The sequence below is a fragment of the Sphingobacterium arenae genome (assembly GCF_014692505.1).
In the GTDB taxonomy this organism is placed as follows: Bacteria; Bacteroidota; Bacteroidia; order Sphingobacteriales; family Sphingobacteriaceae; genus Sphingobacterium; species Sphingobacterium arenae.
In genome coordinates, this window is record NZ_JACNYK010000004.1 from 1 (window position 1) to 57,671 (window position 57,671).

At 40.4% G+C, this 57,671-nt stretch carries 49 protein-coding genes, 3 tRNA genes and 1 riboswitch (1 of these 53 running past the window's edge); of the genes, 22 read left to right on the forward strand and 30 right to left on the reverse strand.

Features of this window, described 5'->3' with window-relative positions; translation table 11 throughout:
- Nucleotides 1-82: 82 nt before the first annotated feature.
- The 4 genes from H8B17_RS14190 to H8B17_RS14205 all read right to left on the reverse strand — a co-directional run bounded on the left by H8B17_RS14190 (nucleotide 83) and on the right by H8B17_RS14205 (nucleotide 4,755).
- Nucleotides 83-1,198 (reverse strand): FecR family protein, encoded by a 1,116-nt coding sequence (locus H8B17_RS14190; protein ID WP_190309897.1) that lies wholly within the window; start codon nucleotides 1,196-1,198, stop codon nucleotides 83-85.
- Nucleotides 1,199-1,268: 70 nt separating this feature from the next.
- Complete coding sequence (locus tag H8B17_RS14195) at nucleotides 1,269-1,886, reverse strand: RNA polymerase sigma factor (RefSeq protein WP_190309898.1); 618 nt, start codon at nucleotides 1,884-1,886, stop codon at nucleotides 1,269-1,271.
- A gap of 37 nt (nucleotides 1,887-1,923) precedes the next feature.
- Nucleotides 1,924-3,609: a protein-disulfide reductase DsbD family protein gene (locus H8B17_RS14200; RefSeq protein ID WP_380934652.1), complete on the reverse strand. Its 1,686-nt coding sequence runs from the start codon at nucleotides 3,607-3,609 to the stop codon at nucleotides 1,924-1,926.
- Between the two features lie 63 nt (nucleotides 3,610-3,672).
- A complete protein-coding gene (locus tag H8B17_RS14205) occupies nucleotides 3,673-4,755 on the reverse strand; it encodes a PLP-dependent cysteine synthase family protein (protein ID WP_190309900.1) in 1,083 nt (360 codons plus the stop codon).
- Between the two features lie 154 nt (nucleotides 4,756-4,909).
- On the opposite strand from H8B17_RS14205, the gene H8B17_RS14210 reads away from it, so the two are divergent.
- Entirely contained in the window at nucleotides 4,910-5,368 is a 459-nt protein-coding gene (locus H8B17_RS14210; protein ID WP_223816581.1) for an Lrp/AsnC family transcriptional regulator, read from the forward strand.
- 63 nt (nucleotides 5,369-5,431) lie between these two features.
- Here the strand turns inward: H8B17_RS14210 and H8B17_RS14215 are convergent, their stop codons facing one another.
- From H8B17_RS14215 to H8B17_RS14235, 5 genes are all read right to left on the reverse strand, one after another.
- Nucleotides 5,432-8,380: a M16 family metallopeptidase gene (locus tag H8B17_RS14215; RefSeq protein WP_190309901.1), complete on the reverse strand. Its 2,949-nt coding sequence runs from the start codon at nucleotides 8,378-8,380 to the stop codon at nucleotides 5,432-5,434.
- Nucleotides 8,381-8,408: 28 nt separating this feature from the next.
- The gene (locus tag H8B17_RS14220; protein WP_190309902.1) at nucleotides 8,409-8,855 is read right to left on the reverse strand and encodes a protein-disulfide reductase DsbD domain-containing protein; all 447 of its coding nucleotides are present in this window, start codon (nucleotides 8,853-8,855) and stop codon (nucleotides 8,409-8,411) included.
- Between the two features lie 292 nt (nucleotides 8,856-9,147).
- Nucleotides 9,148-11,391, reverse strand: a complete 2,244-nt coding sequence (locus H8B17_RS14225; protein WP_190309903.1) for an inorganic phosphate transporter — start codon at nucleotides 11,389-11,391, stop codon at nucleotides 9,148-9,150.
- A 191-nt stretch (nucleotides 11,392-11,582) separates the two neighbouring features.
- Nucleotides 11,583-12,377, reverse strand: a complete 795-nt coding sequence (locus tag H8B17_RS14230) for a Rossmann-fold NAD(P)-binding domain-containing protein (RefSeq protein ID WP_190309904.1) — start codon at nucleotides 12,375-12,377, stop codon at nucleotides 11,583-11,585.
- A 66-nt stretch (nucleotides 12,378-12,443) separates the two neighbouring features.
- Complete coding sequence (locus tag H8B17_RS14235; protein ID WP_190309905.1) at nucleotides 12,444-13,088, reverse strand: hypothetical protein; 645 nt, start codon at nucleotides 13,086-13,088, stop codon at nucleotides 12,444-12,446.
- A gap of 131 nt (nucleotides 13,089-13,219) precedes the next feature.
- On the opposite strand from H8B17_RS14235, the gene H8B17_RS14240 reads away from it, so the two are divergent.
- Nucleotides 13,220-15,232 carry a M13 family metallopeptidase gene (locus H8B17_RS14240; protein WP_223816582.1) on the forward strand — a complete coding sequence of 671 codons (2,013 nt, stop codon included), beginning with the start codon at nucleotides 13,220-13,222 and terminating at the stop codon, nucleotides 15,230-15,232.
- A 69-nt stretch (nucleotides 15,233-15,301) separates the two neighbouring features.
- On the opposite strand, the gene H8B17_RS14245 is transcribed toward H8B17_RS14240, so the two are convergent.
- Complete coding sequence (locus H8B17_RS14245; protein ID WP_190309906.1) at nucleotides 15,302-16,426, reverse strand: sensor histidine kinase; 1,125 nt, start codon at nucleotides 16,424-16,426, stop codon at nucleotides 15,302-15,304.
- A gap of 462 nt (nucleotides 16,427-16,888) precedes the next feature.
- Between H8B17_RS14245 and H8B17_RS14250 the strand changes: the two genes are divergently transcribed.
- On the forward strand, nucleotides 16,889-17,410 hold the full coding sequence (locus tag H8B17_RS14250) for an RNA polymerase sigma factor (protein ID WP_190309907.1): 522 nt from the start codon (nucleotides 16,889-16,891) through the stop codon (nucleotides 17,408-17,410).
- A gap of 39 nt (nucleotides 17,411-17,449) precedes the next feature.
- Here H8B17_RS14250 and H8B17_RS14255 read toward each other — a convergent pair whose 3' ends face one another.
- From H8B17_RS14255 to H8B17_RS14280, 6 genes are all read right to left on the reverse strand, one after another.
- Nucleotides 17,450-17,896: a DoxX family protein gene (locus H8B17_RS14255; protein ID WP_190309908.1), complete on the reverse strand. Its 447-nt coding sequence runs from the start codon at nucleotides 17,894-17,896 to the stop codon at nucleotides 17,450-17,452.
- Between the two features lie 164 nt (nucleotides 17,897-18,060).
- A complete protein-coding gene (locus H8B17_RS14260; RefSeq protein WP_190309909.1) occupies nucleotides 18,061-21,252 on the reverse strand; it encodes an efflux RND transporter permease subunit in 3,192 nt (1,063 codons plus the stop codon).
- Nucleotides 21,253-21,264: 12 nt separating this feature from the next.
- Nucleotides 21,265-22,323 (reverse strand): efflux RND transporter periplasmic adaptor subunit, encoded by a 1,059-nt coding sequence (locus H8B17_RS14265; RefSeq protein ID WP_190309910.1) that lies wholly within the window; start codon nucleotides 22,321-22,323, stop codon nucleotides 21,265-21,267.
- 25 nt (nucleotides 22,324-22,348) lie between these two features.
- Nucleotides 22,349-23,668: a TolC family protein gene (locus H8B17_RS14270; RefSeq protein ID WP_190309911.1), complete on the reverse strand. Its 1,320-nt coding sequence runs from the start codon at nucleotides 23,666-23,668 to the stop codon at nucleotides 22,349-22,351.
- A 23-nt stretch (nucleotides 23,669-23,691) separates the two neighbouring features.
- Nucleotides 23,692-24,297: a TetR/AcrR family transcriptional regulator gene (locus H8B17_RS14275; protein ID WP_190309912.1), complete on the reverse strand. Its 606-nt coding sequence runs from the start codon at nucleotides 24,295-24,297 to the stop codon at nucleotides 23,692-23,694.
- A gap of 130 nt (nucleotides 24,298-24,427) precedes the next feature.
- The gene (locus H8B17_RS14280; protein ID WP_190309913.1) at nucleotides 24,428-25,090 is read right to left on the reverse strand and encodes an NUDIX hydrolase; all 663 of its coding nucleotides are present in this window, start codon (nucleotides 25,088-25,090) and stop codon (nucleotides 24,428-24,430) included.
- 110 nt (nucleotides 25,091-25,200) lie between these two features.
- Between H8B17_RS14280 and pfkA the strand changes: the two genes are divergently transcribed.
- From pfkA to gap, 3 genes are all read left to right on the forward strand, one after another.
- Nucleotides 25,201-26,196 carry a 6-phosphofructokinase gene (pfkA, locus tag H8B17_RS14285; protein WP_223816583.1) on the forward strand — a complete coding sequence of 332 codons (996 nt, stop codon included), beginning with the start codon at nucleotides 25,201-25,203 and terminating at the stop codon, nucleotides 26,194-26,196.
- A 66-nt stretch (nucleotides 26,197-26,262) separates the two neighbouring features.
- A complete protein-coding gene (locus H8B17_RS14290; RefSeq protein ID WP_190309915.1) occupies nucleotides 26,263-27,111 on the forward strand; it encodes a hypothetical protein in 849 nt (282 codons plus the stop codon).
- Nucleotides 27,112-27,119: 8 nt separating this feature from the next.
- Nucleotides 27,120-28,115, forward strand: coding sequence for a type I glyceraldehyde-3-phosphate dehydrogenase (gene gap / locus H8B17_RS14295; RefSeq protein ID WP_190309916.1), 996 nt, complete (start codon nucleotides 27,120-27,122; stop codon nucleotides 28,113-28,115).
- 40 nt (nucleotides 28,116-28,155) lie between these two features.
- Here the strand turns inward: gap and mnmA are convergent, their stop codons facing one another.
- Complete coding sequence (mnmA, locus tag H8B17_RS14300) at nucleotides 28,156-29,247, reverse strand: tRNA 2-thiouridine(34) synthase MnmA (RefSeq protein ID WP_190309917.1); 1,092 nt, start codon at nucleotides 29,245-29,247, stop codon at nucleotides 28,156-28,158.
- A gap of 310 nt (nucleotides 29,248-29,557) precedes the next feature.
- On the opposite strand from mnmA, the gene H8B17_RS14305 reads away from it, so the two are divergent.
- The 7 genes from H8B17_RS14305 to H8B17_RS14335 all read left to right on the forward strand — a co-directional run bounded on the left by H8B17_RS14305 (nucleotide 29,558) and on the right by H8B17_RS14335 (nucleotide 35,666).
- Nucleotides 29,558-29,630: transfer RNA gene (locus H8B17_RS14305), tRNA-Phe, on the forward strand.
- A 39-nt stretch (nucleotides 29,631-29,669) separates the two neighbouring features.
- Nucleotides 29,670-29,742: transfer RNA gene (locus tag H8B17_RS14310), tRNA-Phe, on the forward strand.
- A gap of 129 nt (nucleotides 29,743-29,871) precedes the next feature.
- Nucleotides 29,872-29,984: riboswitch (SAM riboswitch) on the forward strand.
- Between the two features lie 203 nt (nucleotides 29,985-30,187).
- Nucleotides 30,188-31,495 carry an O-acetylhomoserine aminocarboxypropyltransferase/cysteine synthase family protein gene (locus tag H8B17_RS14315; protein ID WP_190309918.1) on the forward strand — a complete coding sequence of 436 codons (1,308 nt, stop codon included), beginning with the start codon at nucleotides 30,188-30,190 and terminating at the stop codon, nucleotides 31,493-31,495.
- A gap of 160 nt (nucleotides 31,496-31,655) precedes the next feature.
- A complete protein-coding gene (locus H8B17_RS14320) occupies nucleotides 31,656-32,837 on the forward strand; it encodes a homoserine dehydrogenase (protein WP_190309919.1) in 1,182 nt (393 codons plus the stop codon).
- 63 nt (nucleotides 32,838-32,900) lie between these two features.
- A tRNA-Pro gene (locus H8B17_RS14325) sits at nucleotides 32,901-32,974 on the forward strand.
- A 118-nt stretch (nucleotides 32,975-33,092) separates the two neighbouring features.
- Complete coding sequence (locus H8B17_RS14330; protein WP_190309920.1) at nucleotides 33,093-33,737, forward strand: 3'-5' exonuclease; 645 nt, start codon at nucleotides 33,093-33,095, stop codon at nucleotides 33,735-33,737.
- 21 nt (nucleotides 33,738-33,758) lie between these two features.
- On the forward strand, nucleotides 33,759-35,666 hold the full coding sequence (locus tag H8B17_RS14335; protein WP_190309921.1) for a DUF294 nucleotidyltransferase-like domain-containing protein: 1,908 nt from the start codon (nucleotides 33,759-33,761) through the stop codon (nucleotides 35,664-35,666).
- Nucleotides 35,667-35,878: 212 nt separating this feature from the next.
- Here H8B17_RS14335 and H8B17_RS14340 read toward each other — a convergent pair whose 3' ends face one another.
- Both H8B17_RS14340 and rocD read right to left on the reverse strand, forming a co-directional pair.
- The gene (locus H8B17_RS14340; protein WP_190309922.1) at nucleotides 35,879-36,565 is read right to left on the reverse strand and encodes a YceI family protein; all 687 of its coding nucleotides are present in this window, start codon (nucleotides 36,563-36,565) and stop codon (nucleotides 35,879-35,881) included.
- 122 nt (nucleotides 36,566-36,687) lie between these two features.
- Nucleotides 36,688-37,926, reverse strand: a complete 1,239-nt coding sequence (rocD, locus tag H8B17_RS14345; RefSeq protein ID WP_190309923.1) for an ornithine--oxo-acid transaminase — start codon at nucleotides 37,924-37,926, stop codon at nucleotides 36,688-36,690.
- 104 nt (nucleotides 37,927-38,030) lie between these two features.
- Between rocD and H8B17_RS14350 the strand changes: the two genes are divergently transcribed.
- Complete coding sequence (locus H8B17_RS14350; RefSeq protein ID WP_223816584.1) at nucleotides 38,031-38,480, forward strand: nuclear transport factor 2 family protein; 450 nt, start codon at nucleotides 38,031-38,033, stop codon at nucleotides 38,478-38,480.
- Here the strand turns inward: H8B17_RS14350 and H8B17_RS14355 are convergent.
- Nucleotides 38,477-39,457 (reverse strand): Gfo/Idh/MocA family protein, encoded by a 981-nt coding sequence (locus H8B17_RS14355; protein ID WP_190309924.1) that lies wholly within the window; start codon nucleotides 39,455-39,457, stop codon nucleotides 38,477-38,479. The two genes, H8B17_RS14350 and H8B17_RS14355, sit on opposite strands and share 4 nt — an antisense overlap.
- Before the next feature lie 75 nt (nucleotides 39,458-39,532).
- Nucleotides 39,533-39,949: a hypothetical protein gene (locus tag H8B17_RS14360; protein WP_190309925.1), complete on the reverse strand. Its 417-nt coding sequence runs from the start codon at nucleotides 39,947-39,949 to the stop codon at nucleotides 39,533-39,535.
- Nucleotides 39,950-40,217: 268 nt separating this feature from the next.
- Here H8B17_RS14360 and H8B17_RS14365 point away from each other — a divergent pair, with 268 nt between their 5' ends.
- Nucleotides 40,218-41,456, forward strand: a complete 1,239-nt coding sequence (locus tag H8B17_RS14365) for a site-specific integrase (RefSeq protein WP_190309926.1) — start codon at nucleotides 40,218-40,220, stop codon at nucleotides 41,454-41,456.
- A 14-nt stretch (nucleotides 41,457-41,470) separates the two neighbouring features.
- Here the strand turns inward: H8B17_RS14365 and H8B17_RS14370 are convergent, their stop codons facing one another.
- The 7 genes from H8B17_RS14370 to fbaA all read right to left on the reverse strand — a co-directional run bounded on the left by H8B17_RS14370 (nucleotide 41,471) and on the right by fbaA (nucleotide 48,950).
- Nucleotides 41,471-42,436 (reverse strand): NAD(P)H-quinone oxidoreductase, encoded by a 966-nt coding sequence (locus H8B17_RS14370; protein WP_190309927.1) that lies wholly within the window; start codon nucleotides 42,434-42,436, stop codon nucleotides 41,471-41,473.
- A gap of 1 nt (nucleotide 42,437) precedes the next feature.
- Nucleotides 42,438-45,167: a TonB-dependent receptor gene (locus tag H8B17_RS14375; RefSeq protein WP_223816585.1), complete on the reverse strand. Its 2,730-nt coding sequence runs from the start codon at nucleotides 45,165-45,167 to the stop codon at nucleotides 42,438-42,440.
- Nucleotides 45,168-45,304: 137 nt separating this feature from the next.
- Nucleotides 45,305-45,832, reverse strand: coding sequence for a ferritin (locus H8B17_RS14380; RefSeq protein ID WP_190309928.1), 528 nt, complete (start codon nucleotides 45,830-45,832; stop codon nucleotides 45,305-45,307).
- 171 nt (nucleotides 45,833-46,003) lie between these two features.
- The gene (locus H8B17_RS14385) at nucleotides 46,004-46,366 is read right to left on the reverse strand and encodes a hypothetical protein (protein ID WP_223816586.1); all 363 of its coding nucleotides are present in this window, start codon (nucleotides 46,364-46,366) and stop codon (nucleotides 46,004-46,006) included.
- Between the two features lie 119 nt (nucleotides 46,367-46,485).
- Nucleotides 46,486-46,830: a ribosome hibernation-promoting factor, HPF/YfiA family gene (hpf, locus tag H8B17_RS14390; protein WP_190309930.1), complete on the reverse strand. Its 345-nt coding sequence runs from the start codon at nucleotides 46,828-46,830 to the stop codon at nucleotides 46,486-46,488.
- A gap of 15 nt (nucleotides 46,831-46,845) precedes the next feature.
- Nucleotides 46,846-47,727, reverse strand: coding sequence for a tyrosine-type recombinase/integrase (locus H8B17_RS14395; protein ID WP_190309931.1), 882 nt, complete (start codon nucleotides 47,725-47,727; stop codon nucleotides 46,846-46,848).
- 143 nt (nucleotides 47,728-47,870) lie between these two features.
- A complete protein-coding gene (gene fbaA / locus H8B17_RS14400) occupies nucleotides 47,871-48,950 on the reverse strand; it encodes a class II fructose-bisphosphate aldolase (RefSeq protein ID WP_190309932.1) in 1,080 nt (359 codons plus the stop codon).
- Nucleotides 48,951-49,338: 388 nt separating this feature from the next.
- On the opposite strand from fbaA, the gene H8B17_RS14405 reads away from it, so the two are divergent.
- From H8B17_RS14405 to H8B17_RS14425, 5 genes are read left to right on the forward strand one after another with little or no spacing between them, the layout of a single operon-like run.
- Nucleotides 49,339-49,689 (forward strand): ArsC family reductase, encoded by a 351-nt coding sequence (locus H8B17_RS14405; RefSeq protein ID WP_190309933.1) that lies wholly within the window; start codon nucleotides 49,339-49,341, stop codon nucleotides 49,687-49,689.
- Nucleotides 49,690-49,694: 5 nt separating this feature from the next.
- Complete coding sequence (locus H8B17_RS14410) at nucleotides 49,695-51,644, forward strand: M1 family metallopeptidase (protein WP_190309934.1); 1,950 nt, start codon at nucleotides 49,695-49,697, stop codon at nucleotides 51,642-51,644.
- A 12-nt stretch (nucleotides 51,645-51,656) separates the two neighbouring features.
- Nucleotides 51,657-52,355: a carboxypeptidase-like regulatory domain-containing protein gene (locus H8B17_RS14415; protein ID WP_190309935.1), complete on the forward strand. Its 699-nt coding sequence runs from the start codon at nucleotides 51,657-51,659 to the stop codon at nucleotides 52,353-52,355.
- 28 nt (nucleotides 52,356-52,383) lie between these two features.
- Nucleotides 52,384-53,856 carry an amino acid permease gene (locus tag H8B17_RS14420; protein WP_190309936.1) on the forward strand — a complete coding sequence of 491 codons (1,473 nt, stop codon included), beginning with the start codon at nucleotides 52,384-52,386 and terminating at the stop codon, nucleotides 53,854-53,856.
- A gap of 12 nt (nucleotides 53,857-53,868) precedes the next feature.
- A complete protein-coding gene (locus H8B17_RS14425) occupies nucleotides 53,869-54,768 on the forward strand; it encodes a serine hydrolase (protein WP_190309937.1) in 900 nt (299 codons plus the stop codon).
- A 47-nt stretch (nucleotides 54,769-54,815) separates the two neighbouring features.
- Here the strand turns inward: H8B17_RS14425 and H8B17_RS14430 are convergent, their stop codons facing one another.
- Both H8B17_RS14430 and guaB read right to left on the reverse strand, forming a co-directional pair.
- The gene (locus H8B17_RS14430) at nucleotides 54,816-54,932 is read right to left on the reverse strand and encodes a 30S ribosomal protein THX (protein WP_190309938.1); all 117 of its coding nucleotides are present in this window, start codon (nucleotides 54,930-54,932) and stop codon (nucleotides 54,816-54,818) included.
- Nucleotides 54,933-55,030: 98 nt separating this feature from the next.
- A complete protein-coding gene (gene guaB, locus H8B17_RS14435; protein ID WP_190309939.1) occupies nucleotides 55,031-56,503 on the reverse strand; it encodes an IMP dehydrogenase in 1,473 nt (490 codons plus the stop codon).
- 248 nt (nucleotides 56,504-56,751) lie between these two features.
- Between guaB and H8B17_RS14440 the strand changes: the two genes are divergently transcribed.
- Both H8B17_RS14440 and H8B17_RS14445 read left to right on the forward strand, forming a co-directional pair.
- Nucleotides 56,752-57,252: a hypothetical protein gene (locus H8B17_RS14440; RefSeq protein WP_190309940.1), complete on the forward strand. Its 501-nt coding sequence runs from the start codon at nucleotides 56,752-56,754 to the stop codon at nucleotides 57,250-57,252.
- Nucleotides 57,253-57,349: 97 nt separating this feature from the next.
- Nucleotides 57,350-57,671, forward strand: partial view of a methionine ABC transporter ATP-binding protein gene (locus H8B17_RS14445; protein WP_190309941.1) — the 5' end (the start) only. Its footprint extends 425 nt past the window's final position; the window shows 322 of its 747 coding nt (coding positions 1-322); the start codon lies at nucleotides 57,350-57,352; the stop codon falls past the right edge of the window.

Sequence of the window (57,671 nt, forward strand, 5' to 3'; positions counted from 1 at the left end):
GAATGTCTTTTACAAATGATTCCGTGCTCTTCTTCTTTGATGTTCCCATAATTAAATCTAACGTTTTTGATGAAAACACTCCTTAAGTTTTTAAATTATCGTGTCCACTTTTTGCTGACGATTTACAGTAAGCGAGTATCTCTACAATATCATACAAATTGACGTTTCTGGAAATTTCTCCGGTGATCTGCTTAGTGGGTATAGATCTATTTTCAAAAATAAATTTGACATCGTACCAACGTTCAAGTTCAGTCGTAATTTCCTGCAGATTACTCCTCTTAAAACTGAAGATCCCATTCTTCCAAGAAATAATCTGCTCGACATCTGCAATTTTATGTTGTAAACCGTCTTGAGCAGAAATAACCTGCTCCCCTGGTTTCAGTGTTACCGAATGTCCGCTACTGGCATTTTTTTGGTCAACCCTGACCTTACCATGCGCCAATGTTGTTTCGGCCGGATTATTTGGATATGCACTGACATTGAAGCCGGTTCCTAATACTTCAATCTGCTGGTCTTTTGTATGGACGAGGAATGGTTTTCTGGGGTTCGGACTTACTTCGAAATACGCTTCTCCTATTAGCTCGACTTCTCGGTTATCCTCCTCAAATTGTGTAGGATAACGAAGTTGAGATCCGGCATTAAGCCATACAGTTGAACCATCTTCTAATACGACTTTAAACTGTCCTCCTATTGGTGTACGAAGGGTATTCCATGTTGTCGATACCAATCCCTGATTACGCAAATTTATTCGGCGGTCTCCGAGAAGAATACCGCCATTGTGGACGGATAAGCTCTCGCTGCCATCCAGTATGAATTGTTCTCCATTTGCTAACTCGAGAATGGCTTTATCCGTTCCTGCCGTAATATTTTCAAATAGTACACGCTGTTCAGCTGGGGTATCTGCAAAAGTATTTGTACGATAGAGATACAGCGATGCAGACAAGACAAATAGCACAACAGCGGCCGCTATACCGTATCGCGCCTTTAGAAGCCTAATTGATCTCGGTCTGGAAGTTTTTTCTCGAATTACAGATTCAACTTCAACCAGATGCTTTTGGAGATCGGAATCAATTAATTCGTGGATGGATTCTTTTCCCCGATGCAAATAAAAACTGTCTAACCAGAGTTGCTCTTCTTTGCTTAATGTCTCCCCTGCGCGGTATCGCGCGAATAGATTTAAAATTTCTTTTTTGTCCATCTTTAATTAGGTCTAATCCGCCATTTCAGCGGCTATATAAAGTAGACGGCTAAAGAAGGAAAAGGGAGTACTAAAAAAATAAAATTAAAAAAGAAAAAAGTAGGGTGGTTAATTTTGCACGTAAATATCGGAGTGCATTATGTACTTGCTTCTTGGCTGTTTTTTCGGAAATATCTAGTAGCTGGCCGATTTCTTTGTAACTAAGCTGCTGCTCGCGGTTCAATTCAAAAATCTCTTTGGTTCGCGGTGGTAATTCCGATTTTTCACTATCAATCAAGGCTATCAATTCGCGTTCCAATACTGATTCCTCCGTATAACATCTTCCATTTTTCTCGAAATCATAGATTTCTTCTAAATAATGTTCGACCACTTTTTGATGGCTTATATGATCTAAAACGCGATTCTTTACAGCCTGTGTCAGGTAAGCGACAACAGATGTTTTTATAATAAAAGATCTGCGTTTCGTCCAGACAGCAATAAATATATCCTGTATGATATCATTACAAATTTCAGTATCCGGAATCATACGGTATGCATGACCGTACAGCCGTTCTTTGTATCGATGAAATAATTCTTCGAAAGCGCAATGATTTCCCGAGCTTATCTGCCTCGCCAGTTCTCCATCTTCAACATATTTATACGGATTGTTCATTTCTATCTGAAATGTAAATTTACCTGATTCTCCCATAAAATGCAAAAGGGTTGATGAAGTACATTTACAATGATCACAAATCATCTTTAAAAATAGCAATACCCTTCTGCAAATAAGCGGCATAACTGTTCACGTCATAATCTGCCCCGCTGGGCGGTATCAGCACATTACCGTCGGTATCTACAATTACATATAGTGGTTGCGAGTTGTTATTGAACGAAGAAGCCTGAAAATCGCTATTCTTGTTGCCGATCGTACGGATATGCTTGCCTGAATACGATGAGACGTATTGCTCGTCTGACGATAGCTCTGTTCTGTCGTCCACGAACAGTTCCACCATAACGAATTCTTCACGAAGCAGCATTGCCACTTTTGGATCGGTCCATACGTTAGCTTCCATCTTCCGGCAGTTCACACAGTTCCAGCCTGTGAAGTCGATCAATACGGGTTTGTTCAGTTCTTTTGCCGCGGCCAGTCCTTCTTGGTAATCGTAGTACGGGTCAAAGCCCTTGGGGGTACCCCGCTCATGAAAGATTTCATAGTATTTCTTTTGCTTACCGGTAGTAGTGGAACTTGTAGTGCTCGGGGTTCCGTAGCCCACTGTAGACAAATCAAAATCTTGTGTTGCCGATGGTGGCAGGAATGCAGATATCGACTTCAATGGTGCCCCCCATAAGCCGGGTACCATATAGATTACAAAAGCAAATACGATGACCGACAGGATCGTACGTGGTACAGAAAGGTGAGCTAGTGGACTATCATGCGCAAAGCCTATCTTGCCGATCAAGTAGAGCCCCATGAGCCCAAAGATCGCTATCCACAGTGCAAGGAAAACTTCTCTATCCAACCAGTTCCAATGGTAAGCTAAATCCACGTTGGAAAGAAATTTAAGTGCCAATGCGAGCTCTAGGAAACCCAATACTACTTTAACACTATTCAGCCATCCCCCCGACTTGGGCAGGGATTTCAGCATGGAGGGGAAGACAGCGAAGAGCACGAACGGAATCGCTAGGGCGATGGAGAAACCTAGCATACCAATGGCTGGTCCTAGTCGCGCTCCCTTGGAGGCTGCCTCTACGAGCAACGTACCGATAATCGGCCCAGTACAGGAAAAGGATACCAAGGCAAGGCTGAAGGCCATGAAGAACAACCCTAGTAATCCTCCCTTATCGGACTGTGCATCGATCTTATTCACAAAGGAGCTTGGCAGGGTGAGCTCGAACGCCCCGAAGAAAGAAGCCGCGAAGATAACCAGTATCAAGAAGAACAGGAAGTTGAATATACCATTCGTAGAAAGGGCGTTGAGCGCATCGGAGCCAAAGGCTATGGTGATGAGCATACCGAGGGCCACGTAGATGACGATGATAAACAGACCATATAGGAGTGCCTGTGATACGCCTTTGGCACGGGAGCCCCCTTTCTTGGTGAAGAAACTGACCGTAAGTGGCACCATAGGGAAAATGCAGGGCATAATAAAGGCTGCGAACCCACCGAGCAACCCGGCAATGAAGATACCCCATAGGGACTGTCCAGCCTCTGTACCGACATCTACGGACTGCATCGGAGCACCAGCTGGCAAGCTGACCGCGGTATCATTGCTCGATGTTCCTTCCTCGAAGATCAGGTCTTCCGGAACTTCCAACAGGCTGTCGCTTCCCATATAAGCCGGCTCATTATCAGCCGTGCTCTCCGTAAATTCAATCCCTTCGGATGAGATCAGCGTGTCCGTTTCTTGACCCAATATGATCAGCGGAATCATCAGGACTAAACTTATAAGAAGCTTACTTATGCTATACATACGCTTTAGGTTTTTTTGAAAAAGTTATGAAAGTGAAGCAGATGTCGGAAGTGAAATTGTAGACTGTGTAAGCCGGCTGATGGGATGGAATCCATCAAAATCTACGTCTGCCGTGATAAAGCTATCCCGAACAGGCTCTTCTTTAACCAAATCTGTACTTAGATATTTTTTATTGTCATCACATAGGAGCGTTACAACTGTTGCATCCGGCCCCAGCTGTTCTTTCAATTTAATTGCGCCGATCACATTTGCTCCAGATGATATACCCACTGCAAGTCCCAGCTGTTTTGCCAGTTTTTGCGCCATGAGAATTGAATCACCGTCCGAAGCTTGAATGACTTGGTCCAATTGATCAAGCTTGACAATAGCGGGAATAAATTCATCCGAAATCCCCTGTATACGATGGGATCCTACTTTATATCCTGTCGTCAAGGTTGGACTTTCGGCTGGCTCTAGAGGATGTACCTTCACAGCGGGGTTTATTTGGCGAAGATAATTTCCAACGCCCATTACCGTACCACCTGTTCCCACGCCCGCCACAAAAGCATCTGCTATTTTACCGACCGATTCCAATTGCGATGCAATTTCTCGGCCGGTAGTTAACTCGTGTGCTTCAGCGTTGTACTGATTTTCAAACTGGCGCGGAAGAAATACCCCCCCTTTTGCTGCCAATTCCTCACTCAACCGGATACTACCGAGAAAACCTCCCTCCTCTTTACTGACCAGCTGTATGTCTGCGCCCATACTCTTGATGATATCAATACGCTCCTTACTCAGCCAATTGGGCATAATGATCTTAACAGGGTGACCTAGGGCCTTACCAATAGCAGAAAAAGCTATCCCGGTGTTTCCACTTGTGGCTTCGACAATCATATCCTCTGGACGTATTGCACAATTCATATAGGCTTTATACAAAATATACAAAGCCATTCTATCCTTGATACTGCCTGTTAAATTATAATTTTCGCACTTCACATAAATGGTTCCTGGCCGACCTTGGTAAATATATTGTAACGCTAGCATCGGCGTATTACCTACCAGACACCATAGGTGTTTAAATTTACTATCCAGTTTCGGAGACAGACATTCACTGATTAACTCTTCCATCGTATTCAAATAATTATCTTACAAAATTTGCATTAAACAAAATAATATTCAACACTCAACGTATATTTTAAGAAAAAAAACTGAAAATAATAATTAAACAATAATTATTTCATTTTTTCATATATTTGAAACATTAAATCAAGAAAAACATATAATGGAACTTGACAATGTGGACATTAAGCTGTTACGTCTATTGCAAAAAGATGCTTCGCTCAGCAACAAAGAACTATCCTATCACCTTAATAAATCGATTGCAGCAGTACATGAAAGAGTGAAAAAATTAAAGGCAAATGGATATATAAAACGTACGGTAGCTATAGTGGATCGCACAAAGGTAGGAATCGACCTCATTTCTTTCTCTCAAGTATTTTTGAAAGCACATACCGCCGAAGTACTAAACGAATTTGAAAAGGAAGTTGCGAAATTTCCGGAAGTGATGGAGTGCTATCAGATGGCAGGCTCATATGATTTCATGTTGCGCATCGCGACGAGGGATATGGAAGCATATCATCAATTCTTACGGTATAAGCTGGCAGTATTACCGCAGGTCAATACGGTACAGACTTATTTTGTGCTGTCTGAAACGAAAAGTGAAACGGCTTATCCGATATAACTTAAAAAGAGAGTGCCTTTTTATTAATGACACTCTCTTTTGTTTAAAATCGGTGGACAAGCTTTAGTATCCGAATATTTCTTCGAGGCTTAACTTTCTAAGCTTTCCGATATGATCAAGCTGCTCATCTGTAATATTTTTCTCGGAAGCGACAATACAATATGTATACGGTTTATTAGCCAACTCCGTTTGGTGAACTTTTTCGATATCGGTAAACGACATCGTTTTCACTTGGCTATACCAATCTTTACGCCGATCATAGTCGATCCCTTTTTTAAGATTCTGCAGGTAACTAAAGATGATTACATCCTTTTTGATCCGTTGCGTTTCGATATCGCTGAGGAAGCTCTTCTTGGCGGTATCAAATGCTTTTTCTGAACGGGGCAATGTATTCAATAGTGCATTCATCCCCGCTACGGCCTCACTTATTTTGTCTGATTGCGTGCCGATGAACGCAGATACTGCGAAAGGATCTTCCTTCTTCGCTGGAGATGAATATCTTGCATAGGTTGTATAGGCTAACCCTTTCGCTTCACGTAGATTCTGGAAAACAATGGAGCCCATTCCGCCCCCGAAGTAACTATTGAAAAGTGCTACGCTAGCCTCTTTGTCGGCCTGATAATCGCTTCCTTTTCTATACCAACTGATATCTGCCTGTACCATATCATAATCAGCGAAGAGTACTATATTCTCTGTTTGATCTAAGCGCGTATACTGTCGTTTTGCAGGTATGCTGTTATAAGATTCTGGGGATCGGTGATACCGGCTAAGTTCCGCCGTATACTGTGTTAAATTCAGGGGGCTGTAAGCGACAACTTTGTGCTCGTAATTCAATAGATTATGTAGCAGCGCGACCAGATCGCCCCCTGTTATAGCGGTTAATTCCGCCGTAGAGAGTTGGTCGTTGAATGGATTTTCAGCGCCATACGCTGCGTAACTCATCAAACCTTGCATAATATTGCGTTTATTGGTTTTATTATTTTGCCGCTGCTGCAATATGTCTTTTTTGAGATTATCCAAGGCTACTGGGTCAACTTTACAGTTCTGTAGCAAATCGGTAAACAACAACATCGCTTCGCTATAATTTTCCTGCAGGCCGGTCAGCGTAATACGTGTTTCTTCGGTGCCGATATTTATACTATAGTTACTGGCCAATTTGTAGAAAGCCTCTTGTACCTGCGCTGCTGTCATTTTATCAGTACCGAGATAGGAAAGATAATTTCCTGCTAAGGGTAGCAATTTGTCGTTCCAGCTTCCCATTTCAAAAAGAAATGTTTGTCGGAAAAGCTGATTATCCTTATTCTGAACGTAGTATACTTCTGCTTTGCCCGCTTTTTCCCGTTGGATATCGTGTTTGTAATCTAACCATTCTGGTTGGACGGGTAATGATGGCATTGCGGCTATCTCGTTTAAATACGCGGACTGCTTGTCTGCATTGGTATTAACGGAGGTTATCGACGGCTTTTCTACTTTAACGATATCACCGGCCTCTCCTTGCTTTTTATTGATGACAACATAGTTATCGTTAAAAAAGACCTTAGCGAAATCAACAATGTCTTCTTTGGTGATTTTTGCTAGTGCATCAAGATAACCTACCTCTTTGTCCCAACCTGCACTTTTTGTACGTATAAAATCAGTGATCAGATGCTGCGTACGTGCCGTGTTGTTATCCAAGCCCTGTAAAAAGGAGAGCGTACTATTCGCCCGTATGGCATCTATCAATGATGCATCGAACTCTCCGCTCTTCAAAAGCGCTATCTGTTCTAGCAATAGCGAGCGCACTTCTTCCAATGATTGGCCTTGTTTCGGATAACCATAAAGTGTAAAGAATCCATAGTCTTTCTGTTGATTCACATTCGCCCCCGCACCCAATACAAGCTGCTTTTGGGATAAATTTAGATCGATCAAACCGGCCTTCCCGTTGGATAGCAATGAAGAAGCTACATCGGCCAACAAAGCCTCCCGGCTGCTACTTTTACCTACACGGTAACCCATCATCATGTACTGCGCACTTGGTCCGAAAACATCGAGAACGGCGGATTCCTGAATTGGCTCCTCTAAAACATCACTATCGGATACGGGCGTACCGGATGGAAACGAGCCAAAATAGTGATCCACCTTCTTAATCATATCATCTGAATTGAAATCTCCTGCTAGCACAATCGCCATATTGTTGGCGACATAATAGGTATCGTAAAATGAACGAATTACTTTTAAAGAAGGATTTTTAAGATGTTCTACTGTTCCCAATGTGGTCTGCTGTCCATAGTTTGTTTTTGGAAAAAGTTTAGCCAATAGTACTTCAAAGGCACGTCTTCCATCATTGTCTATGCTCATATTCTTTTCCTCATAGACGGTCTCGAGTTCGGTATGGAACAGTCTAAAAACAGGGTATCGGAAACGTTCTGCCTGTATCATCAAAAATTTATCGATGGAACTCGAGGGGATATCTTCTTTGTAGACGGTTTCATTAAACCAAGTATGCGCGTTCGTGCCCTGTGAGCCGATCGTCGACATCAGCTTATCATACTCGTTTGCAATCGAGTAACGAGAGGCCTCTACAGATAGGCGGTCAATCTCTTTGTAAATTGATCGACGTTTAGCTACATCGGTTTCTCGGGTATATGTTTCATACAGCTCTTCGATCTGATCTAATAATACTTTTTCTGACACCCAATCGGATGTTCCGATTTTATCGGTGCCTTTGAACAAAAGGTGCTCCAGATAATGGGCTAATCCGGTATGTGTTGCCGGATCGTTATTACTACCCGCACGTACAGCAATCTGAGCGGTTACACGAGGCTCAATTGTATTTTCTGTAAGGATAACGGTAAATCCATTTTTCAATGTGTAGAAACGGGTATTCATCGGGTCATTACTGACGTAACGATATGTATACCCCGCGGCTTCTGCCTCTTTCCAGCTGTGATTTTTCTGTGCAGCAGAAGGTAAGACAACACTAAGCCCGATGAAAAGGACGAAAATGCGAAAAAAACTAAGTTTGATATTCATTGGATTTTTTTAATTTCTGATATGGAAATTATTTTACAGTAATGGCAAAAGTCTTTTCATCAGGGGGAAGGCATTGCTGATCGTTGCAGACCATAAATTCGATTGCACCTTTGACGACCGTTTGGCCCTTTTTCAATTTTATTTTTTGCTGGAAAACAACCTCCTTGCTGAAATACAAGACCTGCATGCTAAAAGTTTTTTCAAACTTTTTGTTCGGTGTTGGTTCCAGTACTTTTCCAACAAGTTGAAAATCGCCCGACGGTGTGAAGCTGAACGAAGTTGGAACAGGGCCACCTTCATCGATATGTTGCGAATAGATACTCCATCCATTATCGATCGTGGCCTTGAGAAAGAGTACTGCCTCGTCTTTTCCGGTCTTCTTGGCAGCAAATGCCCATTTAACTGGATCGTAAATCTGCGCCTGAATTGTATTTATTGCAAACAGGGCTAGGGTTATAATTGTTAACCTTTTCATACAACGTTTGTGTTTGATAGTTATTTATGAACTCTCCAAATATCACGGAAAGAGTATATTAATTTCATCAAAACTCTTCATTTTCTAAATTATTACCAATAGCAACGTATATTTTTAGTAAAATTTTCGGTTTATTGCAAAATACTATGTTATTTTTCTTGTTCGGAAATACTTTTCTGCTTGAATCCACAAAATCTCTAGTCAATGCTGAATCCCAATAGTTAATTTCGCTAGATAACTCTATCGTCACTTTTTAATAGACAAAAACGAAGCAATATGTCGCCACGCCAGCTTAATTATTTTCAAACCGACCATAAAGTTTACTGATCCGGAACAATACGGCTTGGATATCGCGACTTTGCAAGAACATCCCAGTTTGCAATAGTGCCTGCTTGCTTCCTGTGTTATCTCGCCGGATGATATTCAACTGCCTCTCAAAATTCACATTAATATAGTCGCGGATCTGATTACGTTTGGTGCGCAGGCTATCTATATCCAGTCCCTGGTCTTTTCTCAATTCTTCTACTGTATGTGCAAAAAAATTGTGCATCATGACGTTCAATGTATCTACAATCGTGGTAAACTTCGGATGCAGCGGCTGATGTAGATTCTCAAAATATTGAAGGCTTTCTGTACTCAAAGAATTCGCCGACTGTATCAAATCCTGCAACAGATCCGTGCTATGAACCACAACCTCCGAAGTTTTTTGATCGGTGGTATTGAGCTCGCGAATCGCCCGGAGGCTCTTTCGCTTCAGTTTAGTTGTATACTGGTTCAATGCCTGAAGCTCCTTGCTAGTTTTCTTCAACATATGTGCATCATTATCACTGATACCCCGGAGAATCTGGTTGTATTGCTGAGCCAGATCGATCAAGAAGGTCAACGTCATTTTCTTGCTGCGTACATACACGTCCAAATCGTCACCATCAAGCAAACTAAGCTTACTCTTCTCTGTCTGTGCTTTTTTTTCTTTCTTCGCAAAACTAATGTGGGATACGATAACGTAGACAACGACCAGCCCCATAAGTACCAACGCCCCGATTATCCCCCCCTTGTAGATAATCAAGGCAAAAATTGCGGAAACGCTGAAGGCAATGAGTGCCGTGATAAACCATCCACCGATCACGCTAAGCACCCCCGTCACTCTATATACGGCTGATTCACGTCCCCAGGCTCTGTCGGCTAACGAGGCTCCCATCGCTACCATAAAAGTTACATAGGTAGTAGAAAGCGGTAGCTTTTTAGAGGTTGCCCAAGCAATAAGTAAACTGGCCAGAACTAGATTAGTGGAAGCGCGGACGAGGTCAAATGCTGGTGCGTTGTTGGTAACTTGTGTCGCCTGGCGGAGTTTTTCTTTCTCAAAACTGATGTTGTAGCGACGTTTAAGATTGATAGGTACAAATGCAGAAAATATATTTCCCAATAAAAATGATGTACGGACCACACTCCGTGAGACCGCATTGGGTGTGAATTTATCATCATCGTCATCGTTTTGACTACCGAGACTGACTTCGGTTTCCGTGACTTTTCGCGCCTTGGAACTCAGCCAGATGGTCCCCGCCATCAGTAAACCGGCGATAAATAACATATAGGGAGGAACAACGACATCGCTACTGGCTAAAAACGTCTGGTATAATTGATCTGCCGCTACACCACTTTCGAGCCAGTTTTGATAGGCTACCAGTCCGGAGATCGGGACGCCAATAAAATTGACCAGATCGTTGCCTGCAAATGCCATTGCTAAAGAAAACGTTCCTGCCAAAACAACTATCTTCAACGGATTAACCTTATAGAGACGTTGCAATGCAAGGCATAAAAGCGTAAAAAACACAAAAATGCATACCAGTACAACAAGTGTATGATGGTGGACCCAATCGATGAAACCGGCGTTGAAAAGGGTTGTTCCTGACATTCCTTTAATCAGTAAGAAATATACGATTGACGTAATCCCTAATCCCGAAAATAGCGCACCGAAACGAGCCAAGCGAGTTTCATATTGAAAAGAAAACACCATCCGACATAGGTATTGAACGAGAATACCCGAGGTGAAAGCAATAAAAATGGACAGAAAAATACCCGAAATAATCGAAAACGTACTCTCTATATTAATGTATTGTAGACTCTCGGAGACGGGGTCATTTTTTTCTATGGTAAACAACAAACCGACCATCCAAGCCGCACCGAGCAATTCGAATACGATAGATACGGTGGTCGACGTGGGCAACCCAAGGGTGTTGAAAACATCAAGCAGTACAATGTCCGTTAGCATGACCGCCAAAAAAATCCATAACACCTTATCGAAGGTAAAATATTCGGGATGAAAAATTCCTTTTCGCGCAATCTCCATCATTCCACTGGAGAAAAATGCTCCAATCATGATACCAATAGCAGCTAATGTAATAATTGTCCGGAAGGAGGCTACCCGGCTACCAATTGCCGAATTTAGAAAATTCACGGCATCGTTACTGACCCCGACGATCAAATCACCAACTGCCAAAATGAGTAAGACAACCACCAAAAATAAAAACCAATCCATATTATCAGATTAAGTTACAAACATGTAAATTTTAGATTAATTTAACACCTACTTTACATTAAGTAATTGTTAACTAAATATTATTAACATATTAAACATGGTAAGGTTTGGACAACAGTATTTTTTAGAATTTGAAACGCCTTTAAACTAGATTATTTGTCCGCCGATAAAAAAACATGGCCTTTTAAACTTCATTGTAAATGAAAATAACGGGGGTCGGGATATATAAATTGGTAGTTCAATTCTTCCATTAACTTGTTGGAAGAAATCACCCTACCAATTGCTGATCGACCTTCCGTAGGAGGTTGATTCTTCTGCATCGCGATAACCTCTTGTTTAGTCGGGTGTTTAGGTGCAACAACATTGTATACTTTAGCATACGATCTGTTTTCGATCATGCGCTCGATGATAGTAGCAATATCATAAAAATGAATATGATTAACGGGTGCCTGCAGGTTGGATACCGGATATTTACTTAGTTGGCGATCGTCTCCCATCAGTCCGCCCAGCCTTAATATATTAACCTGGGGATATGCTGCTCTCAACAACTGCTCCGCTAGCACTTTATCGACAGGAACATCTTCTTCCGTGAATTCTTTTTGTAAATGTGGATAAATGCTCGTAGAATTCATAAAAAATAATTGGCCGTCATAGTTTCCTATAAAAGAAGATAGATTTCGAATCCGATTTTTAATATGATCTATATCGTGATCTTTGCGGGAAGAAATGGGTGCCGTGATAATTAAGACATCCAACGAAGACACGGCTTCCCAGAGGGAGATGTCAACGGTGGGGTTGTCTGAATTGAAATCGACTAGGATCGGATTTAAACCCTGTAAACGCAATAGGTCTACTTTTTCTTTTGATGTGGTGCTGGTATAGATATGATTCTTTTTCTGCCATTTTTCAGCTATTCTTATACCTAGCCATCCGCAACCGATAATACCTACTTTTAAGTTATTTAAATTTGACTGGATCGTCTTCATATGTTCTGCGTAAAGCTTTATCTGTACCTGAAATTTTATTAAAATAATCTTTTAAAAAATTTCTATCTATAATGGGTTGATTTTATAACCATACGTGATAATTTTCTCTAACGTTTTCCAAGTCGGAAAATGCTTTTCAATCAATCTTCGCCCCCTTTCCTCTTCTATTGCGCTATAACTGGCTACAGCCTTAAATACACAATAACCAATAGCTTCTAACGACAGGTTAGATAGTCCTTTATCGAAACAAATTCGTTCCTGCATTCGATGTACAGTATAGGGTTTATTTTTGCTCTTTCTAAAAATAACGGAAGGGATAAGCAAATTCAACTTTTCTTCCCATTGCCCTATTTGTTGTAAGACGGCCTGCTCTAGGAGCTCTTCTTTTATTTTGATCTTTCTTATAGTGGAAATATATCGGCCGCTAATGTAACAATGGATCGCACCTTTTGTTATAAAGGAGACTCTTTTTTTTAGCAAGGGTTTTATGGGCCAATATCTATCAAATACCTCCAATCTCTCCTCTACAAGAAATATGGGATCTGGAATTCTTGTTTGTAAAAAGGTACGTATTGTCCATACAGCTTCAGCCTTGGGCATATTAACCGGCACTTGTATGGTTTTTTTTTGCTCGTTCCACTGACGTACTTCAACTTCGTCGTTTGCACTGAAACGAATCTCGATCTCTTGATCATCCACTACCCATATCATGAGAGCAAGATACGGAAAAATACAGTTTTTTCTACGCAATCGTTACGTTTCATTTTCTTAAGTTTTATTATGTTTGCATACTAAACAACAAAATGGGAAACTTTAAATGTTTCCGAATTAAAACACAACGTATGATGAAAAAATTTCTTGGATTAGCCACTGTTGTGGTGCTGACTGCCGGCTGTACCGGTACACAAGAACCACATCAAGCCATTGATTTATCACACATGGATACGACTGTCCGCCCGCAAGATGATTTCTACCATTATGTCAACGGAAATTGGATGAAAACGGCCGAAATCCCTGCAGACAAGGCTCGTTGGGGTTCTTTTGATGAACTACGGGAAAACACCGACGACGCGGTATTAAAGATATTAAAAGAATCGTTAAAGGAGTCTTATGAGAAGGGTACAGACGGTCAAAAAATCGCGGATTTGTATAAATCGTACATTGATATCGAAAACCGAAATAAATTAGGATTTGATCCCATAAAACCGTATCTCTCCAAAATTGACGACATTGAGACATTAGACGATCTCTACCATTATTTGGTGGAAGTGGGACCAGAAGGCGGCAATCCTTTCTTCGGAGGATATGTCTATGCGCACATGAAAAATAGTGATGTGAATGCAGTTTACCTAAGCGGAGGAAGTTTAGGACTGGGTCGTTCATATTACCAAAAGGTGGACGATAAAAACGTCGAGACTTTAGGACAATATGCGACGTTTGCTTCTACACTCTACAGTAAAATAGATCCACGCACGAAAGATCTTAAAGGTCCGAAGATCGTTGCTTTTGAAAAGGAAATTGCTTCTTACCTTAAAACGATTGAAGAGTCACGGGATGCGCAAAAAAGGTACAATCCGGTTGCCGTTGCAGATCTAGGGAAAATGGTCAAAAACATTGATGTAGCGAACTATATTAAGACGCTCGGTTTTAAGGCTGATACAGTCATTATCAGCGAAATTGAGTATTACAAAAACTTGGATAAAATTATCACCTCACAAAATCTACCGCAGATTAAAGAGTATCTAAAATTCAATGTTATGAATGACGCGGCTAATTATTTATCCAGTGAATTGGACGAGCTGGCTTTCGAGTTTTATGGGCGTCAATTAAAGGGTCAAAAAGAGCAGCGTGCCATGGAGAAAAGAGGACTCGATTTCGTAAATGGCTCGGCAGGTGAATTGTTGGGTAAGCTTTATGTTAAAGACAATTTTCCACCAGAAGCGAAAGCGACCTGTGAAGAGTTGGTGCAGTATCTAATTAAGTCTTTTGAAGTACATATTAATGGATTGGATTGGATGTCTGCTCAAACCAAAGAGAAAGCGCTCGAAAAATTAGCTAAATTCAATGTCAAAATCGGATATCCTGATAAATGGAAAGATTATTCACAGTTAGCCGTAGGGACTTCTCTTTTTGAGAATATTCATGCCCTGAACAGGTGGTCTTTTGAGGATAATCTTGCCAAACAAGATAAGCCTGTAGATAAAACCGAATGGAGTATGACACCACAGACGGTAAATGCTTATTATAGCCCATTATTCAATGAGATTGTTTTCCCCGCGGCAATTTTACAATCGCCATTTTATGATTATCGCGCGGATGCCGCGGTAAACTTTGGAGGTATTGGCGCTGTGATCGGACACGAATTGTCGCACGGGTTTGATGATTCTGGTTCGCAATACGATGGCGATGGAAATCTAAATAACTGGTGGACACCCGAAGATAAGGAAAAGTTTGATGCCGCTGCTGATGCATTGGTTGCCCAATTTGAAGCATATGAACCTATACCTGGTGTTTTTGTCAACGGTCGCTTCACATTGGGTGAAAACATTGGTGATCTTGGTGGTTCATCGGTGGCTTTTGATGCTTTACAAATGTATTTAAAAGACAAAGGAAATCCGGGGTTGATTGATGGATATACACCAGAGCAACGGTTCTTTATGTCGTGGGCTACGATCTGGAGAACAAAAACAACGGACGAATTTGTGGTTAATCAAGTGAAAACAGACCCGCATTCTCCGGCGCAATATCGTGCTTTTGCTCCTATTGTGAACTTAGATGCATTTCACGAAGCATTCGATACGAAAGAGGGTGATAAGATGTATAAACCAAAAGAACAACGTATCAAAATCTGGTAACGGATTATCTATAGCAATCCCGTATCAGACGATACGGGATTGTTTATGACTTTACTTATAGATCAGCACTCAGGGGTCGGGAAAAATCAACTCAACCGTTGTTCCTTTATTTACCTCGCTGGAAAGGGTAATCTTGCCTTTGAGGCGCTCCATAATTTTCTTTACGACACATAAGCCAACACCCGTACCAGGAAAACCGCCCGTATTTTCCGCACGATGGAATTGCTGAAAGACAGCAGTTTGCTCCATTTCCGGAATGCCAATTCCATTATCTTGTACCGTATAAACAATAAAGCCTTGTCGCCTTGAACTGTTAATTTCAACCATTGGTTTATTCCGCTGGGAAGAATACTTTACCGCATTACCAATGACATTAAAAAAGATCTGATAGAATACGTCCTCATTCCCATACAAAGATTCTAACTGACCGATTTTGAACACGCAGTTCTCACTGTGGTACAATGTTTGACTTTCAGCACATATTTTCTGAATAATCTTCTCCAACAAAATCACGGCGTTATCGTATTGTAGCATACGTGTTTGATTCAATTGTATTTTATGTGCGATAATATGCTCGATACTGGTCAGTGCGTCCAGAATAATAGTCGTCCATTTTTGTAGCTCTAGTTCGTTAACAACATGTTTCGTTTGCAGATATTGCGCTCCCATTTTAGCTATGGAAAGAGGATTTTTTAAATCATGTGACAATGTTCGCGTCAGCACCTCTAGTTCTTTATTGAACGTTAGAATGGCATCCTGTTCTTCCACTTTTTCTAAAGCGTGCAAACGTAAAGATACGTCAGTTGCTGTCTGAACGATAGCAGTCGTACTTCCTTCTTCGTTTACTATAGCTTGATAAATGAAATCAAAATATTTTACTTCGACATCTCCATTGATCATGACATTTGTGGGATATGCTTTTACTTCATACGTCTGACCTGTCGTCCATACGCTTTTCAATATTTCCGAAAATCCCTGCTCTATGAATTCCGGAAAAACCGAGTCGACGCATTGCCCTATAACTTCCTCACCACATCCCCAGATTTCCCGCATCGCATTGTTGGCAAAGGCGATTCGTATACCTGCGGTATCATAGATAGCCGTTGCCCCCCTAGACTGACGGAGGATCTCTAAAATGAAATTTTCATATCGCTTCATGTATACGGATAAACGGGGTAGTATTACCGTCAACATAACAATTCTTTAAAAAATTTGTTTTAGTATACTGCAATTAAATACATATAGAATATCAAATATGACAGTCCTAAAATAGCTACACCATATGTTTTCTGTCTCAGAGACAAGTCAAGTCTGAATTAGATAATAAGTCAGTTTAAACACAAGTAAAAGACAATATTTTGCGATAAATACGTAATTATAGTGTATTGGCTATCGCTTTAATCCGCCGATCTGCTATTTATACGTGTAGGAAAGTAAAACACCTGTTTTATTATTTTCAAGAAATGAAATCTATTTTAACAAACACAGGTTGGTTAGCTCCTAGCCACTATTATCTCTTTCTATTGACAACCTTTCCGTATACGTATTTTTATCGTATTTCAAGGATACTATTTACTTAACGGCCAACTAAGGACTTGTTTGCATTGTTTTTGTTTCCATATTCTCCACACAATTGAACGTAAACTAGATAAAAATATGAAAACGATGGAAAGCAAAAAGATAAATCTAGCATTATTAGAAAACCAAAATATCTTAAAAAATATAGCGTTTAAATTTACGAAGGACCCAGAGGAAATCAATGAGCTTGTGCAGGAAACTTTGGTTCGTTCTATTAAATATCTGGATAACTTTTTTAATAATCCGAAGCTAGTTTCGTGGCTATACGTCATTATGAAGAATGTCTATATTAATCATTACCGACGCAACCAGCGACATACGGAATATGAAATCTTCAAAAATTCAAGGTACAAGGAAGACGGCTGTTCAGAACCTTTCACTATCAATACTGTAGAGGGAAGATTTGTGATGAAGGACATACAGGATGCATTAAAAAAACTTCCACAAGATCATTACGAGCTCTTTGTGCAATATATGGAAGGATACAAATATCGTGAGCTTTCCGATCACTTTGGCCTACCTGAAGGAACGGTAAAAACCCGCATTCACCATACGCGGAAGTTTCTCCAGAAAGAGCTATCTATATATAAAATGCGATAATAAGAAGAGAGACGTAATATAAATTACGTCTCTCTTGCTTTAAATCGAACGTCTATATCCCGGCTTGTCCATTAAATTGTCTAGTGAGTATTTTCCGGAACCAGCAATTAGAAATACGAACAGTAAGATTAAAACGATTAGAGAAATCCAAAATTCGGAATTTAGAAAATCGAACCCGTTTGTAATATTTACGAAAAATACCGCGCCGATTAATATGGGTATTTGAAAGATAACTGCCAAACGTGTCTGGAAACCAAAAATGATAAATAATCCGCCAACGAGGTGAGCGAATACCACGTAATGAACAGCCGACCAGATCGAAAGTTGAAAGTTCGTTTGCCGAATTAGGTCAGCGACAGCGTCTCGATCGTTTACGAAACTTATTCCCTTGGCAAAAATAACGATCCCAAGAAAGATTCTTAAAATGTCCAGCCAGCGTGGGTGATGCGTATCGCCCCACCGACCTATTTTTTGTACCAGATTCATATAACCTCCTTTTTTGAACGTGTAATGCCATCGTACAGCTTTAAGATGTGGTTTATAGTTATATAATTTACTACAAAAATCGTGCTTAATTAAATGAGGTTAAAAAAAAGAGGTCAACATACGAGCTGTTGACCTCTTACTAAATCTGCTGCGCGATTCGAAAATTAGTATTTCATTTCCATCTCGTCTACATAATCCTCGTTTTCCTCATAGTCAGCTAGCATTAATTCTGCGTAATCTAACTTCTCTTTTTTTCCAAATCTTCTACTGATACTGTCGAATATAGAATACACGACAGGTACGACGACTAGTGTCAAGAAAAGAGACGATAAAAGTCCACCGATAATTACGATTGCAAGCCCTCTGTTCATATCCGCGCCATCACCTGTTGCCAATGCAATAGGTATCATACCGACTACCATCGCAATGGTAGTCATTAGGATCGGACGAAACCGCGCATGGTTTGCGGCTACAAGAGCATCATAGGTGTTGGCCCCAGCGTCTTTCCGGTGGTTGGCAAAATCTACCAAGAGAATAGCATTTTTTGCTACTAGCCCAATCAACATGATAATACCTAGAATGGTAAAAATATTTAAGGTTTGATTGGCTATCGCTAACGCTAGCAGAGCACCGATGAAAGACAATGGAATGGAGAATAATACGACGAAAGGCGTCATAAAGCTGTCGTATAATGCCACCATAACCAAATATACTAAAAGGATAGCAGCAATTAATGCGACACCTAATGTACCAAAACCTTCTTCTTGGTTTTCCATATTACCACCCCACATATACGAAACGCCGGGTTTTAAAGTAAGGGTATTGCCGTCTATCTGATCCTGGATTTTGGTTTCCCATTCGGTTGCCACCGTCCCCACCGGGCGACCGACTACTTGCGCTTGTACAGACACCGACGGTGACTTATCTCGTCGCTCTAACAAACTCGGTCCGGAAGCGTAGTTAACATCTGCAAACTGTTCCAATTTGATGTTTTCACCGTCTTGATTAATAAAATTTAAGTTTCGGACATCATCAATATTGCCCCGTCCAAATTCGTCATAACGTATGTTGATATCATATTCTGTATCACCTGCACGATATTTCGTGTCCGTATTTCCGGAAAACGCGGTTTGCATCGTCATACCAACTGTTGCTACGTCTAGCCCTAACCTGTTCATTTTATCCCGATCTACCTCAACGCTGATTTCCGGGTTACCGTCTTCGGAGGTCAATTCGACTTCTGATGCACCAGGTATCCCTCGGAGAATATCAGCAAAAGTACGCGCTGTTTCCAATGCGTCTTCTGGAGAAGCGCCTACGACAGTCATCATCAATGGTGCTTGTTCGGCTCCCATAATACCCATATTAACGGTTTTTAATTTAGCGCCTACTAACACGTTTTCCATCTCCCGTTTCAACTTTGCAGAGTAAACCTTCGTGGATTCTGTTTTATTATATCCGGGTTCTAAAATAATATGAATCTCTGCTTTATACTTAGTACCACCTACATTCATCATACCGTCAGATGCCTGCCCTACGGTTGTAATCATTCGGTCAATTTCCGACTTCTGTGCTAGATAGTTTTCGGCCTTTTGAACCATAAAGTTTGTCTGCTCTAAAGAGGCGTCTTTATTGATCTCCATCTGGAGGTAAAACTCTCCTTTATCATTTCCTGGAAAAAAATCGGATCCGATATACCCCATACCAACTAACGCAAACGATGCAAATAATAATCCGATGGAAATAAGCAATACGATTACTTTATTCAACCGACGTTTCAAGGACCATTTCAATATACCAGAAATCCAGTGTGTTAATGCAGTTAAACCATTTTCAAAACCATGCAGTATTCCACCAAAAAATGATTTCTTATCGATATGCGATAGCTTACCTAAACGCGAATACAGCCAAGGTACAATCGTAAATGATACCAGAAACGAAAGCAATGTGGAAACCATTACAGTAACACAGAACTGGCGTAAAATATCGGAGACTAAACCGGAGGACATAGCGATAGGTAAGAATACGACGACAATAACTAACGTAATTGCTGATACTGTAAACCCAATTTCTTTGGCACCATCAAAAGATGCGCGAACTTTATTTTTACCCATCTCCATATGGCGGTGGATATTTTCGATTACTACAATCGCGTCATCCACCAAGATACCCACTACCAACGATAGTCCCAAAAGCGACATCAGGTTCAGTGTGTACCCTAACATATTTAAGAAGATAAAAGTGGCAATCAACGATAATGGAATAGCTATCACCGCGATAAATGCGTCACGCAAACTATGCAGGAAGAATAACATGATGAACGCTACTAATGCAATGGCAATCATCAGGTCATGTATCACGTTGTTTGCAGCGGTCAACGTATAGTCGGTCGTATCGTTTGCTATGAGAATATTGACACCCTGTGCTTGATAATCTGCATTTACAATGGCAATTTCCTCTTTCACTAATTCCGAAACGGCTACAGCATTGGCATCTGATTGCTTAAATACCTGCATCAAGATCGTATTTTGTCGATCAATACGAGATATCTTTTCGATATCTTTGATACCATCTTGTACATCCGCAATATCCCGTAAGCGGATAGCAACTTCATCAGGTGTGGTGATAGGCAAGTCTCGCAGCTCTTCAATACTTGTAAATTTACCTGCCAAACGCAATGTGGTCTGATTGTCTCGCGTACGCACATTACCCGTCGGAAAATCGAGGTTAGCTGAAGCAATAGCTTGTTGTACCTGCGAAACAGAAAGGCCGTAACCTTCCAGTTTCTTGGGGTCCACACTGACTTGAATTTCACGTTCTTCTCCTCCGATCATATCCACTTTGGCCACCCCATTTATACGGGCAAAAACAGGTTGAATTTTCTGATCTAACAGATCGTATAAATCTTTCTCTGATAAATTGGATGTCACCGATAAGTTCATGATTGGCACATCATCCAATGAAAACTTAGATAAAGCCGGTGTTTCAACATCGTCTGGAAATTCGTTGATGACCGCGTTTATTTTACGCTGCGCATCCGTGAGCAGGAAATTGACATCTGCCCCCGTATTGAGCTGAATCATAACAACAGACACAGATTCCATCGACTTTGACTCGATCTTCTTTACGTTTTCCAGCGAGGCTACAGCATCTTCGACGACTTTTGTTACCGAAGTTTCTACTTCCGACGGGGCCGCTCCGGGATATATAGTTTGTACTGTGATAACATTCACCTCAAATTTTGGGACGAGCTCGTACCCCATTTGGCTATAGGAGAATATACCACCAAGCGTTAGTATAATAAACAATACGATTATTATACTGGGTCTTTTTATAGATATTTCAGAAATCTTCATGGAGAGGTTTTTTTACTTAATAATTTCCACCGGTGTCCCCTCTAAGAGGTTGATTTGTCCAGAAGTTACAACCACTGTACCTTTTTCCAATCCCGACACCACTTCAATATAGTCTCCGAAACTCCTTCCGGACACGACATTTTTCAATATTGCTTTTCCATCTTCTATGGCAAATATTTGATTAGAACTCACACTTCCTACAAACGCATTACGTGGTACAACCAATGCATTGACAGCTTGTTCGCTCCCGAAATAAGCTGTGCCGTACATCCCGGCTTTCAAATCATTATTGGCATTATTTTTAATTTCCAACTCGACGGGAAAGTTCAAACTACCATCGGCTTTTGGAGCAATAAAAGTAACGGTGCCATAAAAGGTTTGATTTGGCAGTACCGGCGATTCTACCTTAACACGTTGTCCTAATTTCGTCTGTCCTATATTTTTTTCGTCAACATTTATTTTCAATTTTAACGTTGAAACATTTACCACTTCAAAGAGTTCCGCACCAGGGTTCACGTAAGAGCCTGGTTCAATATTTCTTTTGTTGATCACACCTGCAAAAGAAGCGGTGATGTTAACATCAGACGCAGATAATTGTGCGGATTTCAAATTGTTTTTGGCGTTTTCTAACTGCAGCTTCACTTGATCCAGCTGTTGCTGCGTGACGCCTCCCGTTGCAAATGCGCTTTCGAAACGAGCAACTTCCGCTTCGGCGTTATTAAAAGTAGCTTGTGCATTGGTCACGTTAACATTTTGCTTATCTCCATCAATGACCGCAAGAGTCTGGCCCGCTTTTACATAGGCGCCCTCTTTTACGAGTACACGCACGACTTTACCAGAAGCTTCTGCGGATAACATGACTTCTTGCTGCGGCGCGAATACGCCGTTTGTTATATATTGTGTATTTACGTCTTTAAAATCTGCTGTATCGGCACGAACGGCCACCGCTGCGTTTTGAATAGCTACTGTAGCCGTATCGGCTTCGTTCTTGGCTTTGTTTTGATTCAAAATAAACACTATTCCTGCTAACGCTGCAGCAATGATGATTACCGTTATAATTACCCGTTTCATATTTGATCTGTATAAAGTAAGTTGATTATTCGTTGATTAATGTTCTTAAATTTCCGTTTGCTTTGATAAGCTGCACCTCTGCTAATTTATAATCCAACAAGGAGGTATTCAGGTTTGTTTCTGCATCAGCCAAGGCTTTTTCTGCATCTAACAAATCTGTTAATGTAGCCAAACCGTTATTGTAATTGTTTTGGGTGTCGCTCAAGACCTCTTCGGCAAGTGTCACGTTTCTGCGATTAGCATCTACCGTTAGTAAGCTGTTCCTTATTTGGGTTTTCGCATTTTCATTCGCAAGGGAAATACCTAGTTTCGTATCTTCTAATGTAACTCGCGCTTTCCGAATATCAATATCCGCTTGATTAATCCGAGCTTTTGTTGCTCCTCCTGTAAAAATTGGAATCGATAAGTTCAAACCAATACTGGATGTTTTTGGCCACATAAAATCTCCTCCAATCGGAAATCCCTGACCAAAACCATTAAATCCAAAGTCGGTTCCCAACGACAGCGTGGGGTACAAACTTGCCTTTTCCGCCTTTTTATTCAATTCGTATAACGCGATTTGCTTCTCGCTCAAAAGAACTTCTGATCTGTTTTCAATATTATTGGTTTCTAATGAAATAGCTGGATTGATTTCAAATGTTTCTTCAGGCAGTTCAATACCCATCTCCATTGGCATACCAATCGCAAATTTCAACGCATTTTCTTTGAGCTGTAACGCGCTTTGTATTTGTTTTTTTTGCGATTCCAGATTATTTACTGCCACCGATAATCGATCCAAATCAATCTTTTTGGCGAGACCGGCAGCGACCATACCGTCAATGATTTTTTGCGTTTTACTGGTGTTATCTAAATTATTCTGAATAGTTTGTAATTGCAATTGCGTTTGGAAAATGTCGTAATACGCGTTGGATACATTTTCAATCAGTTGCTCATCTGTTAATTGGGCGTTCAGCTGATAAAATTCTCGCGTGGTCTTAGCTGCTTTCAACCCCGTGAAAAGAGATTGATTAAACAATTGTTGGTTTAATGAAACGACTGCGGATGAGTTCCATGGAAGCCCCATCTTTGCGGTGAGCACTTCTCCTCCCATATCGATTACCATCTCAGGAATAAGAATATTGTATTTTAAGGTCCCCGATGCATTAATTTGCGGTAACGCTCCTGCACGGACTTCATCAATCTGATATTGCGCATTTTCAACTTCCAGCTTAGCTGTTTTAGCTTCTGCTTTATTTTCGAGCGCATATTTTATCGCTTCTTGTAGCGTAAGTGTCTGTTGTGCCTGAAGAGGGTTTATATGCAGCAATAAACCGACAGCTAGAACACCTAAATATTTAAATCTCATTTTTGAAAACATGATTTGTAAAACTAATTTTTCTCTTTTATTTTATTACTGAATATAAATTTTGTCGCTTTCTTTTGACTCTCTAAAATATCATCCACATTCCCTGCATTGGGCATCCCGGAAATCGTATCGGACACACTGCGGAGCAGACTCAATCCTGCCATAATTTCTGTGTAAGAAGTTGCCGCTTCGTCAATAGCATACACATCTATTTCACCATTTTCTGCGGCGCGCGCCAGTAAATCGCCTACTATTTCTATGTTCTTATAATGAAATCGTTCCAAAAGTGTACCGATCCCCTGTCCTTTAATCCATTCGAGGTTTTCGTTGATATGGAGAACATAATAGTCCTTTAAAAAGTTTGCCCTTACCTCCAATAGCTTACATAGGATGTCCACTATATCGCCATTATATTGAATAAGCACCTCATGTTGCTGTGTAAAAATCTCGTCCGATATGTAAGCAAGGACGTCTTTTATGAGCGCATTTTTGTCAGGATAGTAGTAATACAAGTTGGCTTTAGTGATATTCAAGTCAATAGCAATCTCGCTCATCGTCGTTTTATTAAAACCATAATGTGAAAATCGCTTGAGCGCTGCCTGAACAATCTGTTCCTTTTTACGATCCATTCTTAACCTTTATACTTTTTGACTTTTCTCTAAAAACGTTCAAAAGTAAAAAAACAAAATGAAACGGCAAGAAACAATTTATCAAGAAATTGTAATCTTACTGTAAATTAAGTTATAGCTATGAATAACGTTACATAATATTAACTTGCTTCTGGAATTTACGTTTATCGAATTTGTACAGTCTGGCGGCGCGATATGAAACTCCTTTTTGAACCTCAGGCAATTCTTTAAGGAATCCGGCATTAGCGATTTTTTTTCGAAAATTACGCTTATCAAGGGTTTTTCCTAAAATAGCTTCATATACCTGTTGTAATTGCGTCAACGTAAATTTTTCGGGAAGAAGCTCATACACTGCACTGGAGTAATTAATGGTATGTTTTAGTTTTTGAAGACTTTGCTGTACAATTTTAGCATGGTCAAAAGCTAATTCAGGTAGTTGATTTATCGCAAACCACTTCGCCTGTCGCATATAGGAAGTCCTTGGTTTAATTTTGGATTTTACATCTTCGTATTTTACAATAGTGGAGAAAGCAACCGTCAATATACGTCCTTCTGGATGACGTTTGGCATCGGCAAATGCGCCCAGTTGTTCCATGAAAATGTCCTTTAGCCCCGTGTGTTCATATAGGATACGTTTTACTGCATCTTCCATTTCTTCGTCTTTTTCGACAAAGAAACCCGGCAGAGCCCACCAATCTTTATAGGGGTATACACTTCTTTCGGTTAACAATAACTGAAGCTTACCTTCGTTAAAACTATATATTACGCAGTCTATAGTGAAATGAGTTTGCAAAATAATCTGATTTTTTAATCAATATTCATCAATATTATCACAATAATCCAAAAAAAACAAAAAAAAATTTAATAGTGTAAAAAATACACACTATATTCGTAGAACCTAAAATGAGTAATCGAGTGAGAAAAATAACTAGAGTAGGCGTTTTTACATCTGGGGGAGATGCCCCAGGAATGAACGCTGCTATCCGCGCTGTTGTGAGAACAGCGCTATACAATGATAAAAAAGTTACCGGTATTTATCATGGCTATCAAGGCATGATTGACAATACGATGTTTGATATGGACAGCCGAACGGTTAGCTCTATTATACAGATGGGAGGTACTGTTCTAAAAACAGCCCGTTGCATGGAATTTAAAACACCTGAAGGACGTGCAAAAGCGTATGAAAATGTTCGGACCGCCGGTATTGATGCTTTGGTAGCGATCGGTGGCGACGGTACCTTTACCGGTGCAGAGATATTTTCGCGTGAATTTGACATTCCCGTGATGTGTATCCCGGGAACTATCGATAATGATTTGAATGGTACGGACCTAACCATTGGTTATGACACCGCAAATAATACCGTTATTGAAGCGATTGATAAAATCCGCGATACGGCAGCTTCTCATAATCGCTTGTTTTTTATTGAGGTCATGGGACGTGATTCAGGGTGCATTGCGCTGAATGCGGGCGTGGCAGGCGGTGCAGAAGCTATCCTTCTTCCAGAAAAGGATACAGCCATTGACGAACTCATTGAGATGCTAGCTCATGCTGCGGACCGAAAAAAATCGTCTATGATTGTGATTGTTGCAGAAGGTGATAAAAACGGAGGGGCAAATAACGTAGCAAAACGTGTTCATGAAAAATTTGGTTATTATGACACAAAAGTTAGTATATTAGGACATTTACAACGAGGGGGGGCACCCAGTAGTGCCGACAGGGTATTGGCCACTCGTATGGGCTATTCGGCTGTTAATGAACTTTTAAAAGGTAATACAAGGGCTACTATTGGGATCCGAGGTTCGGAAATGGTTACCACACCTTTGGAAGAAGCACTAAGTAAAAAAGAACTAAAACTTAACGAAGACCTTGTGGAAATTGCAAAAATAATGGCCTTATAAGAATTCATTTTTTATTTTTGGTTTTTAAATGGGTTTTAGTCCATTCATCTTTAGATATTTTGTATAATGATTGTAGTTGTTTTTAGTGGGTCAAGATATGCAGACTGGCGTATTGCGGATAAAAAACGTGTACTTCACGGTTTCCGCACACCGGGCATCAACTCCTATATACAAGATGAACGATATATTACACAACTTCTAAACAAAAGCAATCATCTCATAAACAACGCAGAAAAGATTCGTAAAATTTTCTTTTTTGGCGCGGGCGTCTCTTCACCTGAGCGTCAGCAAAAAATAGAACATACATTTGCCCAATTCTTTAAAAATGCCAAAGTAAAAGCAGGGCATGACATGGAGGCTTCTGCAAAATCAACGTTTGGAGATGAAAAGGGTATTATTGGTATTATCGGTAGCGGATCGAATGCGGCGTACTATAATGGTAGAAAGGTTTTACCTAATAATTACGGGATGGGGTATATCTTAGCCGACGAAGGATCAACGAATTGGTTGGGTAAACAATTATTGAAGGATTTTTTAACGGAAACGATGCCCAGCAGTATCCGCGAAAAACTACTGCATAAATATAATATTGACAGGCGTTCCATATTGGAGCGGGTATATTATAATCCCAACCCAAACTTGTTTTTAACAAGTTTTGCCGATTTTATCTATGAACATCGAGACGAGCCTTATTTTACGCAGTATATAAAAAAAGGGTTAGACATATATATCAAAACCTATTTGATACCTTTATCCGAAAGTTATCCCGACAGTCAATTTAATTTTACGGGATCTGTAGCTAACAATTACGCTGATTGGTTACGGGAATTAGGTGCAGAACAGGGGTTACATATTGGCTCTATTATTAAAGAGCCTGTTCAGAATTTAATAAAATATTACATTAATAAAAACTAGTAGAGAAAATGAAAATTGGAATTAACGGATTCGGTCGTATTGGCCGTTTAGCTTTTAGAGCTGCTATTAACCGCAGTGATATTGAAGTTGTAGGTATTAACGACCTGGTAGAACCTGATTATTTGGCTTATATGCTAAAATATGATTCTACGCATGGTAAATTCGATGGTACGGTAGAAGTTAAAGACGGACATCTAGTTGTTAACGGCAAAACAATTCGCGTAACGGCTGAGAAAGATCCCGCTAACTTAAAATGGAATGAAATAGGAGCTGAAGTGATTATCGAGTCAACAGGTTTCTTCTTGACGCAGGAAACAGCACAGAAACATATCGACGCGGGAGCAAAAAAAGTAGTGATGTCTGCACCGGCTAAAGACGATACACCAACATTTGTAATGGGTGTAAACCATAAAGAATTAAAGGCAGAATACACGATTGTATCAAACGCTTCTTGTACGACCAACTGTTTAGCACCTCTTGCAAAAGTGTTAAATGATAACTTTGGTATCTTAGAAGGATTGATGACCACGATACACGCGGTAACAGCCACACAAAAAACGGTTGACGGTCCTTCTGTGAAAGATTGGAGAGGTGGCCGGGGTGCTTACCAAAACATCATCCCTTCTTCTACCGGTGCAGCTAAAGCAGTAGGATTGGTTCTTCCTGAATTAAAAGGAAAATTAACCGGCATGTCAATGCGCGTCCCTACAGCAGACGTTTCGGTAGTAGATTTAACTGTTCGTTTGGAAAAAGGTGCTTCTTATGAAGATATCAAAAAAGTTATGAAAGAAGCTTCAGAAGGTGAGTTGAAAGGTATTCTAGGTTACACAGAAGATGATGTGGTATCTTCTGACTTCATCGGTGACGCACGCACGTCTATTTTTGACGCGAAAGCTGGAATTTCGTTGAATGACAACTTTGTTAAGGTCGTATCATGGTACGATAATGAATGGGGTTACTCCAACAAAATTATCGATTTAGCGCAAGAAATTGGTAAGTTATAAACACCAAATAGAATAGAAAAAAGGCTCGAGAGCCTTTTTTCTATTTCATTAGAAAACCACCTCCCAATAAATCATTACCTTCATAGAAAACAGCCGATTGCCCGGGGGCGATGCCTTTAACCCGATGAGCGAAATCCACCTGCATTACGTTTCCTTTTTGTGTTATAGTAGATTGCGCACCAGCGTCCTTATACCTTATTTTTGTTATCGCTTCAATCGATTGCTCTATAGAGGCGTACTTGATTAAGTTAATGTCGCGTACAAGAGCATGTGATTTTTCCAATTCATGTTCCTCGCCTAGCATTACCGTATTGCTCTCCGGTAGTATTTCGATCACAAACATAGGTTTGCCCAATGCTATACCCAATCCTTTACGTTGACCGATGGTGAAATAAGGATAACCAATATGTTGCCCTACCACTGTACCATCAGATAACACAAAATTTCCTGGTCCGATTTCATCGTCTAGTGTAGGACGTTTATGACGTAAAAATGCCCGATAATCGTTGTCTGGCACAAAACAAATCTCATAGCTTTCTGATTTCTTGGCCAGTTCCTCCTGCCCCATTTCCAAAGCCATTTGACGGATCTCCTGTTTAGTAAAACCGCCTAACGGAAACTGTGTCCGTGCGAGGTTTTCTTGCGATACCCCCCATAGCACATAAGATTGATCTTTATTTTCATCTTGCCCTTTGGAAATAACGTATCTTCCATTATCATGTAAACGGATGTTCGCATAGTGTCCGGTTGCGATAAATTCGCAGTCAAGCTTGTCTGCTCGCTTCATCAATGCAGACCATTTGATGTGGGTGTTACAAAGGACACAAGGATTAGGCGTCCGTCCGGCGATATACTCATCAACGAAATTATCGATAACAAAATCGCCAAATTCATCCCGTATATCCAATATATAGTGCGGGAACCCAAGCCCTACAGCTAATGCCCTAGCATCGTTTATACTATCTAAGCTACAGCACCCTGTTTCCTTGGACGATCCACCGGCTGAAGCGTAATCCCACGTTTTCATAGTGATGCCGATAACTTCATAGCCCTGCTCATGTAACATAATGGCCGCCACGGAACTATCTACTCCACCACTCATCGCGACCAACACCCTGCCTTTTTTACTCATATTAATTTTGTGAGATGCAAAGATAGGCTATTTGAAACATTGCTGTGTTTATTTCGTGTAATTTTATCTTCATCAGATATGCACAGAAGAATGCTGCAAAGCTTCAAGAGCTAATCAAGAAGAGCGAACAAGAATGTTATTGATGAACAGAATAACCTGTACATTTCATATGACGAATAAACATCAATTTTATTTACATAGGAATCAATCAGTTGAAAAATACTTTAAAAATAATGCAGACAAAAGTTTCAGATTTCAAAAAAAGAATATAGATTTGCAACGCAATCAAGGGAAAAACGTGATTGTGGAAGGTGCCATAGCTCAGTTGGTAGAGCAAAGGACTGAAAATCCTTGTGTCGCTGGTTCGAACCCAGCTGGCACCACAAAATCTGAAAGTAACAGATTCTAAACAAAAACTTAGAGGTGCCATAGCTCAGTTGGTAGAGCAAAGGACTGAAAATCCTTGTGTCGCTGGTTCGAATCCAGCTGGCACCACAAGAAAGTCTTTCTGAATCGGAAAGGCTTTTTTGTTTATTATTTTCATTTTTTAAATATAATCCACTATATTTGTAGTGTTCGTCTAACGGACGTTTCTAATCAACACCTTACATCGTTTTAGGTCTTGGTTTATAAAGAAGTGGCGAGAGACTGGCTCGATGACCCACTGGCAACCAGCAAGAGAAATTGAAAAGGTGCCAAATCCTGTCCAAGCAGTACCGTTTTGGAACATATAAATACAATAAGACAATGGGAACATTTAAATTAAACATTACAGATTACAGTTTTTACTCAACAGCATTCATTTGTTGTACCAGTATGGCTGCACGAATGTGCTAGCTTCTCCTACCCCCACATTTCCATCTTTAAAACGACCGCTCTTAATGGTCAATAGGATGTCTGCTTAATTCGCTATATTTATTACATTAAAATATTTTATACTATGTCAACAAATAAAAACCTAAAATTCGAAACGTTACAAGTCCATGCAGGACAGGAAGTAGATCCAACGACGGGATCTAGAGCATTGCCGATTTATCAAACTACCTCGTATGTTTTTGAAAATGCTGAACACGGTGCCAACCTTTTTGCACTGAAACAATTCGGAAATATCTATACCCGCATCATGAACCCGACGACAGACGCCTTTGAAAAGCGTATGGCTGCGTTAGAAGGTGGTGTGGCCGCTGTCGCAGTTGCTTCGGGTATGGCCGCTCAGTTTTTAGCCTTGACGAATATCATCGAAAGCGGTGAAAATTTTGTTACTGGTTCCGATTTATACGGCGGTACGTACAATCAGTTTAAGGTATCATTTAAACGACTCGGAATCGAAGCGCGGTTTGCTGAAAATAGTACGGCAGAGAATATGGAACCGTTGATTGATGACAAGACAAAGGCACTTTATGTCGAAACCATTGGCAACCCAAGTTACAACATCCCGGATTTTGAAAAAATTTCAGCTTTGGCACAGAAATATGATTTACCCTTGATTGTAGATAATACATTTGGAGCTGGGGGGTATCTTTTCAAACCGTTAGAACACGGTGCACACGTAGTCGTTGAAGCAGCAACAAAATGGATTGGCGGTCACGGTAACAGCATAGGCGGCGTCATTATCGATGGCGGTAATTATAATTGGGGAAATGGCAAGTTCAAACAGTTCTCCGAGCCATCCGAAGGTTATCATGGGTTAGTGTTTGCCGACGTCTTTGGCCCCGAAGGACCGTTTGGCAACATTCAGTTTGCAATCCGCGCTCGCGTTGAGGGATTACGTGATTTTGGGCCAGCTTTATCTCCTTTCAACTCATTTTTATTAGTACAAGGATTGGAAACACTCTCCTTACGCGTACAGCGTCATGTCGATAACGCTCTAGAAATCGCACAATGGCTGGAAGCCCATTCTCAAGTTGAAAAAGTAAACTTCCCTGGACTGAAAAGCGATCCTAACCATTTGGCTGCACAAAAATATTTGAAAAATGGTTATGGAGCAGTATTATCTTTTAGAATTAAAGGCGGCGCTGAAAAGGCGAATGAATTTATTGATGCATTGGAAATGATCAGTCACCTAGCTAATGTTGGCGATGCCAAAACGTTGATTATACACCCGGCTGCGACGACACATCAACAGCTTTCAGAAGAAGCGCAAAGAAGTGCTGGCGTGTTTCCAGGACAGCTGCGTCTTTCTGTCGGTATAGAACACGTTGATGATATTAAAGCTGATTTACAACAGGCTTTTGATAAAATAAAATAACCTATATAGCTCTGTATAAAAATATCAAACTCGTTTCTTCGGATATTTGAAAAGCTATTTCTACAAATATCCGAAGACGATTTTTTAAGATTAAGGAAAAAATAGTCTAACCAAATAAGTTTACTGGTTGGCACAAATCAATAATATTTAAACAACAATAATGGGCGAAAGATTAATCATTGGAATGTTTGGGTTTGGCGTGGTTGGACAGGGATTATATGACATTATAAAAACAAAAAAGCTAAATTTAGAAATAAAGAAATTTGTTATTAAAAATGCAGACAAAAAAAGAACATTGCCAGCAGCACTGTTCACCACGGATGCATCGGCTATTTTAGAAGATAAAGAGATAAACATGGTAGTTGAGCTGATCGATGATGCCGATGTAGCCTTTGAAATCACGAAACAGGCGCTGAAATCGGGTAAAAATGTCGTGTCAGCCAATAAAAAAATGATTGCGTCCCACTTGGAGGAGCTCACACATATTCAACACGAATACGGCACGTCACTTTTGTACGAAGGTGCGGTATGTGGAAGCATCCCCATTATCCGTAATTTGGAAGAATACTATGACAACGAATTGCTTCACTCGGTGAGTGGTATCTTTAATGGTTCTTCTAATTATATCTTATCGAAGATTTTCAATGATAACCAGACTTACGATGTGGCATTGAAACAAGCACAGGATCTTGGGTTTGCAGAGACTGACCCTACATTAGATGTAGGCGGTTTTGATCCAAAATACAAACTTGCTATCGTTGCCTCTCACGCTTACGGGATTTACGTAAACCCGGATGATATTCTTAATATAGGAATCGATAAATTGGGCAACCAAGACATCCGGTTTGCTAAAGAAAAAGGATTCAAAATTAAACTCCTTCCTTTTGCAAAAAAAATCAATCATCATCAAGTAGTTTTGTATGTATTGCCTCGGTTTATCACGTCGGACAATATTTTATTCAATGTAGAAAACGAAAATAATGGTGTATTGGTGAAAGCAGCTTTTGCCGACGAACAATTTTTCTATGGAAAAGGTGCCGGGGGGCATCCAACAGGTTCCGCCGTACTTTCTGATATCGCTGCATTGCGCTATGGTTATCGCTACGAATACAAGAAGCATTTGGAGGCATCTCAAATCCAATATAGCAGTGACTACAAACTAAAAGTATATTTTCGTTATACCGAGGAAGATACTTTAAATCAGTTGCAATTTCAGGCTGTGGTTGAACGCTTCCATGGTCAGGATTTCAAATACATCATCGGCGAAATTAACCTACAGGAAATCATCGCAAAAAGAGATATCATCAACCAAACTGGAAACTTTATCGCGGAAATTTTTTAATTACAGACTTTACATAATAGGTTTCCGAAATACTGTTTTTTTGCTATATTTGCCTCTCCTTTTCGGGTTGTAGCGTAGCCAGGTATCGCGCCAGCATGGGGTGCTGGAGGTCGTGGGTTCGAATCCCGCCAACCCGACAAAAAGTCTGACTTTGTTCAGACTTTTTTGCTTCATAAGGAAACAGTCCTTATCTTCGTATAGCGCAACGATATCATATTAAGTCATACTATTTATTCCGAGTAAATCATCACGTTTTTGAAAGATTATCTACTATTTATCGACACAGAAACTTCCGGGATTCCACAACGTTGGAAGCGCCCCTATTCAGATAAAAAAAATTGGCCACATGTTATACAAGTTGCATGGATTGTTTATAGCGCCAACGGAACTGAAATCAAACGTACTAGTAAATACATCTATGAGGAGGATATAGATATAACATCCGCCTCTTATCAGGTACATGGCATCACGCGTACCTTTCTGAAACAACATGGAGATAAAAGGAAGGTCGTACTCCGTAAGTTGGCACACGATATACAGAAATATAAGCCACTCATTATCGGACATTTTGTGGAGTTGGATGTGCAAGTGCTAAGTGCAGACTATTATCGAGCAAACCTCCCCAATCCATTCATTGGTCATTCTTTTTTTTGTACGATGTTGGACAGCGAAAAATATGCTGCCAACCCATCGATAAACTATCTTCGGTTGCCACAGCTTCATGAATACCTGTTTGACAAATTATTAACGGAAATTCACGAGGCAGAGCAAGATGCCAGTGCCACAGCCAAGTGTTTTTTCGAATTACGGAATCGTCATGAAATAACACCATTGGATATGGAACGGCAGCAAAAGATGTTTTCACAGAAACTTAACTTTTTAGATAAACAGAATAGTTAACATTGCACTAAAAAGCAAATTATGCTGAATTTGATTGAAGTTTTAAAAAAAACAACCCCTTTTGATATCCTCCCCGAGAATATCCTCCGTGGGATTTCCGAATCGTTGGTACCAACTTCATATACTCGGGATACTTTGGCGTATAGACAAGGGATAACGGAATTAAAGGGCGTTGATATCATTGTCAAAGGAGAGTACGAAACTTTCTTTTACGACTCTTCGGAAAACAGACGTTCTATAGAAGTCCATCACCCGCTTTACTGCTTTGGCGGCATCTCTATTCTTCTTAACCGGAAAAAAGCGCTAAAATCGGTCATGGCGAAAAAAGGGACGGTGGTTTATAATCTGCCTCGTAAGGAGTTTCTTAAAATATGCCAAGCGTACGAAGATTTTTTCCAGTACTATACAACCGACTTCGGCAAGAGAATGTTGGATGACGAATTTTCGCATTTTGTCAAGACACCTGCTTCTTTTGAAGAAAGCTATATTGCGGCAGAACAGTTATATTCTCGAAGAATAGACGGCATCACGTACAAGGATATTGTCGCTTGCCCTGCAGATACACCTATTTATATCGCCGCAAAACAGATGGCCGACAATCGGGTAAGCTGTATTTTCATTCAAAATGAAAGCCAACATATCATCGGTTACGCGACAGACATGACGCTCCGCGACAACGTTATTGCTAAGCGTGTTGATGCTGATACACCGGTTGGGGAAGTTATGGATAATCCGATCGTATCCATAGCCCATAACGCCTACCTTTACGAAGCCGTATTGATGATGTTCAGTACAAAAACGCGCTACCTCCTAGTCGAAAAAGATGGTCGATACGTAGGTTTTTTGAGTCGGAACCGTATATTAAGTGAGCAGGGCCAATCTCCTTTAGTTTTTATTCAGTCCGTAAGATTAGCGGAAACGATAGATGAATTACGTCAAAAATGGGATTATGTGCCGCAAATTATTAAGCAACTCCTGGGTAGAGGTATCAACGCAGATATTACCAACCAGGTCATTACTACGATTGCGGATGCGATCGCTATTAAGGTTATCGGATGGGTAATTCGCGAGATGGGCGAACCGCCAGCTAAGTTTGTTTTTATGGTGACCGGTAGTGAGGGAAGAAAAGAGCAGACTTTAAAGACCGATCAGGATAATGCAATTATCTATGAAGATAAAGCCAATGAACAACGGGAGATGGTTAGACAATATTTTCTCACGTTTGCCACTAAGGTCTCCGATTATTTGAATGAAATTGGCTTCAGCTATTGTGAAGGAGGATATATGGCAAGCAATCCAGAATGGACACATTCATTATCCCACTGGAAACGCAATTATAAGAAATGGATTGAGGAAAGTGTACCGGAAAATGTCATCAAATTTTCAACATTTTTTGATTGTCGCTTTTTGTATGGAGATAAAAATATTATTGAGGAACTCAAGCAATTTCTAGAGGAAGAACTCCAAAAACCCAATGATCGCTTTTTTGCTTTTACCGCAAAAAACGCTTTGCAATATGAGCCTCCCCTCACCTTCTTTAGAAATATCAAAACGCAAACCATTGGTAAAGCAGAGGTTTTCAATATTAAGAACGCTATGACCCCAATCGTGGATCTGGTTAGGGTGTACGCTCTTCAAAAAAGGATATATCAGGAGAACACGGGGGAACGGCTCAAAAAACTATTGGAGCGTGGCGTTTTCACACCACAGCAATACCATGAACTTTATCAATCCTATTATTATTTAATGGCCATGAGATTAGAAAATCAAGCTAATCAGATCTTGGTCGAGAAGTCTGATCCCAATAACTACGTCCGTATCGATGCTTTAACCAAAATTGAGAAGGCCACTCTAAAAGAGATTTTTAAAACCATTAGCAACTTTCAAATGGGAATAAAAATGCGATTTACGAATAACATATTGGGGTGAGCATAGAAATGTTACATACTAAAAGCCGGCAAAAACGAAAAATCACTTGACTTAGTGTCTAAAATACACTATATTTGTGCTTTCATAATTTAGGTTTATAATTGGTTAGTTAAGGGCTTTCATTCTCCCCGTTTGAAAGCCCTTTTTTATATAAAGAAATAAAAAAAGCCACCTATTTTATCTTAGGAGGCTTTTTTTTAAAGAGGCAGGTGTTAAAGAGACTGTTGTTGTTTTGTCGCTTCTAAGTTAACCCCAATTTCAATATCTCTACTGATACCCCATTCGGCCGGATCCAATTCAGACGCTCCAAACTTAATCCCCCAATCGATGCGATTCACTGTAAATTTAGCATTCACAGCGACCTTATCTTCTTGTACATCAATTTTAGCTGGGAAAGTTACGTTCAACGTACTATCCTGCAAAGTAAGGTTTCCGCTAACCAACTTATTAGCACCGGCAATTGCATTTTCTGTAGCAGGGTCTAAATCGGATACCTGCGTAATGTGAAACGTCGCGGTAGGATATTTTTCAACTTCAAAAAAGTCTGCACTTTTCAAATGATTTTGCAAATCAATCGCCTTTTTGTCCGCTTCGGTTACAGAAGCATTGTCAACTGTAATTGCCTGCATGTCTACCGTGAAGTCGCCTGCGGTTACATTTCCTTCTGTCACCGACAGCTCACCGGATGTTACTGCAATATTGCCCCACCGAGGCGCGAGACCGCCTTTATGTGTCGCTGTCCAGGTAACCTCGGAAATCGTAGTATCTGCAACAAACATCTCACCTTGTTTTTCTGCAACTTCCTGCTTCTCGGAAGTCTGGGTATTCGTAGGATTTCCCCCACAAGATGCAAATAGGATGGCAACACCTACCATCGTCGATAAAAAAATCTTTTTCATAAATATGTTTTTTGTCAAAATAAAACTGCTACCAAAATACCTATCTTTTTTGACGTTCACAACACCTATTACGGCACTCATTTAGCTTCGATCAAAGGTTGTAGCGTTTACCTTTGTCTGGATTAATGTAGAATATTTAGCGATTTTCCTATAATATCTATAGCTTCCTCTATTTCCTCTTTGGAAATAACTAAAGGTGGCGCAAAACGAATTTTATCTTCATGTGTAGGTTTAGCTAGTAGGCCGTTTTTTAACAGTTCCAAACAGAGCGTATGCGCTGCCTGCTTATCGGGATGGTTGATAACGATGGCATTCAGCAATCCCTTTCCTCTTATCTCTTTAATAAACGGGTGCGCAAAAGCGGTCAACGCAGCCCGGAAATAGGCGCCCAGTTCAGCAGCACGATCTGCCAGTTTCTCTTCTTTCAGTAATTCCAAAGAAGCGATAGCGACCGCACAAGCCAACGGATTTCCCCCATACGTGGAGCCATGTTCTCCAGGAGCGATCGTCAACATGATTTCGTCATCAGCAAGTACTGCAGAAATTGGCATAACACCTCCACTTAAAGCTTTTCCCAAAATAAGAATATCCGGACGAACATTTTCGTGGTCACATGCCAACAATTTTCCAGTTCTCGACAGCCCTGTCTGGATCTCATCACCTATAAAGAGTACGTGGTGCTCTTTGCAAAGCATCTTAGCAGCTGCCAGATAGCCGTCATCCGGAACATATACGCCGGCTTCGCCTTGAATGGGTTCAACCAGAAAGCCTACAACATTTTCGTCCTTCAATGCGTCGTGAAGTGCTTGCAGATCGTTATAAGGAATGGTGACATATCCAGGCACAAAAGGACCAAACCCTGCTTTCGCGGAACGATCCGTACTGAAGGAAATAACATTGATGGTACGACCATGAAAGTTATCTTCTATCGTGATAATTTTGGCTTGACCATCTGGCACGCCCTTCACAGAATATCCCCACTTGCGTGCTAATTTTAAAGCGGTTTCCACGGCTTCCACCCCAGTATTCATGGGTAACACTTTATCATACCCGAAGTATTGCGTAATATATTGGGTGTATTCCGCCATCTTATCACTATGAAAAGCTCTCGACGTCAATGTCAGTTTTTTCGCTTGCTCCGTTAAAGCATTGATAATCTTCGGATGGCAATGGCCCTGATTTACGGCAGAATACCCCGAAAGAAAATCAAAATAACGCTTGCCCTCTACATCCCATACGAATGCGCCCAATCCTTTACTGAGCACTACCGGCAAGGGATGATAATTATGAGCTCCAAATTCTTCTTCTACTTGGATATAACCTGCTGTCTTCTTCGGTGTTTTATAGCCCTTGGTCTCCATAACAATGTATTTATTATTTTAGGCTTTAATGTAAACATATTTCTTGGAAAATCGAACCATAGTCACTAAATTCGGTTTTTAAATAATCGAAAAACGATCACTTTATGATGTTATATAATAGAATATCGTTAGTTATGCTGACAATTTTGATGACAACTGTTCTTTCCGAGGGATCTGCACAAGATAAAGATGCTTCCCAAGCTGTTGAAACGGCCACAAAATCACTTATCGAAGCCATGTTAAAACCGAATGAACAGGTGTTAAATAAACTTACATCGGATAAGCTTAGCTATGGACATTCTAGCGGTACTGTAGAAACAAAAAAGCAGTTTGTGCAAACGCTTATTTCTAGAGCTTCCGTCTTTGACGAAATTCAAACTACGGAGCAAACAGTGGCTGTGCAGGGTAACACCGCAATTGTTCGTCACACCTTAAATGCCAAAACAAACGATCCGGGGAAAGGCCCGGCCAACATCCGTTTAGGTATTATGTTAATATGGGTGAAATCGAATGACGGCTGGCAGCTTTTTGGTCGGCAGGCGTTTAAACTTTAAACTGTAGGCAAAATTTTCTCTATTACTGCTGTTGTACGTAACGCACTTTCTCCAGTCGAAGGACAATACCCTTCTCCCCGCAATTCTTTGACGATAGATTCTATTAAAGGCTGTTGGATATGTTGTGGCTTTTTAAAATCAAAAAACTGTGTGCCCGACGGCGTTATCCAGGCTATCGGTGAAAAATCGAAGGTGCTAAAGCGTATCTCTCCATTTGTGCCTGTGATAATGATTTGGTCCTGTTCTGCTTCGCTGATACTTGAAAAAGTCCATGTTCCGTTTCCCAAGACGCCATTGTTGTGCAGCCAACTTGCACACACGCTATCCGATACCTTATAATTTCCCGCGAGATTGTTAGCATATCCCCTCACCTCTGCTATTGGTCCTATAATATAGTCTAATATATCAAGTGTATGAGGCGCCATATCAACAAAATATCCTTCTCCTCCAATTTCTTTTTTAATCCGCCAAGTATGTGTATTGGGGTCTAAGTCGGAAAGATAGGGCGGACGTATCAGTCGGACAGATACAGTCAACAATCTTCCGATCTTCCCCTCATCGATCCATTGCTTAACTTGAAAGAAATAGGGCAATGCTCGGCGATAAAAAGCAACAAACAAGGCAACACCCTTCTGCTTTGCCAGCTCATACATCTCCTTCGCTTCCCTATATGACATGGCCATTGGTTTCTCCACATATACCGCTTTTCCAGCTCGTATCACTTGTAACGCATATTCTTTATGGGTACTTGGAGGTGTTGCAATGTAGACAATGTCGATATTTGGATCGGCCAATAATGTTGTCACGTCTTGATATACTTTTGGAATCCCATGTCGAAGCGCATAATCTTCTACTTTCTCTCTTGTTCGTGCAGTGACAGCCAATAATATAGAATGAGGTGTTTTATAAAAAGCTGGACCACTCTTTACTTCCGTAACATCGCCAACGCCGATCATTCCCCATTTTATAGTTTCCATATTTATTATTCTTTAAACGGCAGCTATTTAAAACCTAAATATAGGAAAAGAATTGGAAGCGAAGCTATAAAAGTGCTATCGGATTTCTTTGTTTTTTAGTCCGACCTTTAATTCCAACGTGGTCACTCTTTCCATCAGTATATTTCTGTGCTTTATTAATTGTCCGTTCGTTTCTTCCAGTTCACGAACTTTGTCTTGTAGGCTTATTAGTCTCTTCAACAGTGCATTCTCTTCCAATAAATCTTGATGATGTAGATCCGATTTGATCTCACGCAATATCGGGGTTTCCCTAGGCATGTCAAACAGCGTTTTGGTTCTTTGACTAGACATGGGTTTTGACGTATTTAGAAGCGGTACTATTTTTTTCACCCAAGCCAACATCGTCCGTTTATCCTTAATGTTATATCGATCCATAGCCTCCTCTAAAAGTAACTCCCCTGACGTAATCGCTTTTACCGCTTCTATTTGTATTTCTTTTTTAGACTTCTTCATTTAAAAATACGGGTAGATTATGACACATTTTATATTCGTAGTCCTACCGAGACTATAATGGAATATATTTTTTTCCTTTATAAGCCCTGGGGTGGCGAAAACAATAGAATATCTAAAAGATGAAATAATTCATCTGTTAATCACTCATTCGAAAAATATAACAAAACTCGTATTTTTATTATATTTGTGTTGGTCATAAGTAGTCTCGGTAGGACTACATTTTTTACCTAACTTCGCGGCACTACTTGTAACAACAATCCACATCCTTATGAAAACATTTGATATAAGATTCTCTGTGGAGAAAAATACGGTCTATCTACAATTACATCTAAAAAAGGGTATTTATAGATTTGACACCCCTTATCAAATCACAGAGAAAGAATGGAATTATGCCGAGCAACGTCCGAAAAACCCTTACACAAAAAACGCAAAGACTATTTATGACGGTTTGAACAGGATCAAAATAAAAATAGCAAATTGGTTGAGAGACGAGAAGGTAAACAAAGTTGATATACAACAAGGCATACAAGATTGCTTGATAGAAGCTTATAAACAGAAGCCCATTATAAAAGGAGATTACCTTGTTCATCAAATCAATGCGTATATAGATAGTCGAAAACATGTTATTGAGCCAAACACATTAAAACGATACTATGTATTCTTACGTCTGGTTCAACGATTTGAGGGCTATGCGATGAAACATTTCAAGATCAAGGAAGTCAACGCTTCCTTTGTAAAACAGTTTTTCCTTTATGGAACGTCCGAAGACTACTCCCCAAGCACGCTTTACCGTACGGTTTCGTTTGTCCAGACAGTGCTCAATTTTCTAGAAAAACGAGGAGTAAGAACTTTCGCGTACGAATTAGAATTACCGAAAATAAAAAAGAAGACACCTTTTGTTACACTGACAGAGGAAGAATTAAACCGTATCAAACATACTTCTATTCCCGCAGAACTGCAACATGCAAGAGATTGGCTCCTCATTAGCTGTTATACAGGCCAACGTATATCTGATTTTATGAATTTTCGATCGGATATGTTACGAACAATTAAAGGCAAAAATTGTCTCACATTCCAACAACAAAAAACAGGAAAAGATATTTTATTGCCCCTCCATCCAGAAGTGCTCCATATTATAAAAAAATATCAGAACAAATTCCCTCCAAAGCTGTCGGAACAACTATACAATAGACAAATTAAGGAAATTGCCAAATTTGCCGATATACATGCCTTGGTATACTATAATAAACGATCGGGTCATCGTAGCAAAGCACTCCAAATACCAAAATGGCAAGCCATATCCAGCCATATAGGTCGACGCAGTTTTGCATCCAATTTCTATGGAAAGATACCTACTGCATTATTAATGGAGGCTACAGGCCATGGTTCAGAAAGCATGTTCCATAATTATATCAACCAGATGGATATACAGCGGACTATAACGTTAGCTAAGTATTTTGACCATGCTTATGAGCATTCCCCTATTAATGAAAAAGCGGACGAATAGTAACGTCCGCTTTTTCATACCACGAGGGCAAGTTTGCCCAAAAACATACTTTTTTCCATCCACTCATGTGCTGCCGCAGCATCTTCCAGTGGAAATACTTTAAATAGCTGAGGCTGAAAAGACTTTCCAATCAGCGGCCAAACATGACGATATATGTCCCGTGTCAAAGGTATTTTAAAAGATAGATCTCTAGCACGGAGTGTACTTCCCGTTATTAAAATACGTTTTTGCATCAATGTTAAAATATTAAGTTCTACCTGATGTCCTTTCATCGCATTAATATACACCAAGCGACTATCGGTGCTCAACACATCGATATTCTTCTTGAAATATTCGCCCCCGATGCTGTCTAACACAACATCTACTTTCTCATCATATAAAACCTCACAAAAATCATTTGTTTTATAGTTGACGACTTTGTCAGCCCCTAATTGTCGACAGTAGGCCTCTTTTTCTGTCGTACTAACGGTTGTCAGCACCCTTGCCCCAAAAGCTTTTGCGAGCTGAATAGCCGTGCTTCCGATGCCTCCTGCCCCACCATGAATCAAAATAGTTTCTCCTTCTTGCAAAGCTCCCCGTCGAAATACGTTATCCCAGACTGTATATACCGTTTCTGGTAAAACGGCAGCCTGTACAAAGCTTATTCCTCCAGGTATAGGAAGACACATATCCTGATGAGCCGCTACATATTCTGCATAACCACCCCCTGCCACGAGACAACATACAGGCTCTCCTATTTTCCATTCTGTTACAGCCTTACCTATTTCGACAATAACGCCAGCCACCTCCAATCCTGGAACGTCTTTCACCACTCCGGCGGGAGCGGGATAACTCCCTTTACGCTGAAAAATATCTGGGCGGTTTATTCCGGCAGCTTTGATCTGTATCAGCACCTCATACTCCGCTATTGCCGGTATAATGCGTTCTTCCACCTGTAGAACATCCGGACCACCCGCTTTTGTAATGACAATTGCTCGCATTTTATTTTTTATTTTTTGGATATTTCTGCAAACGTAGGTTTAACGTGACCATAAAATAACGTCCAAGCCGATTGTTTCTTGCCTCATAAACATCATTACCTATATATTCACTATAGGTACCCATATTTTTATTTTGATCTAATAAATCAAACCCCTGTAGACGTAACAACGCACGCTTATTATGCAAAAAAGAAAACTCTAAATAAGCGTTGATGATCGTCGGATTAATATTCATAAAACTACTGGCGTAACCAGAATTAAAGCGTTGCGACATCTCAGCACCTAATGTGATATGGTCTCCTAGATAGCCTTTTGTGGCGACACTTGCCAATAAACTTTGGCCCGTAATTTTCGTGGGATAGGGCCATGTATAGCTCGCTTTATTTAAAAGATAGTTTGCGTTAAACATGGATTCAAAATAATCGCTCCATGTGTAACGTAGTTGGGCCGATTGGGAATATATGAATTGTTGCGTAGTATTTCGTTGATCATTCACGTAAGATAGATTGTTATAATAGTCTGTGTTTCCACTAATATCCAATTGTACGTTCTCATTAAATAACGGTGTATTGAAGAGATAATACCATTTAATATCATAATAGCCATCCGTATTTTTAAATGTCGTTTCTTGGATTGTAGATCCTGAAACTGCATTTTTATCAGATACAATTTTATTAGCCACATAGTTATATGCAAAATTAGTTTCCAGGTATTGTCCTTTCGATGTCACAAATTTCCGAAGTGTAGTACTAATTCGGTTCGAAAATTCTGCCTTTAGCTCCGGGTTTCCAACAATAATATTTTGGGAATTACTATTATCCCTTACCGGGATAATATGCAAAAGATTAGGTTGGTTGTTTTTGCCCATGTAATCAACACTCCAATCAGTTTCTTCATTCAATCGCCATTTAAAACCTGCTGTGGGTACCAAATTAACATTTTCATACGTGTATTGCATATCTTCCCTCGGGAGGAAGCCCGTCAATCTAACAGGCTGTACCCCAAACCCAATATTGGCTTTAAAAGCTTTATTTGGGGTATATTGGTAATTCAGCCCCATACGACTGTTTCGAAAGCGATAATTGTAATTCACGCCCAATGAATCAACATAGAAAAAATAACCGAGTTCCTCGGACTTCAGTTTATCTTCTACTATTCTTTGCGTAGTCATATCGGTTAGCTCATAATTGTATGAAAATTCCAGCGTGCTGCGTTCTGAAAAAGGCTCTACAAAAGACATAGCAGCCCTGATGCCATCTGTTCCATTGCGCTGTTGAATAAAATACCGCTGCTCATATAGACTTTGTATAGGATCTACGGGCATTGAATCTACAGATATGTAACGATCAAATACATCTTCCAGTTTACGCTGACTATTGAAGTTAAGGGAAACATTTCCTAACAATTTTCTGCCGGGTTTCTGGAATGCTTTAGCATATTGGATGTTTACATCCAAGTTAGGGTTCTTTTGATAAGAAGAATCTTGGTAAGTTCCTCGATTGGTTACTCTATTGTTGTTAACATGTCGCTTGCGGTTATTCCAAACGTACACCCTACTGTAGGAAAACACCGGTTTTATCTCGAGCACATCATGATTTTTGAACCGATGTTTAAGTTCCGCCGTGAATCTATGAAAATTATCGTCGTTTGTTACATCATATTTTTCCTCGTTGGAGATCCGGTTTCTGAAATAATCCGACTGTAGAATCGAATTTCCTTCGGTGAAATTTTTCTTCCGCGTAAAGCTATAGCTAGCATTGAACTGTGTTTGGTCCGCTAGATTGTCAGAAAAACTAAACCCCAATGATTTTATATTATTCAGACCGTCTGTGGGATCAGCAAAATCATTAATGTCCAAAAGCGACTTTTCTCGTTCGCCCACCCCTGTCGGTGAACCAAAAGAAAATAAACTCGTATTAGTGTTGTTCATAGAACCTACCACTGAGAACTCCTGACCGTCATTAAAACGATTAAGCCCCGCGCTACCGATATACCGCTCTCTGGTGCCTCCCCCAGCGGTCAATTGCCCAAAAGAAATACGTTTGCTATCCTCCTTTAGAACGATATTCAGAATTTTCTCAGGTTCTTCTGTCGTGAAACTCCTATCTGTTATGTACGCATCACGATGGTTTAATATCTGTATGCTTTTAATAAAATCAGCGGGTAAATTCCGCGTGGCCGTCAACACATCACCTCCAAAGAACTTTCTGCCGTCTACCTGCACGGATGAAATCGGCTTTCCCTGCGCATACACCGTACCATCACGAGAAACCTGGATGCCCGGCAGCTGCTTCAAAGCCTCTTCCAAAAGTGAGTTCGCTCGAAAAGTAAAAGCATCCATATTATATTGAATGGTATCACCAGCATAAACTACAGGAATAGTTTTTACTACATATACACCTTCTAGCAAGGAACTTTGCGACCGCAGCACCACATTGGGCATGACGATAAAACTGGATGACTTTGGAGAGGACAATGCCCTATTGACACTCTGATAGCCCAACATACTGTAAAAAACCCGAATATCCGTCCCTTTTACGTCTTTAAAACGGTAATACCCTGCATTCGAACTTATCGCCGTAATCGTGTCGCTCGTACTCGTCAGTCGTATCGTCACACCCTTTAATCTCGTTCCTATACTATCTACCACAAACCCCTGAATCTGTCGCGGCTCCGTCTGAGCTTTTGCTCCAACCGAACCCAGTCCCATAAAAAAGAGCGTTGCAATCATACATATAAGATACCGGTGCTGTTCCACAAAAACTAACGTTTACGCAATTTCGTCAATATACAAAAAAATGAAATTCAATAAAAGAAAAGCGGGCCATCTCCTTTAGAAATGACCCGCTTACTTCATTTTTTTCGGAATTACTCTCCGTCAAATGTTACCTTCACCAGATGTTTATCAATTTCCCAGCGGCCTGTTCCCTCTTCACCGATCACATCAAACAATTCTAATATACGACGAGCAACATATTCTTCTTCCACTTGTTCTTCTAAAAACCATTGTAAGAAATTGAACGTTACATAGTCTTTCGCTTTCATACATCTGTCTGCGATATTATTAAATTGTTCGGTAACGTGCATTTCCTGTTCCAATGTTTGTTCAAATACACCACGGAAAGATTCGAAGTCAACAGGTATGTTCGTGATCTCCGGAGAAACAGCGCGTCCTCCACGGTTATTTATATAATTAAACAACTTTAACATGTGCTCACGTTCTTCGTCCGCTTGTTTGGCAAAAAACGTCGCCGAATTATCCAGCCCCTGATCATCGCACCACGACGACATAGCCAAATAAAGCGCTGACGCATGTGCTTCTACTTTTACCTGTGCATTCAATATATTTTCTATTTCTTCCGATAATGAAGATTTCAATTTCAGTAGATCTTTCATATTTATTTTATTTTACTCTTATACCTTAATAAATAACAATGTATTCCCCACATTGTTTATACAAAGGTAGACCAATAAAGACAAAAAACAGGCAAAAAAATACAATACGAATTCAGTCTAAATTACAGCTCATTAGACTTAACTTATTTAGAGTCAGTACAATTAAAAGGGTTAGATAATGAGCAATGCGTCCTTACGAAGAATTCTTTTTATTTCGCTATTCAGCTCTATCATAAACTTCGCACCAGCTAAAATATCCTTTAAACTTAGAATGTCCTGAACGGAAAGAATAAAACACCTTTCAGTACGGTGTGGCATTATCATTTCAAAATCTGCAGCACGAGAGGTGTCGGCCAACATACGAGCAATATCCATAGCATCTATACGTTTCTTAAAAAGAAAAAAATCTGAAATTTTAAATGCAGTAGTCGTTTGTTGAAACTCTAACCAGTAACAGTTTTTACGACTACATTGATACACGGCTCCATGTGCCGTCTTAAATACTTCTTCTACTTGTGCTAATGGACAAATCATCGTTTTCAAATTCGCTGAGCAAATATATATCTTATTCAGATTCAATCCAAATAAATTACAAGAAAGTATATAAAAAAAGCTGATCTCTCGATCAGCCTTCTCTTTTTGTTCTTATTTTTCTAAATTTCCTCTTCTGGATTACTCAACAGCTCTTTGTGATTACTTACTGCCGTTCTGGTTTTTGTTTTATGTTTATTGATCTGTCGTCGTAGCGATTCTACAGCAAGATCGGTTGCTTCTTCGAAACTTTTCGCCTGTGCTTTGGCAAATAATTGATTACCTGGTATGTTCATTTTCAATTCCACCACTTTGTTGGCCTCGTCGTCTACATTTTCTAGACGGAGATAACATACGCTTTCGATGATGTTGTCCAAAAACTGTTCAAGTTTAGCTGTTTTCCTTTTGATAAACTCAACTAATTTTTGATCAGCATCAAACTTGATTGATTGCACAGTAATGTTCATTTTTCCTCCTTTTTTTTAAGCCTTTGGATGGGCTTGTTTATAAATAGATTTCAATCTTTCTACAGAGTTGTGCGTATAAACTTGTGTTGCCGCTAAACCAGCATGACCTAGTAATTCCTTAATTGCATTCAAATCCGCTCCATTATTCAAAAGTGTGGTGGCAAAAGTGTGTCGCAACACATGCGGACTTTTTTTCTCTTGGGAAGTAATCTGACTCAAATACTGTCGCACCGTCCGATAAATCAATGAGCGATAGGCTTGCTTCCCTTCTTTGGTAACGATTAAATAGGTTGATTTGTTTTTAAAATCCTGCGCATATTTCAACATCAAATAACGACGGATTTCTTCCAATAATGTCCGGTGTACAGGTACCAGTCTTTCTTTGCCCCGCTTGCCCAATACGCGTATCCTCCTGTTATAGGTATCAATATCGCGTTCTTGAATTGCCAGAAGCTCCGCGAGCCGAATCCCTGTCCCGAATAATATTTCTAAAATCACAAAGTCGCGTACTTCCTCAAAACTTTCCGGATTCGTCGCGCCCCTATCCAATAAGTCTACCATTTTATCCTGCTCGACCACCACAGGCAATTTTCGGGGCGTTTTTAGTGCTTGGACCAGCTGCATAGGGCTTGAAGTAATAACACCCTCTCTTAGTAGAAACTTATAAAAAGAACGTAAAGACGATATAGAGCGGTTAATACTCGAGGCTTGCCTACCATTCTCCTTCATTAAAGCTAGATAATGTCGGACAACGCGATAGTCTACCTCCTCGAAAGCGATTTCTTCAGCTGATAAAAATTCTAAGAAACGGTCTATTTCCAACGCATAGGCCAAAATGGTATGAGTAGAATAACGTTTCTCAAACTCCAAAAAACTTAAAAATCGTTGTTTATTCATTATCTACATCGTTCTCCTATAAATATAGCAAAAAGAGTAGTATGAAAAAATTAATTGGAAAATTTCCGCAAAAAGATGGCATTAAAAAAACTTAGCCGACGGTCTCCGTCGGCTAAGTTTAAAAGAACCCGTTAATTAGATTCTTATAATTTTGAATTTACATCAACAGCGTTCAACTCGTTAAAGGCTTGTTTTAATCGTTCTACAAACGTCTCCTCCCCTTTACGTAACCACACGCGAGGATCGTAGTATTTTTTATTTGGTGAATCCGTACCTTCGGGATTACCGATCTGGGCTTGCAGATAATCCCTGTTCGCAGCTTCGTAAGCACGAACACCATCCCAAAAAGCCCATTGCATGTCTGTATCGATATTCATCTTGATAGCGCCATATGAAATCGCTTCTGCGATTTCTTCCGGTGAAGAACCTGAACCGCCGTGGAAAACAAAGTTTACCGGTTTCTCTGCAGAAATGTTAAACTTATCGCGGATATAGGTTTGTGAGTTATGCAATATAACAGGTTGCAACTTCACATTTCCTGGTTTATATACACCATGGACATTTCCAAATGCCGCAGCAACTGTAAATTTATCGGAAACTTTAGACAGTTCTTCATAAGCATAGGCTACTTCTTCAGGCTGCGTATACAACTTCGAGCTGTCCACATCAGTATTATCTACACCATCTTCCTCGCCACCTGTAACACCCAGTTCGATTTCGACCGTCATACCAAGTGGTTTCATACGTTCTAAATATTTTCTGGAAATCTCAATATTTTCTTCAATTGATTCTTCCGATAGATCTAGCATGTGGGAAGAGAACAACGGTTTGCCATGCTGCGCAAAGAATTTTTCGCCAGCGTCCAAAAGACCATCAATCCAAGGCAATAATTTTTTAGCAGCGTGGTCAGTATGCAATATAACAGCTACACCATAATGCTCCGCAAGCAGGTGAACATGCTGAGCGGCTGATACGGCTCCCAAAATACAGGCTTTTAGCCCATCATTGTTCAAGGATTTGCCGGCATAAAACTGCGCACCGCCATTAGATAACTGAATAATGACAGGCGAATTTACCGCTTTTGCTGTTTCCATAACTGCATTGATCGAATTTGTTCCAATCACATTGACTGCAGGTAAAGCAAATTTATGTTTTTTGGCAATCTCAAAAAGCTCCTGCACCTGATCGCCAGTTAAAACACCCTTAAAATCTTTTAGGCTCATATTTTTTCTATTATTTTGTGTTATTTGAGACTAAAGGTATGGAGTTTTTTCATACCACGCAACACTTAGTGTTAAAAATACACACCAAAAGATTACACATAGAAAAATAGAGACTAGAATTGCGGAAATTCAAAAGTATCAAATATCCATAATGAGTTCCTGAAAGAGACAAGAATTGATCCCGATGAATTCAGGTGGTGAATTAGCGGAAGAACATGTGCTTGGTAACCTATTTGTTCTTCTATTTTCCTGTTATGCTAGAAGGGTATCATTTCAAAAAGAAGCCCTATAAAGGAAATAAAGAGAACGATGATTTCAAAAAGAACACCGCTAATTTTTAATAATATTGATATCTTTATCAGATTATACAACATAAACGATATCACGAATGGGACTACGGGTATACGGAATTAAGAATTGCAACACGGTAAAAAAAGCTTTGACTTGGCTGGAAGAAAACAACCTTCCTTACACTTTTCATGATTATAAAAAAGAACCTGCTACATTACAGCAACTCAAAGCGTGGGAAAAGAAAGTCCCTTGGGAATCCTTAGTAAATAAAAAAGGAACGACGTGGCGAAAGCTTAGCCCAGCGGAACAGGCAGAAGTAATAGATACTGAATCGGCAAATAAGGTTCTTTTAAGCAATAACAGCATGATTAAAAGACCTTTAATTGAATCAACTAAAGGTATTATACTGGGTTTCGATGAAAACGAATATCAGGCTAAACTAAAATAATACGAATGATTAAGAACTTAATTTGTACTTCGCTTAGCGTGGTGTGGCTTGCCTTAAGTTCAGGGAATGCGCAAACCAACAGTGTATACAATTATACAGAAGCTTTCGATCCCATTTTTTATACACAGAACGGTTCTCCATACCGTTCCGCTAGCGGGAAACCAGGACATGCTTACTGGCAAAACCGAGCTGATTACAAGATCAGCGTATCTCTAGATGAACGGACCAATAACGTTTCGGGACATTTAACCATTCTTTATACCAATAACAGTCCAGATGATCTACAACACATCTGGTTTCAATTGGATCAAAATCTATTCCGTGAAGATTCCCGCGGGCAGGCCACTATTCCCTTACAAGATAGTCGCTATGGTTCGGCCGAATCGGGCTTCAATGGCGGCTTTCAGTTAGCAAATCTTCGATTTTCAGACGGATCAAAAGCGTCGTACGACGTAATCGATACGCGGATGCGGCTGGAATTACCTCAAGCGTTAAAAGCTGGGGGTAATTCTATTAGCTTAGAAATCGAATTTTCATATATAGTGCCGGAATATGGAGCAGACAGAACAGGTATATTGGATACCAAGAATGGAAAGATATATACGATTGCACAGTGGTACCCTCGGGTATGCGTTTATGATGACATATTAGGATGGAATACAGATCCTTATACGGGACCAGGTGAATTTTATCTAGAGTTTGGTGATTTTCATGTGGAGATCGATGCTCCCGCAGATCATATCGTTGTTGCCGGCGGGGAACTTCTCAACCCAAACGAGGTTTGGACCTCTGAACAACTTGGACGTTATAAACGAGCATCCGAAAGTGAAAAAACTGTGCTGATTCGATCGGCCAAAGAAGTGACTGACCCAGCCTCACGTCCGAACAAAAAGCGTCTCACTTGGAAATATAAATTGGATAACGCCCATGATTTCGCTTGGGCCTCTTCTAAAGCTTTTATTGTGGATGGTGCAAAAATCAACAATCCAAGTGGAAAAAGTGCTCTAGCGCTCTCCGCTTATCCAGCAGAAAGCAACGGTGGGAATGCCTGGGAGCGTTCTACGGAATATACAAAGGCGTCGATCGAGCACTATAGTAAAAAATGGCTTGAATACCCCTACCCTGTAGCTATTAATGTGGCATCGAATGTTGGTGGCATGGAATACCCTGCGATTTCTTTTTGTGGTGCCACAGCGAAAGCTGGCAACTTATGGGGCGTAACCGACCACGAATTTGGACACAATTGGTTTCCCATGATTGTCGGAAGCAACGAGCGGCTTCACGCCTGGATGGATGAAGGTTTTAATACGTTTATCAACGGATTGTCCACAGAGGAGTTTAATAAAGGAGAATATCATAAAAAATTTGGAAACCGGAATAGTATGGCACCGGCGTTTTCACGATCTGATTTGGAACCGATTATGTCCTCACCACAGAATATGAAAGAAAAAAACATCGGAATTCTTGCCTATTACAAACCGGCTTATGGTCTTCGTTTGTTGCGTGATGAAATTATCGGTGCCGCGCGTTTTGATAACGCTTTTCGAAAGTATATAGCGTACTGGGCCTATAAACACCCCACACCTGATGATTTTTTCCGTACCATAGAAAATGAAACCGGTGAAAATCTAAGTTGGTTTTGGCGCGGATGGTTTAAAAATAACTGGGCATTAGACCAAGCGATCCGTTCGGTCGAATATGAGGCTTTAGATCCAAAAAACGGGGCTATCATCACAATCGACAACCTCCAAAAGTTGGCTATGCCTGTCGTTATCGAAGTGACAACAGCATCTGGACAAAAGCTAAGAAAAAAGCTTCCCGTGGAAATATGGCAACGTAATACGTCGTGGCGCTTCAAAATTAACACGACCGAAAAACTAACGAAGGTTGTCATCGATCCGGACAATGTTTACCCCGATATGGATCCATATAATAACGTATGGCCCCGTAATTAAATAAATATGAGCATGAATAAAAACATACTATATCGCGCGCACTTCCTTTTATTGTTTCTTTCGGGGATTGGCCTGAGCCTTTCAATGAAAGCACAAGAAATTAAGGGTATCGTATATGAATTGGAAAGCAGCCAGCAACTACCAAATGTGGTCGTCAAGAACCTTCGGACGGGTAAGGCCACACAGACGGATGTCGAGGGAAATTTTAGGATAAGTGGGGCCATCAACGATTTACTTACTTTTACCCAACCCGGATATGAGGTGGACACCGCTTTTGTCTACCAAGAAGGGGTACAGCGCGTCTATCTAATTCGCGACAGCAAAACGATTGCAATTGATGAGGTCGTCGTAAGCCGCCTTACCGACAGTCGTTTGGCATACGAAATAGAAAAAGCCAAAAGTGCAGGACAGGTTACCGAAGTATCCCAAAATCGTGGCGGCATACGCCTTTCTCTTTCCCGTTTATTCGGAGGGCAAAGTAAGATGGCTCGTAAGAACCTTGATCTCCTATTGGAAGAGCAGAATAACCGAAAAATAGACCGGCTTTTTACACCCCAGATGATCCGGGCAATCGTACCACTTACAGAAACCGATATGGCCCTTTTTAGGGAGCAATTTCGCCCACCGCTGGATTTTATCGAAACAGCATCGCCCGAAGACGTACGAGCGTATATTCTCGACTCCTATGGTAAATTTAAATCGGCAAAATAAAACTTTCTGAGACTATAAAAATAACATCATGCTATATAAAAAGTCTATACCACAAATTATCCAAGAAGCGAGAGAAAGTGGAAAGCATACACTAAAACGGACACTTACTAGTAGCGGATTGGTCTCTTTAGGGGTAGGAGCTATTATCGGAGCAGGCCTTTTTTCCCTTACGGGGATTGCGGCAGCAGAAAATGCAGGCCCTGCCGTTATTCTCTCTTTCATCATAGCGGCGTTAGCATGTTCTTTTGCCGGGCTTTGTTATGCTGAATTTGCTTCTATGATTCCCGTAGCAGGTAGTGCGTACACCTATTCTTACGCGACCATGGGTGAATTTATGGCTTGGATTATCGGTTGGGATCTGGTTTTAGAATATGCCCTAGCCAGTGCCACAGTGGCTGTTAGTTGGTCGCAGTACTTCAATGAGCTTTTGATGACTTTCGGGCTATCTATCTCCCCGGAATTCTTAAGAGGTCCTTGGGAAGGCGGATATGTCAATATTCCCGCTATTACCATCGTTTGTCTTTTATCTTTATTACTCATCCGAGGCACAAAGGAATCATCGACGGTTAACAATCTACTGGTTATTTTAAAGGTTGGCGTGGTTTTGATATTTATTGTTTTGGGGTGGAGCTTTATCGATTCGTCAAATCACGTTCCCTTTGTCCCCACAAATGAAGGGGAAGAAATGGTGAAAAATGGTGATATGAGTTTATGGTCTTTTCTACACAGTGAGCATTTCGGAGAGTTTGGGATTAGTGGTATCCTGAGAGCTGCCGGCGTCTTATTTTTTGCTTTCATCGGGTTTGATGCCGTGAGTACAGCAGCGCAGGAAGCTAAAAATCCTAAACGTGGTATGCCAATCGGGATTATCGGATCACTCATTATCTGTACACTTCTATATGTCCTTTTCTCTTATGTGATGACCGGTTTAGAAAACTACAAATCTTTTGAGGGGGATGCCAAGCCCGTAGCCACAGCATTTGCAAATACAGGCTATACATTCCTCAATACGGCGCTTATCGTCACAATCATCGCCGGTTATACTTCCGTTATCCTAGTAATGCTACTGGGACAAAGCCGCGTGTTTTATTCCATGAGCAAAGACGGATTGCTGCCCAAAATATTCTCCGACCTTTCTAAAAACCAAACACCCTGGAAAACGAACCTCATATTCATGGTATTCGTATCTCTTTTTGCCGGCTTTGTACCCATTTCCGATTTGGGGCACATGGTTAGTATCGGTACACTATTTGCCTTTACGTTGGTTTGCATTGGGGTGTTGGTACTTCGGAAAACAAATCCTGAAATCGAAAGACCATTCCGAACGCCATTGGTTCCGCTGGTACCCATACTAGGTATTATTGTCTGTTTGATTTTGATGGCGTCTTTACCGATAGAAAGCTGGGAACGTTTAGCAATTTGGTTAATTATCGGCATTGCAATTTATTGGTTCTATAGCAGAAAGCACAGTAGAGTAAGGCAATCTCATCGTAAATTATAACGATATAGCGCTATGAAATACGGATTGTTAACGGTTCTTTTATTTTCGATAACATCGATTAGTTATGCACAAAAAAATGACACTAAATTGGAGCATATACTACAGAACGAAATCAAAGCTTTCCAAGGGGATGTGGGGATATTCGTACAGCACTTCAAGAAAAACAGAACGGTAAGCATACAGGCGGATACCATCTTCCCTACCGCTAGTTTAGTGAAGGTACCTATTCTTGTTGGAGTTTTCAACAAAATAAATCTCGGGAAACTAAAGCTAAATACCCCTTATATCTATGACGCCAAACGTGTTTACGGCGGTTCAGGACTGATGCAGTTTTATAAAGATAGTACGCAGACGAACCTATCCACAATGATTTCTTTAATGCTGACCTATAGCGACAACGTAACTTCGATCTGGTGTCAGGAACTTGCCGGGGGCGGCAAGGAAATCAATCAACTGATGGATAGTCTAGATCTTCCAAATACTAAAGTCAATTCGCGTACGGAGGGCCGTCAACAGATTTGGGAGCAGTACGGCTGGGGACAAACTACACCACGCGAAATTGCCCAGTTAATGACGTTAATAAGACAGGGCAAAGTCATTACTCCTCGCCTTTCCGACAAAATGTATCGCTACTTAAAAAACCAATATTATAACGGTGAAGCCCTATCCCAGCTTCCGGCTCATATCGCAACAGCCTCCAAAACCGGTGCATTAAACCAAACGCGTAACGAAGTGGTATTTGTGCATGCTCCTTCGGGTGATTTTGTTTTTACTGTTTTAACAAAAAACAATAAAGATCAACGTTGGGTTGTTGATAATGAAGCGGAAGTCTTAATCAGAAAAATAACACGTATATTATGGAATTACTTCGAGCCGAACGGAAAGTTTAAAGCATACGATCCCGTACTTTAGCTATCTTTGATAACGAAAGAAGCCGTCTTTTGGCAGGCCCCAAAAAGTTAGACAGCTTCTTTTTTATTTTGTACTTTTTCCTTTGGATGTTTTTTTGGTCTTTTCTTTCCGTATGATCCCGCAATAATTTTTCCTCTTCGTGTTTTTTTATCTCCTTTACCCATAGTTTTTTGTATTTAAGTATTACAATTATAGATTGCTTGGAAGCAATTTACCAATTACCGTGCTTAAATCCAAAAACCTACCGGGATTTCTCCGATCTTTAACCTCTACTATAGTTAGGGGCTTCTTTCGTGATCGAAATATTATGTGGATGAGATTCTCTTAGCCCCGCACCAGTAATCCGAACAAATTGCGCTTCTTTCAATTTCTCGATACTACCTGCACCGCAGTACCCCATAGACGCCCTTAACCCACCTATATATTGATATACCACTTCCGCAAGTGTTCCTTTATAGGGAACACGCCCCACAATACCTTCTGGTACTAGTTTTTTAATATCCTCTTCGACGTCCTGAAAATAACGGTCTTTAGAACCTTTCTCCATAGCCTCTACCGATCCCATGCCGCGATACGACTTAAACTTACGCCCTTCGTAGATAATTGTTTCGCCGGGAGCTTCTTCTACCCCAGCAAATAATGATCCTGCCATAATAGTATCGGCCCCAGCGGCAATAGCTTTCGCAATGTCTCCTGTTTGTTTAATCCCTCCATCGGCAATTAATGGAACACCTGTACCTTTTAAGGCTTTGGCCACTTCATACACTGCATATAGCTGGGGAACTCCAACACCGGCAATAATACGCGTTGTACAGATAGAGCCAGGACCGATTCCAACTTTTACAGCATCTGCCCCTGCTTCGGCCAGGGCTTTTGCCGCTGCACCAGTTGCAATATTTCCTACAATAACCTGTAGTTCCGGAAAAGCTCCTTTAACTTCTTTTAGTTTTTCAATCACTCCTTTTGAGTGGCCATGCGCTGTATCGATAGTCACCACGTCCACGCCTGCTTTTACTAAGGCAGTAACACGTTCTAACGTATCGACCGTTACACCCACTGCCGCACCAACCATTAAACGACCATGACTATCTTTAGCCGCATTTGGATAATGTCTATATTTCTGAATATCTTTAAAGGTGATAAGACCTTTTAAGTTTCCCTCCGTGTCTACCACAGGCAACTTCTCTATTTTGTGATTCTGTAGAATTTCCTCCGCGCGAATCAGATCCGTTCCCTCAGGCGCCACTACTAAGTTCGTTTTTGTCATTAATTCGTTAATCGGCTTCGTCATATCTTTCTGAAAGCGTAGATCACGATTGGTAACAATACCGACAAGTTTTCTTTGGTTATTGACAATTGGAATACCCCCTATCTTATGCTCTTTCATTATTTTAAAAGCATCCCCCACAGTCGATCCTTCCAACAATGTTACCGGATCTTGTATCATTCCGCTCTCCGAGCGTTTTACTTTACGCACTTCTGCAGCTTGTTCGTCTATAGACATGTTTTTATGCAACATTCCTATACCCCCCGCCTGTGCGATAGCAATAGCTAAATCAGCTTCTGTTACCGTATCCATTGCGGCAGACACGAGCGGAATATTTAGACGGATCTTTTTTGTAAGCTGCGTGCTCGTATCGACGTCACGAGGCAAAATTTCTGAGTAGGCAGGGATCAATAAAACATCGTCGTATGTAAGACCTTCTGCTACAAATTTTTGTGGATCTAATTGCATATGGCAAATATCTTTGGAGTTTCTATTTGCCAGGCAAAATTACGTTTTTTTTCGATATTATCAAAAAAAACAACTTTTTTATACGAGTGATATTTCCTTTTTACAATGGGCTTACACTTCATTAGATTAAATTTGAATCACTACCATTTTTGTATTTTGGCAAACTATTTGCACTAGTGTAAGTCTAAAAAAAACCTCTTATCGGTAATCGGTAAGTTTTTGAAATTATATTTAGTAGAAGAGTTATCATGAAAAAAGTATTTCTATCCTTATTAGCAGCCTCCTTCGTCGCTGTAGGCATACAAGAAGCGAACGCGCAAGCCCGCTATCGAACCGCCCTAGGTTTAGGTATTGATGTGGGTGACGGACCGACATTAGTGGGCCCACAGATAAAGCATTTTTTTGACGGTGCAAATGCCGGAAACGCCCAAGTATTATTCGGAGATGATGTAACAGTTTTAGGAGTCGATTACTCTCACAACCAAGCTATTGCCGGAACCAACGGGTTGAATTGGTACGTAGGTGTGGGACCGCAACTTGCCTTTATCGATGGTGGACGCTGGTGGTATGACGATCGGGATGGCGATCGCACATATTTCGCCTTACGCCCCGCAGCCGGTTTGGAGTTTAAAATCCCGTCTGCACCATTAGCTTTCCATTTCGATTGGAAACCGTGGTGGAATCTTACCCATAACAGCAATTTTGAGCCGGCACGCTTTACATTAGGATTTAAATTCACGCTCAAATAGGTTACGACGCGTAAAAAAGTAGCATATCGGTATACGAACTTTAGTATACCGATATTTTTTTAAAAGCCGAACAAATACTACCTTTGCACTAGATTATATGATTAAGCTAGAGCAAGTCAGCAAGATATTCTACAAGCAAAAAAGGGAGATTCAGGCCCTCCAAAACATTACGCTCCACATTAATAAAGGGGATATCTTCGGTATTATCGGTTATTCCGGTTCCGGAAAGAGCACGCTTGTGCGTACTATTAATCTATTGGAACGCCCCACCTCCGGGAACATATACCTTTCCGGTCAGAATATTGTATCGTTTTCAGATAGAGAGTTAATTCCACTTCGTCGGAAGATAGGAATGATTTTCCAACACTTCAACCTACTTTCTTCCCGTACCGTTTTTAACAATATTGCTTTTCCATTGG

Excerpts from the sequence above, each read along its gene's own strand:
- H8B17_RS14425 (WP_190309937.1), top strand. The coding sequence starts at position 53,869 with ATGAAATACGGATTGTTAACGGTTCTTTTATTTTCGATAACATCGATT.
- H8B17_RS14235 (WP_190309905.1), bottom strand. The coding sequence starts at position 13,088 with ATGATATGGGTAGTGGATGATCAAGAGATCGAGATTCGTTTCAGTGCA.
- H8B17_RS14320 (WP_190309919.1), top strand. The coding sequence starts at position 31,656 with ATGGGCGAAAGATTAATCATTGGAATGTTTGGGTTTGGCGTGGTTGGA.
- H8B17_RS14360 (WP_190309925.1), bottom strand. The coding sequence starts at position 39,949 with ATGAAGAAGTCTAAAAAAGAAATACAAATAGAAGCGGTAAAAGCGATT.
- H8B17_RS14220 (WP_190309902.1), bottom strand. The coding sequence starts at position 8,855 with ATGAAAAGGTTAACAATTATAACCCTAGCCCTGTTTGCAATAAATACA.
- H8B17_RS14415 (WP_190309935.1), top strand. The coding sequence starts at position 51,657 with ATGAATAAAAACATACTATATCGCGCGCACTTCCTTTTATTGTTTCTT.
- H8B17_RS14430 (WP_190309938.1), bottom strand. The coding sequence starts at position 54,932 with ATGGGTAAAGGAGATAAAAAAACACGAAGAGGAAAAATTATTGCGGGA.
- H8B17_RS14420 (WP_190309936.1), top strand. The coding sequence starts at position 52,384 with ATGCTATATAAAAAGTCTATACCACAAATTATCCAAGAAGCGAGAGAA.
- hpf (WP_190309930.1), bottom strand. The coding sequence starts at position 46,830 with ATGAACATTACTGTGCAATCAATCAAGTTTGATGCTGATCAAAAATTA.
- H8B17_RS14410 (WP_190309934.1), top strand. The coding sequence starts at position 49,695 with ATGATTAAGAACTTAATTTGTACTTCGCTTAGCGTGGTGTGGCTTGCC.
- H8B17_RS14215 (WP_190309901.1), bottom strand. The coding sequence starts at position 8,380 with ATGAATATCAAACTTAGTTTTTTTCGCATTTTCGTCCTTTTCATCGGG.
- H8B17_RS14205 (WP_190309900.1), bottom strand. The coding sequence starts at position 4,755 with ATGGAAGAGTTAATCAGTGAATGTCTGTCTCCGAAACTGGATAGTAAA.
- H8B17_RS14200 (WP_380934652.1), bottom strand. The coding sequence starts at position 3,609 with ATGATTCCGCTGATCATATTGGGTCAAGAAACGGACACGCTGATCTCA.
- H8B17_RS14240 (WP_223816582.1), top strand. The coding sequence starts at position 13,220 with ATGATGAAAAAATTTCTTGGATTAGCCACTGTTGTGGTGCTGACTGCC.
- guaB (WP_190309939.1), bottom strand. The coding sequence starts at position 56,503 with ATGCAATTAGATCCACAAAAATTTGTAGCAGAAGGTCTTACATACGAC.
- H8B17_RS14245 (WP_190309906.1), bottom strand. The coding sequence starts at position 16,426 with ATGTTGACGGTAATACTACCCCGTTTATCCGTATACATGAAGCGATAT.
- H8B17_RS14265 (WP_190309910.1), bottom strand. The coding sequence starts at position 22,323 with ATGAAACGGGTAATTATAACGGTAATCATCATTGCTGCAGCGTTAGCA.
- H8B17_RS14230 (WP_190309904.1), bottom strand. The coding sequence starts at position 12,377 with ATGAAGACGATCCAGTCAAATTTAAATAACTTAAAAGTAGGTATTATC.
- H8B17_RS14255 (WP_190309908.1), bottom strand. The coding sequence starts at position 17,896 with ATGAATCTGGTACAAAAAATAGGTCGGTGGGGCGATACGCATCACCCA.
- mnmA (WP_190309917.1), bottom strand. The coding sequence starts at position 29,247 with ATGAGTAAAAAAGGCAGGGTGTTGGTCGCGATGAGTGGTGGAGTAGAT.
- H8B17_RS14370 (WP_190309927.1), bottom strand. The coding sequence starts at position 42,436 with ATGCGAGCAATTGTCATTACAAAAGCGGGTGGTCCGGATGTTCTACAG.
- H8B17_RS14395 (WP_190309931.1), bottom strand. The coding sequence starts at position 47,727 with ATGAATAAACAACGATTTTTAAGTTTTTTGGAGTTTGAGAAACGTTAT.
- H8B17_RS14210 (WP_223816581.1), top strand. The coding sequence starts at position 4,910 with ATGGAACTTGACAATGTGGACATTAAGCTGTTACGTCTATTGCAAAAA.
- H8B17_RS14260 (WP_190309909.1), bottom strand. The coding sequence starts at position 21,252 with ATGAAGATTTCTGAAATATCTATAAAAAGACCCAGTATAATAATCGTA.
- H8B17_RS14350 (WP_223816584.1), top strand. The coding sequence starts at position 38,031 with ATGATGTTATATAATAGAATATCGTTAGTTATGCTGACAATTTTGATG.
- H8B17_RS14375 (WP_223816585.1), bottom strand. The coding sequence starts at position 45,167 with ATGATTGCAACGCTCTTTTTTATGGGACTGGGTTCGGTTGGAGCAAAA.
- H8B17_RS14440 (WP_190309940.1), top strand. The coding sequence starts at position 56,752 with ATGAAAAAAGTATTTCTATCCTTATTAGCAGCCTCCTTCGTCGCTGTA.
- H8B17_RS14275 (WP_190309912.1), bottom strand. The coding sequence starts at position 24,297 with ATGGATCGTAAAAAGGAACAGATTGTTCAGGCAGCGCTCAAGCGATTT.
- H8B17_RS14405 (WP_190309933.1), top strand. The coding sequence starts at position 49,339 with ATGGGACTACGGGTATACGGAATTAAGAATTGCAACACGGTAAAAAAA.
- H8B17_RS14190 (WP_190309897.1), bottom strand. The coding sequence starts at position 1,198 with ATGGACAAAAAAGAAATTTTAAATCTATTCGCGCGATACCGCGCAGGG.
- pfkA (WP_223816583.1), top strand. The coding sequence starts at position 25,201 with ATGAGTAATCGAGTGAGAAAAATAACTAGAGTAGGCGTTTTTACATCT.
- rocD (WP_190309923.1), bottom strand. The coding sequence starts at position 37,926 with ATGGAGACCAAGGGCTATAAAACACCGAAGAAGACAGCAGGTTATATC.
- H8B17_RS14250 (WP_190309907.1), top strand. The coding sequence starts at position 16,889 with ATGAAAACGATGGAAAGCAAAAAGATAAATCTAGCATTATTAGAAAAC.
- H8B17_RS14335 (WP_190309921.1), top strand. The coding sequence starts at position 33,759 with ATGCTGAATTTGATTGAAGTTTTAAAAAAAACAACCCCTTTTGATATC.
- H8B17_RS14225 (WP_190309903.1), bottom strand. The coding sequence starts at position 11,391 with ATGGATTGGTTTTTATTTTTGGTGGTTGTCTTACTCATTTTGGCAGTT.
- H8B17_RS14315 (WP_190309918.1), top strand. The coding sequence starts at position 30,188 with ATGTCAACAAATAAAAACCTAAAATTCGAAACGTTACAAGTCCATGCA.
- H8B17_RS14195 (WP_190309898.1), bottom strand. The coding sequence starts at position 1,886 with ATGGGAGAATCAGGTAAATTTACATTTCAGATAGAAATGAACAATCCG.
- H8B17_RS14355 (WP_190309924.1), bottom strand. The coding sequence starts at position 39,457 with ATGGAAACTATAAAATGGGGAATGATCGGCGTTGGCGATGTTACGGAA.
- H8B17_RS14385 (WP_223816586.1), bottom strand. The coding sequence starts at position 46,366 with ATGATTTGTCCATTAGCACAAGTAGAAGAAGTATTTAAGACGGCACAT.
- H8B17_RS14270 (WP_190309911.1), bottom strand. The coding sequence starts at position 23,668 with ATGAGATTTAAATATTTAGGTGTTCTAGCTGTCGGTTTATTGCTGCAT.
- H8B17_RS14380 (WP_190309928.1), bottom strand. The coding sequence starts at position 45,832 with ATGAAAGATCTACTGAAATTGAAATCTTCATTATCGGAAGAAATAGAA.
- fbaA (WP_190309932.1), bottom strand. The coding sequence starts at position 48,950 with ATGAGCCTAAAAGATTTTAAGGGTGTTTTAACTGGCGATCAGGTGCAG.
- gap (WP_190309916.1), top strand. The coding sequence starts at position 27,120 with ATGAAAATTGGAATTAACGGATTCGGTCGTATTGGCCGTTTAGCTTTT.
- H8B17_RS14340 (WP_190309922.1), bottom strand. The coding sequence starts at position 36,565 with ATGAAAAAGATTTTTTTATCGACGATGGTAGGTGTTGCCATCCTATTT.
- H8B17_RS14290 (WP_190309915.1), top strand. The coding sequence starts at position 26,263 with ATGATTGTAGTTGTTTTTAGTGGGTCAAGATATGCAGACTGGCGTATT.
- H8B17_RS14365 (WP_190309926.1), top strand. The coding sequence starts at position 40,218 with ATGAAAACATTTGATATAAGATTCTCTGTGGAGAAAAATACGGTCTAT.